Here is a 57,218-nt window from a genome sequence, read left to right on the forward strand (position 1 = left end):
CCCCTGCACTTTCAGCGCCTCGAAGGTTTTAATGTCTGCCGTTAAGCCCGCACCACCACTAGGGTCAAGCCCGGCGATGGTGAGGGTATAGGGCCTTTGTTTTGGCATGTAGTTTATACTTTTCATGTTGCTGCTTTTTTTGCTGACCTCGTTCCGAAAGCTTAGGCACGGGCTACAAGCTTGCGCCAGCAAGAGCGCCATTAGTTGCGTGGATAGAGGCTAAGAATAAATCTCCGCTCCCTTTGCTTTGGCATACTCCCGTAACTCCTGCGTAATTTTCATAGAGCAGAAGTGGGGGCCGCACATCGAGCAGAAGTGCGCTACTTTGGCACCTTCGGCAGGTAAAGTTTCGTCATGATATTCACGGGCGGTGTCAGGGTCGAGGGCAAGGTTAAACTGGTCTTGCCAGCGAAATTCGAAGCGGGCTTTGCTCAGGGCATTGTCGCGGTACTGCGCGCCCGGGTGGCCTTTGGCTAAGTCGGCGGCATGGGCAGCTAGTTTATAAGTGATCACCCCGTCCTTTACATCCTTTTTGTTCGGCAAGCCAAGGTGCTCTTTTGGTGTCACGTAGCAAAGCATAGCGGTGCCGTACCAACCAATCATAGCTGCGCCAATAGCTGAAGTGATGTGGTCGTAGCCAGGGGCTATGTCGGTAGTGAGCGGCCCTAACGTATAAAACGGCGCCTCACCGCATACTTCCAGTTGCTTGTCCATATTCTCTTTAATAAGGTGCATCGGTATGTGCCCAGGGCCCTCGATAATCACCTGCACATCATGCTTCCAGGCAATCTTTGTCAGTTCACCAAGTGTCTCCAGTTCAGAAAATTGAGCAGCATCGTTGGCATCAGCAATAGAGCCAGGGCGCAGGCCGTCACCCAATGAGAAAGCCACATCGTAAGCCTTCATTATCTCGCAGATCTCTTCGAAGTGCGTGTACAGGAAGTTTTCTTTATGATGGGCCAGGCACCACTTCGCCATAATAGAGCCACCTCTCGAAACTATTCCTGTTACACGGTTAGCCGTGAGCGGCACGTAGCGCAGCAGCACACCGGCATGTATGGTAAAGTAATCCACGCCCTGCTCTGCCTGCTCAATCAAAGTATCTCGGAAAATCTCCCACGTCAGGTCTTCGGCTTTACCGTTCACTTTTTCCAGCGCCTGGTAAATCGGAACGGTGCCAATCGGAACGGGAGCGTTGCGTATAATCCACTCGCGGGTTTCGTGGATGTTTTTGCCTGTAGAGAGGTCCATGATGGTATCGGCGCCCCAACGGCAGGCCCAAACAGCTTTCTCGACTTCTTCCTCTATACTTGAGGTAACAGCAGAATTACCGATGTTGGCGTTGATCTTCACCAGGAAGTTACGGCCAATGATCATGGGTTCGCTCTCGGGGTGGTTGATGTTGGAAGGAATAACGGCACGACCGGCAGCTACCTCCTGGCGCACAAACTCTGGCGTGATGTAGCCTTTCGGTGTGTTGGCTCCGAAGCTGTTACCGGCATGCTGGTGCCCCATTTCTGCATTCTCTGCCAGGCGCTGGTTCTCCCGGATGGCGATGTACTCCATCTCTGGTGTGATGATGCCTTTGCGGGCATAATGCAGCTGCGTTACATTCTGGCCTGCTTTGGCACGGTACGGTTTGCTCAGGTGCTGAAAGCGCAATGTCTCTAAGCTGGCATCATTCAGTCGCTCCTGCCCATACTCCGAAGTTATACTTGGCAGCTGCTCCACATCACCACGGCTCACAATCCACTCTTCGCGAAGCCTTGCCAGGCCCTGACGCACATCAATCTCTACTTCTGGGTCGGTAAAGGGGCCGCTAGTGTCATACACCGTGACAGGCGGGTTCTGCTCGCGCTCTTCTACACCCAGAAACTTGGTTAAGGTATCTTCTAAGGAGATTTCGCGCATGGCTACTTTTATATTATGTAGCTGGCCCGGTACGTACACTTTGCGTGAGCCCGGAAATGGCGTGCGCGTAATGGCACTGGCGGTAGGGGTTTTGTCTTGTCTCATGTTTTCTTCTTGTTGATTTTCTGTTGAAAGGGGAAAAGGAGCATCAGCCGCCCTGGGTAGCGCGAATGAGCGTGAGTCGGTCGTTGGGCTGCAGCAGGTAGGAGGCCCAGTTGCTTCGGGGTAAGACCTGGTCGTTAACGGCCACGGCTATGCCACGCTGTTGCTCGAGTTGCAAAAGCTGAAGCAAAGCAGATACGGAGGAAGGCTCAGAGAGCTCCTTAGCTTGGTTGTTTAAGAAAATTGTCATTGTTTGCTCGGGATAGGATGCAGCTAGCACTGGCGCTTACTGGCCGAGCAGAATTAAGAAGAAGCAGGAGGACAGGTGTGTATCTCGTCATAACTTTTCCCTTCGTCAGTGCTAACTGTATCAGGTTCAGAGGGTATTTCTCAGTCCTGCCTTTCTGTTTGGCGACAGGACACCCCTAAAGTGTTGTGCTAAAGGTATAAATTTTACTTTGTACTTTCCAAATCCATACTTGCTGGCTACACAAGTTTTAGTGATAGTAACCTAATGCGTGGTTTATACCATAGTAAATTTGGTGGCTTTAAAACCTAGTAGGCACTTTCCAATTGCTGAAGCTATATATTTATACTATTTTTAACCCCTGAGCTACTCCTATACATCAAAGAAATAAAACGATGAAATACAATCCTATCGGGCAGGAGCTGTTTGTGCACAACCGCCGGAACTTCTGCCGGCTGCTAAAGCCAGCCTCCATCGCCATATTCCACGCCAACGATGTAATGCCCACCAGTGCCGACGGCACGATGCCGTTTCGCCAGAGCAGCGATCTGTTTTACCTGACCGGCGTGGACCAGGAGGAAACCATCCTGCTGCTTTTCCCGGATTACAAAGACCAGCGGACGCAGGAAATCCTGTTTGTGCGCGAAACGAACGACCACATCCTGACCTGGGAGGGCTACAAGCTTACCAAGGAGCAGGCGCGGGAGGTGTCGGGCATCCAGCAGATCTACTGGACCCACCAGTTCGATCAGGTCCTGAACTCGCTGATCTTCGAGGCCGAGCACGTTTACCTGAACAGCAACGAGCACCTGCGTGCCGTGGTGGAGGTAGAAACCCGCGATGCCCGCTTTATCAAGAAACTGCAGGCGCACTACCCTTTGCACAAGTATGAGCGCAGTGCGCCCCTCATGCACCAGTTGCGTGCCATTAAATCTGAGCAGGAGGTAGCGCTGATACAGGAGGCCTGTAACATCACGGACAAGGCGTTTCGCCGGCTGCTCGGCTTCATCAAACCCGGCGTGATGGAGTATGAGATAGAGGCGGAACTGTACCACGAGTTTCTGCGCAACCGGTCCAAAGGCCCCGCTTACCCGCCCATTATTGCCTCGGGCCAGAATGCCTGCATCCTGCACTACGTGGACAACAGCCGCGAATGCAAGGACGGTGATCTGGTGCTGATGGACTTTGGTGCCGAATATGCCAACTACGCCGCCGACATGACCCGCACCATTCCCGTGAGCGGCACCTTTACCAAGCGGCAGCGCGAAGTATACGAGTCGGTGCTGGTGGTGATGAAAACGGCCATCCAAATGCTGGTGCCGGGCAACACCCTCGACCAGTACCACAAGTTTGTCGGCACGCTGATGGAGAACGAGCTTATTAAACTCGGCCTGCTGAAGGAGGAAGACGTGCGCAACCAGGACCCGGACAAGCCGCTGTACAAAAAATACTTTATGCACGGCACTTCCCACCACCTAGGCCTCGATGTGCATGACGTGGGAAATAAATTCCGCCCCTTTGAGGAGGGTATGGTGTTTACCTGCGAGCCGGGCATCTATATATGGGAAGAGAACATCGGTATCCGCCTGGAGAACGACATCCTGATCACGAAGAGCGGGCCAAAGGACCTGATGCAACACATCCCGCTAGAGGCCGACGACATTGAGCGGCTCATGAAGAAGAGAACCTGAGCAGGTACTGAACCGGAAGTATGCTAAGGATTACCACACTGTTGCTGGCAGCCCTTTTTCTTGTGCTCACACTCATTTTAGACCCTTTGCATCAAATTTTTTTTCAGAAAACAACCTTGTGCTGTCGTATCAGTTTGAAGTATAGGTTTAGCCACACTTGAATAAAAAGAGTGCAAAATTACGGTGTGGCTTCCAAGGTGTTATGTTTTATTAAACTCTGATCAGCCTATGGATAAAACTTTCCTCTCTCTCATAAAGCGTGCGGCTATACAGGCTTCTAAACGGCATCGGGTTCATTTTTTAGAAAAGAAAGTAAACTTGATTAATTATATGCACGTATTGTCATATCAAAATATACATTGTAGAACTATGCAAACACAATTATCGAAAATTTGTAAAATGGCTTTTGCACTGGTGTTCTTGCTTTCAGCAAGTTCTAACCTGTTTGCACAAAGCGGCGATCAAAGAACGAACATACAGATATACGGAAGTGCCTTACAGTATAAAGGAGACATCACAGGCGACAAAGACTTCGGTGACCTGGAATGGGGTGGTGGTCTCTCGCTTAACCGTTATATCAGCCCTTCGTTTGATGCAGGTCTGCACCTGACGTATGGTAGTACAGAGGCCAAAGGCACAGGTACTATGATGGGAAGCATGTTTGATGCCCAGATGGGTACTGCCATGTTAGGCTTACGCCTTAAACTGTATGGCAACATCCTGAAGGAGGACGCCTTTATCGGCCCGTACCTGCAGATTGCCGGTGGTGGTGCCTGGGCTAAGACAGACGCGATGCGCGCTGATGGCTCGATGCAGGAAGACGACAAGTTCTTCACGACTGCTGCCAGAGGTGGTGCCGGTATTCGTTTCCGCTTTTCTGATGCGGTGAGTGCCTTTGTTGAAACCAACTACATGGTTATTGGCCAGGACAAGATTGACGGCATGGACATGGGCGACAACGATCGTTTCCTGATGCACAACGTAGGCCTTGGCTTTAACCTGGGTAAGGCTACAGACACGGACATGGACGGTGTGCCGGACAGAAGAGACGAGTGCCCTGACACCCCAACTGGTGTGCAGGTAGACAAAAAAGGTTGCCCACTTGACGGTGACGCCGACGGTGTTCCGGATTACCAGGATGAGTGCCCTACTGAAGCAGGTGTTGCCAACCTGAATGGTTGCCCGGACCGCGACGGTGACGGTGTAGCTGACAAGAATGACCAGTGCCCTGATGAGGCCGGAACAGCTGCCACAAACGGTTGCCCTGACGCTGACGGTGACGGTGTTGCCGACAAAGACGACAAGTGCCCAGATACCCCAGCCGGTGTGCAGGTAGGTGCTGATGGTTGCGGTGTTGACACAGATGGTGACGGTGTTGCCGATTACGAAGATGCTTGCCCGAACACTGCAGGCCCTGGAATGGCGAACGGTTGCCCTGAACTGGATGCCGAAACGCTAAGATTACTGGAAGAGAAGGTTCGCTTCGAGTTTGACCAGGCCCGTGTACAGGATTCTTACAAGCAATTGCTGGATAGCATCGTAGTAGTTCTTGGTAAGTACCCGGATCACGTGCTGCTGATCAAAGGACACGCTGATTACATCGGTTCTGAAGAGTACAACCAGGCGCTTTCTGAAAGCCGTGCACAAGCTGTGAAGGATTACCTGATTCAGCAGGGTGTGCAGAACCCAGACCGTTTGGTAACAAAAGGTTACGGTGAGAGCCAGCCACTTGTACAGGTGAACGAGCGTCTGCCACGCCGCAGAACTGAAAGCCAGAGAGCCAGAAACAGAAGGGTAGGATTCGAAATGAACACCCCGGACATGCAGCTGAACCTGGAGTAATTAAAAGAAATTACCTAACACAAAAAGCCCCGCTGGCATAAGTCAGCGGGGCTTTTTGTGTTTATAAGAATTTATGATGCTGCTTTTGCCGCAATGCTGTTCCACAAAGTATAATTCGTGTAGCAGCGCCTAAAGGAAGTATGCGTTTAAGTGCGGCAAAGGCAAAGTTTAATTCAAGGTAGTGCCTTTTGGCTGTGAAGCTTAACTTATCTGGCACAGCCGGAATGCCTTTAAATGAATTGTGGTGGCAGGGATTTTACAAGTATAAAAAGTATAAGAACTTACCCGTTTTGCGCCAGCAAGTATAAAACAGCCATGCGGATGGCCACACCGTTTTCCACCTGGTTCAGGATAATGGAGTGGTTCGAATCAGCGGCATCAGAACTGAGCTCCACACCGCGGTTGATGGGGCCGGGGTGCATCAGCACAATCTCTTTGTTCAGGCTGTCCAGCAGCTTTTTGTCAATGCCGTAGTAGAGCGTGTACTCACGCAGCGAAGGAAAGAACTTCATTTGCTGGCGCTCCAGCTGGATGCGCAGCACATTGGCCACATCACACCACTCCAAAGCCCTGCGCACGTTTGTCTCCACTTTTACGCCCAACTGGGTGATGTGCTTTGGCAGCAGGGTGCTTGGCCCACACACCATCACCTCGGCGCCTTGTTTCTGGAGGGCAAAAATATTGGAAAGCGCCACCCGGGAGTGCAGAATATCACCGATGATCACCACCTTTTTGCCAGCTACCTCCCCTAACCTCTCCCGGATAGAAAACGAATCCAGCAGGGCCTGTGTCGGGTGTTCGTGCGTGCCGTCGCCGGCGTTTACGATGTTTGCCTTGATGTGCTTGCTCAGGAAGTGCGGGGCACCGGGGCTGGAGTGGCGCATCACAATCATGTCCACTTTCATTGCCAAGATGTTGTTTACCGTGTCCAGCAGCGTTTCGCCTTTTTTCACCGAAGAGGAGGAGGAGCTAAAGTTAATCACATCGGCCGACAGGCGCTTTTCAGCCAGCTCAAAGGAGAGGCGCGTGCGCGTGGAGTTCTCAAAGAAAACATTGGCAATGGTGATGTCGCGCAGCGAAGGCACTTTTTTGATGGGCCTGTTCAGAACATCTTTAAAATTATCAGCCGTCTCAAAGATGAGCTGGATGTCTTGTGGGGTGATGTCTTTGATGCCTAACAGGTGCCGGACGCTGAGCTCTTGCATGGGGGGAGAATATTTATTCGTCGGATTTGGTGATAAGCCATATGGCATCTTCTGCTGCCTGCTCGCCTTGCCACTCCACCAAAACCCGCTGGCTAAGCAGGGAATTTACCTGCCGCCCCACATAGGTTGGCTGAATGGGCAGGTGGCGCGTGTACAGGCGGTCGATAAGCACGAGCAACTCCACATTGGCCGGACGGCCGTAGGCGATCATGGCATCCAGCGCCGCCCGCACCGAGCGGCCCGTGTACAGCACGTCATCCACCAGGATTACCTTTTTGCCCTCTACCAGGAAATCAATCTTAGTGGCATTGGCGGCAATCGGTGTATCGCGGCGGCGGAAATCATCGCGGTGGAAAGTGGTATCGAGTAGGCCGGTAGGCACTTGTTTGCCTAGAATGGCGGCTAAGGTGCTCTGAATACGCTGGGCTACGTACTTGCCACGCGGCTGGAGGCCCAGAATAACAGAATCAGAAAAATCACCGTGGCTCTCGATGAGCTGGTGGCACAGGCGCATCACCATGATCTCGAGCAGTTGCTGGTTTACGATGAGTCTTTTCTGCATAGCGGAAGAATCTGTTGCAAATATAGAAAGTCAGGTGAAGATGCGAAAGTTTTTGGGAAATTAGCGTGAAAGGAGGAGATGGTTTAAAGTATGGCTGCGGTGCTTGTGCTGGTCTATGCTTGCATAGGTGCGGCTATACTTATTTCAGCGGCATTACCTGGCGCGGGCGCCCGCTAATGCACATGACTGCTTCTGCAATGCAACAAAGGCTAAGTCCCCCTTTGAAGGGGGTAGGGGGATGTTTTACTCCTGCGGATAATTCCCCTCCTCGGAGGGGCAGGAGCTGCGAGGGCTCCAACTAGAGCCCTCGCAGCTCCTGCGAGCGTCTGACGAAGTATAGCTTTCAAACTACCTCCTCAAAAGCTGATCTTATTGATATAAAATACTCTTCTAGGTGGCCCGTTCTCCTGGCGGATGCGCTGGAAGCCAAAAGCGGCCATGCTGTTGCCGTACCAGCGGATAATTCCGGGCTGGTCTACACCCAGAGACTTTTCTTTCTCCCGGTAGAGCTTAATCTCCAGCTTGGTTTCCTCATCCTCATACTTGTTTTCGTTCATGATGTGGTACAAGATTTCGTTGTCCTTTGGGTAAGCCATAACTACGCGGCCATCGGGGAAGTGCTGCAACTCCACCGAATGGCGCAGATCATACGTGGTGACGCCGGAGAGCCTAAAGGTGTTGTCCCAAAGCAAAGTGCCATTTCTATCAAAGCTTAAAACAACGGCATGGCTGCGTTTGATCTCCTCCGGCTCCCTGTACCGGGCAAGGATAGGAGCTATGCCCGGGTGGCCGATGTTACTGCCTTTGTACACCGAGTAGTACGCCTCTGCGCCCAGCAAATAGCCAGTGGGCGTCACAATCAGGTCGTGGAGGAGCAGGCGGTAGTTGTAGCCCGGTTTGCGGCCGGCACGCAGTCGCTCTGCCTCGCGCCGGCGGGTACGCGCTTCGCGGCGCGGCTTCATGTACTTTAAAAAATTCTTAAGCTGCAGCATGTTGTAAAATTCTCCCTCTACCGCGTCGGCAGAGAGGGGCATGGTGAAAAAGCCCTGGCTGTAGCGCAGGTCGCGGGAGCCATACGTGCCGATCAAGAGCTTCTGAGTAGTGTCGCCGGGTGTTATCTCGGCATTTAGCAGGCTCTTGTCCTCTTTCTGGAGTACAAAAAAGTTACGCAGCAGTTTCCCCTGTGCGTCAAAGCTTTTCACCTGTAAACGCGAAATGCGCCCGTTCGATTCGGTTAGCACCGCATCCACACGCCCCTGTTCCGGATCTGCCAGCAAATCAGAGAATTTAGACTCATCGCCGTAAATAGAGGGCAGCCGTTTTACCTCGGCAGAGGCAGGGTTGAGGTGAAACAGCACGGGCTTCTGGTCTTTGCTGTTCTGGCCAATGATAAAGTAGTTGCCTTTTAGTACGTTAAATTCGTAAATGGCATCGATATGCTCCAGCTCGAACCGCTTGTGCCGTACGCTTCCTGTTTTGTGATGCAGGCGCACAAAAGTATATTCCTGGTAATCATCACCATCAAATGCCAGGTAGGTGTAAGGCGCTTCGGTGTAGTAGCGGATAAAGTCGCTGTCAGGCGATATTTGGGCAGTGTCGCTCCATACTTCCTCCAACTTGTGGTTATACTTGGTGAACCGGAAGGTGGCAATCGTTTCCCAGGCATTACTAACCTTGTGGTACACCAGCAAGCTGCTGTCGGGTAGGGCAATAACCTCCACCTCGGTTTCTTCGGGTATCAGGGGCAGTTCCAGGCGTATAGGCTGCGTGGGTTCCTGTGCCAGCAGCGGCAGGAGCACAAAGGCCAGGATCAGGGTGAGCAGGTAACGGGCGTGTCGCATAAGGTTCGTGTGTTAGTGCTATCCTGTGGCGGAAGAGGGCAAGGTGCTGGCTTCCGTTTTGCCGGGCAAGGTATTTCCTGTCTTCAGTGTTTGCCCACAAAATAAAACTTAACCATGCCCGGATATAAAAATAGCGGCTAAAGCATTTTACTGCAATTAGCCGCCATTCGTTGTTTTTTGCTGCGTGTAATTTCAGGCGCTAATTGCCCAAAGCCAGCAATACATCAAACTCCTCGGCTTTCAGCGGCATTACGGAAAGGCGCGACTGGCGGAGCAGCGCAATATCCTGCAACCGCTCGTCTTTCTTGATCTGCTCCAATGTTACAGGCTCCTTAAAGTCACGGAAGGGCACCAGGTCTACCACCACCCACTTGCCCTGTTCCTCAGAGGTTGGGTCGGGGTAAGCGGCTTTATCCACCTTGGCAATGCCCACAATGGCCTTTTCGGATACGCTGTGGTAGAACAGCACCAGGTCGCCGGGCTGCATTTGCTGCATGTTGTTGCGGGCCTGGTAGTTGCGTACGCCGTCCCACATGGTGCGGCCGTCTTTCACTAAGTCTGCCCAGGAGTATTTATCAGGTTCTGATTTTGCTAACCAGTGTTGCATTTGTAAAGTGTGTAAGGGTGTAAAGGAACGGGGCGGCAACGGTTGGATTATGGCCGCTCCAGGTTTTTTGGTTTAAAGTACAGTTTTAGGTTGACGATGGCGGCTCCTACAAGCAAGCCGTAGATTAGCCACAGCAGGGTAGGGGGCACCGCATCGGTAAAGTGCAAAGCCACTGCAAAAACAAACAGCCAGGCTGTTACCAATTTCCTTTTTTGAAGTGTAAGTGTCTCGAATGTTTTCATGCGCATTTAGTAAAGTCTTTTGGTGTTTGTTTTGTTTTGACTGCGTGCCTGCCGGTATAGCAGCACCTCGTTTGCGAGCACGGCAAAAAGTATCCCCAGCACAATGCCTGTCCAAAAAGGATCGGCGCGAAGTATAACAAGTATGGCTACCAGCACCTGCAGGCCCACCCGCAGGAGGGTTCTGCTGTTCAACGAAAGGTTTTGGAGTGTTTTCATGGCAGTGTAGGGCTAAGGTTTCGCTGATTTCTTGTGCTTTACAAATATCCAGACCTCCAGAGCAAACTGCACCAGGAGCACACCTAACAGCATGCCCCCAAAAAGGCTGATAAACCTGTCGGCCATTACGAGGGCCATAAACGCCATAAGCAGCAACATGGCAGCTATGGTTCGGGTTGTTTTGGAAAGGCTTCTGTAATACAGCATAGGCGTTTCAGCTTATAGATTGACGCTTGAACAGAGCACCACTTATATCGGCAGACCAAAGCTCCGGAAATCAGCCTGCCACAGCCAGTACCGCTCCGGAAAGGGAGTAGCCATCGGAAAGAGGTTCATTCTTCAACTATAACGTAAAGCCGGGTAAGCTTTTATTCTAATATTCTATGCGCTGCACTTTCAGCAAACTGTCGCTGCTCTGCACTATTCTGATTTTGTACTCCAGTGGAGGGTTGCTGCCCTCCTCCATGCGTACCTGCACGAGGTTTTTTTCCAACTGCTCCCAGGTGCCTTCCTCCTCCTGCAGCCCGTCGGTTGGGGCAATCTCGTAGCGCTTAATCACGCCGCCGGGCTCCAGCGTAAAGCCTGTGCGGCCCCGCGAAGGCGGAAAATCATATGTGTTCGGGCGGTAGGCCCAGATGCCATCACTATCTTCCTCAAAAGAATGCAGCCATGTCTTGCCCACTAACTGAGTGGCCAGCTTGTCGTTTTTCTTGCAGGTAACCGCCATAAACGTCAGGCACAGCAGGCATAGCAACGAAGCGTATTTCATAGTTTGGGTAAATGTTTATATGCTAAGATAGGTGATTTTGCCTGGATATAGAAGTATAAGAATGTAACTATTTGCACCAGGGGTGATGGCTGGGTGGCATGGGCGCTCTAGCTTCTATATACGAGGCTGCGCCAAAATAGAGTTGCCGATCGGGCACGAAACGATGGCGCGCCGCTGCCATGGTTCGGCCGCTTTTTCTATCTTTGTAGTACACAGACAAGAATCAGGCTTTGGAAAATAAGAAGATTATAAAACAGTTTAAGCTAGCGGCCGAACTGATGGAGCTGCACGACGAGAATCCCTTTAAGATCCGCTCGTACACCAATGCGGTGGGCGCGCTGGAACTGGTGGAGGAGCCGCTGGAGCAGCTGACGCAGGCGCAGTTAGAAGGTATACAGGGCGTGGGCAAAGGCATCGCGGCCAAGATCATCGAGATCAACCAAAACGGCTCTTTTGCCGAGCTGGACCAGATGCTGCAGGTAACGCCGAACGGCGTGGTGGAGATGCTTCGTATTAAGGGCATAGGGCCTAAAAAAGTGCGTAACCTTTGGAAAGAGCTCGGTGCCGAAACGGTGGAGGAACTGCTGGAGGCCTGCGAGCAGGACAAGGTAAGCAAGCTGAAAGGCTTCGGTGCCAAAACGCAGGAAAACATCAGGCAGGCGCTGCTTTTCACGCAGCAGAACCGGGGCAAGCTGCTTTATGCCGAGGCAGAAAGTATGGCAGCGCAGCTGCATGAAAGTATACAAAACGTTTTGCCAAACGCTGAAGTGGAGTTGGTGGGCGATGTGCGCCGCCGCCTGGAGATTGTGGAAAGCCTGCAGTTTATACTTGCCACCGAGGCGCCGGTGCAGGCACAGCAGGCGCTGCAAAGTATAGATGAGCTGGAGGAAAATGTGAAAGCCTCAGGTCCGCTGGTGTGGCGCGGCCACCATGCCACGAGTAATTTATCGGTGGAGGTGAAGCTGGTGCCGAATGCACGGTTTGCCAACGAGGTGTTCCTGCACTCTGCCGCTGTCGAGCACCTGGCGCAGCATTTTACCAGCAGCACCAACCTGCTGACGGTGGTGCGGGAGCAGGGCTATGATTCGGAGGCGGACATTTACAAATCAGCGGGCATGGCCTATATTGCGCCGGAACTGCGCGAAGGAACTAACGAGCTGCAACTGGCGCTGGAGAATAAATTGCCTACGCTACTGGAGTTATCCGATCTGAAAGGCAGCCTGCACAACCACAGCACCTATTCCGACGGGGCGCACACGCTGGAGCAAATGGCCATCTTCCTGCGCGACGAAGGCTACGAATACCTGGGTATTTCTGATCATTCTAAAACCGCATCCTACGCCGGTGGCTTGCGCGAGGGTGATGTGCTGCGCCAGCAAAAAGAGATCGATGAACTGAACAAGAAGCTGGCTCCTTTCAGAATATTTAAAGGCATTGAGTCTGATATTTTGGGCGACGGCTCGCTGGATTATGCCGAGGACATTCTGAAGACGTTCGACTTTGTAGTGGCCAGCATCCACAGCAGCCTGAACATGGATGAGCAGAAGGCTACCACACGACTCATCACCGCTATCGAGAACCCGTACACCACCATGCTTGGCCACCCAACCGGTCGGTTATTACTGCGCCGCGAGGGCTACCCGATCAACCATAAAATGGTGATTGATGCCTGCGCTGCCAACAACGTCATCATCGAGATCAATTCAAACCCCTGGCGCCTCGACCTGGACTGGCGCTACGTGCAGTATGCGCTCGAGAAAGGAGTGCTGCTAAGTATAAACCCGGATGCCCACCACACCAACGGCTATGCCGACATGAAGTATGGCGTGCTGATGGGCCGCAAAGGAGGCCTTACCAAAGAGATGACCTTTAACACGAAATCGGTGGAGGAAGTGGCGCAGTATTTCAGGGAGCGGAAGGAGAAAATAAAGTAGCAGGAGAAACTGGCGCAAGCGTCCGCTTGTGCCGACGTGCACGAAAATCTCCTTCCGAACTTATTGCTAGCGCAAGGCACAAGCGGACGCTTGCGCCAGAACATTAGAGTATAACATGCCTAAAATTCTCATACTCCGTTTTTCATCTATCGGCGACATCGTGCTGACGACGCCGGTGATCCGCTGCATTAAAGAGCAGGTGCCGGGGGCGGAGGTGCATTACTGTACCAAGAAAGCATTTCAACCCATACTTGCCAACAACCCGCACGTGGACAAGGTGCATGTGCTGGAGGATAGCCTGAACAAACTGGTGCAGGAGCTGAAAGCTGAGAGCTTCGATTATGTGGTAGATTTGCACAACAACCTGCGTACTCGCATCATCAAGACCAGGCTACGGAAGCCCAGCCGCAGCTTCGACAAGCTGAATTATGAGAAGTGGCTGATGGTGAACTTTAAGCGCAACCAACTGCCGGATGTGCACATCGTGCAGCGTTATTTAGATACCGCTGCTGCCCTGGGCGTGAAAGACGATGGCAAAGGGCTGGAGTATTTCATCCCTGCCCAGGACGATGTGGACCTGCAGACGCTGCCGGAGCCTTTCCGGAACGGGTACGTGGCCTTTGCCATCGGAGCGCAGCACTTCACTAAGCGCCTGCCTACGCCACGCATTGTGGAACTGTGTGAACAGTTTCAGCAGCCGGTCATACTTTTGGGAGGAAAGGAAGATGCTGCCACCGGGGAGGAAATAGCTGCTCATTTCGATACACTGAACACGACACACGGCACACGAACAACTAGCAACGAGCAACGAACAACGGTTTACAATGCCTGCGGCAAGTATAACCTCAACGGCTCGGCCTCGTTGGTAAGGCAGGCAGCGCAGGTGGTAAGTCACGACACGGGCCTGATGCACATTGCGTCGGCTTTTCAGAAAGACATCATCAGCGTGTGGGGCAACACAATTCCGGAATTCGGCATGTATCCGTTCCGCACCAGGTATAAAGTGCTGGAAGTACACGGCCTCAGCTGCCGTCCTTGCTCCAAAATAGGCTACAGCAAATGTCCAAAAGGGCATTTCAAATGCATGTGGGATATCCCGTTCAATGATTTAAATTTTAACGAAGAAGCTAATACTTATGGCCAAATATAACTTAGACTGGCAGGAAACAGATGTGCAACTGATTGAGGCCATGCTGCTGGCAACCGGCGGCGAAGGAGGGGCCTCGCTGCAGAACGTACTGCTGATGATTGATGCCGTGGGCGGTGATGTGCCCTCGCTGCAGGAGGTGGAGCAGGGGCTGGAAAAGCTGATGGCCGTCAACTATGTGCGCGTGCACAAAAACAAGCTGTCGCTCTCGCCACAGTTTATGCAGGAGTATGAAGCCATTGCCGGTGCTGAAAATGAGCAGGAGGAACTGCAGAAGCTGCTGAAGACAAAGGAACTAACGGCTGAAGGAATGGACGAGCCTAAAATCCTCCTCAAGAAGTATAAAGTCCGCAATTACTACCAGGCCTACCTGGAGCAGTTCGGAGGATAGTATTGGAATAGGAAGGAATCGAGGACAGATTCTTTCCTTAAAAAAGAGCCGCTGAAACAGCTTCAGCGGCTCTTCTTATATACAAAATTGATTCAAGCGTCCGCTTGTGCCGACGTGCACGAATTCATACTTGCCCCAATACTTCTTTTCAGTTCAAGCATGCTCCAGATAAGATCAAAGGTGAACCAACTTAGCTTCACAAATCCCTTCACACTACTGTCATCTTCGCGATAGGAGAGATCTTTTCAAAATTCCGGATGGATTTCTCGCCCTGCTCGAAATGACAAATGTATCATATAAGCATGTTGGTACTAGCTGACGCTTGCGCCATACTACCATAAAAAGCCGAAGCCGCTGCTCTGTTGGAGCAGCGGCTTCGGCTTTTTATCGAGAACAGTAGAAGCAGAATCAAAAAAAGGTTCTCGCAAATTCCTGCTTCCTAACGCTAATCAATCTTCTCAAAGCCCAGGTATGGGTGCAGCACCTTTGGCATGTTGATGCCTTCTGGCGTCTGGTTGTTCTCCAGGATAGCGGCTACGATGCGCGGCAGGGCCAGGGCGCTACCGTTCAGCGTGTGCAGCAGCTGTGTTTTGCCCGACTCGTTCTTATAGCGCAGCTTCAGGCGGTTGGCCTGGTAGGTCTCGAAGTTAGAGGCAGAACTCACCTCCAGCCAGCGGCCCTGGGCGGCAGAGTATACCTCCATGTCGTAGGTGAGGGCGGAGGTGAAGCCCATGTCGCCGCCGCACAGGCGCAGCACGCGGTAAGGCAGCTCCAGCTTCTGCAGCAGCCCCTGAATGTAGTGGCTCATCTCCTCCAGCGTCTCGTATGATTTCTCCGGCAGCGTTACCTGCACAATCTCTACTTTGTCGAACTGGTGCAGGCGGTTCAGGCCGCGGACATCGGCACCCCAGGAGCCTGCCTCACGGCGGAAGCAAGGCGTATGGCCGGTGTTCTTGAGCGGGAGCTTGTCAACCGGGATTATCTCGTCGCGGTACATGTTCGTGATCGGCACCTCAGCCGTCGGGATCAGGTACAGGTTGTCTGCCGTGGCATGGTACATCTGGCCGTCCTTATCCGGCAGCTGGCCTGTACCGTAGCCGGAGGCCTCGTTTACCAGGATCGGGGCCTGCACTTCCACGTAGCCGGCATTCATCGCCTCATTCAGGAAGAAGTTAATAAGCGCGCGCTGCAGCCGGGCTCCCTTGCCTTTGTAGAAAGGGAAACCAGCACCGGACACTTTATTGCCTAATTCAAAATCGATGATGTCATACTTCTGGATCAGCTCCCAATGCGGCTGCGCGCCTTCGTGCAGTTGCGGAATCTGCCCGTGCTCCAGCACGACCTCGTTGTCTTCGGCGCTTCTGCCGGCCGGCACGCTTTCGTGCGGCAGGTTGGGCAGTTTGTATAGCGATTTCTGGATTTCCTCCTCTACCGACGACAGCTGCTCTGCCAGGAACTTGATCTGCTGCTTCAGGTCGGCAGTTTCTGCTTTGGCTACCTCGGCTTTCTCGCGCTCCCCGTTTTTCATCAGCATGCCGATTTCCTTGGCGTTAGCATTGGCCTGGCTCTGCAGGGTGTCATGCTCGTTCTGCACCTGGCGTCGCTGCTGGTCGAGCCCCAGCAGGATGGCTACTTCTTCGGCCGCGTTTTTGTAGTTTTTCTTGTTCAAACCGGCAATCACCTGCTCGGTCTGCTCTCTTAAAACTGTAAGCTGTAGCATAGTTAAGTGTTATGTAGAAGCACAAAAATAGACTTTTTTAGGTAGTCAGTGCCCTTTACGAAATATTTTAACTCAAATTTGAAACTTTTTGTATAAAAAGCCCCGTAATATTTGTTAATTATAAGGCATTGCAATAACATTGTGGTACAATTGAGGATGGCCGTTTTCCTGTGCCCATCTGACTCTTTCGCAATCTATTCTATATTTCCTGACAAAAAAGTAATTCTCTCGCTTTGGCCGCACACCGCGCAACCTGGCAAGTTACGTTAACTACCATACCATTATTTATGTACAAAATTGAAGAAATGAAAGATAGGCTTCTTTCAGAGCTCAAAGAAATTGCTGAGGACCTGGGTGTTAAGAACTTCAAAAAGCTTAGCAAACAAGAGATCATCTACAAGATCCTCGACCAGCAAGCCGTAACTCCTCCAGAAACCCTATCAAAAAAGTACAAATCTCCAGTTCCTGCCGCTTCTTCTGATTCTGATTCGCCAGCAGATAACACAGACACAACTGTAAGTGAGCCCGCCAAAGACAGTGAGCCTGTAAGTGTAAGCGAACCTGCCGAACGCCCTGCTCCAGTTGCCAGAAGGACCGCAGAAGCGCCACAAAAAACCGAGCGCCGTGCACGCACGCAAACTGTAAAGAGTGCTGAAGACACCACCAAGGCATTTGTACCGGCAGAATCTCCGGTAAAGGACCATGGCTCGCAGAACAACCGGGAGCGCGTGCGCCGCGACCCACGCAGCGAAAGTAAGGAGGAAGGCCGCAACGAGAGCAGAGACAACCGAGGCAACGATTCCCGCGATAACCGCAACGACAGCCGTAGCAACGAGAACAGCAGCAGCAACAGAGACCATAACCGCCAGGATACACGCAGCCAGGATACGAGAGAATCCAGAAACGATAACCGCGGCAACGATAACAGGGAGCAGCGAACTGAAAACCGTGAGAACCGCAACGAGAGTCGTAATGATAACCGCGGCAACGACAACCGTGAGAACCGCAACGACAGCCGAAGCAACGACAATAACCCACGCCGTAACAACTCACAGCAGGGCGGCAATACCACTAACTTTAAAGAGTTTGATGGCATTATCCTAAACGAGGGTGTGCTGGAACTGATGCAGGATGGGTATGGCTTCCTGCGCTCCACGCATTATAACTACCTTGCCTCTCCGGATGATATCTACGTTTCTCCGTCGCAGATCAAGCTTTTTGGTTTGAAGACTGGTGACACGGTGAAAGGCCAGATCCGTCCGCCGAAAGAAGGCGAAAAATACTTTGCCCTGCTGAAAGTGGAAACCATCAATGGACGTACCACCGAGGAAATCCGTGACCGTATCCCGTTCCAGCACCTGACGCCGCTTTTCCCGGAAGAGCGCCTGCAACTGACAACACGCCCCAGCCAGCTATCTACCAGAATTCTGGACCTTTTTGCCCCAATTGGTAAAGGCCAGCGTGGTATGATCGTGGCACAGCCGAAGACCGGTAAAACCGTGTTGCTGAAAGAAATAGCGAACGCCATCACCGAGAATCACCCGGAAGTATACCTGATGATTTTGTTGATTGATGAGCGTCCGGAAGAAGTAACGGACATGGCCCGTAGCGTAAACGCCGAGGTAATTGCCTCTACGTTTGATGAGACGGCCGAGCGTCATGTGAAAGTATCGAGCATTGTGCTGGATAAAGCAAAGCGCATGGTGGAGTGCGGCCACGACGTGGTTATCCTGCTTGACTCGATCACCCGTTTGGCCCGTGCTTATAACACTGTGGTTCCATCTTCTGGTAAGATCTTATCGGGTGGTGTGGATGCCAACGCGCTGCACAAGCCGAAGCGTTTCTTCGGTGCGGCCCGTAACGTGGAGAACGGCGGCTCACTGACCATTATCGCCACTGCCCTGATTGATACGGGCTCTAAGATGGACGAAGTAATTTTCGAAGAATTCAAGGGTACCGGTAACATGGAACTGCAGCTGGATCGCAAACTGGCGAACAGACGCACATACCCTGCCATCGACGTGCCTGCTTCCGGCACACGCCGTGAGGACCTGCTGATGGACAGAGACGAACTGAACCGTATCTGGATCCTGCGCAAGTTCATGTCCGACATGAATTCTATCGAAGCGATGGAGTTCCTGAAGGAAAGAATGAAGGGCACCAAGAGCAACGAGGAGTTCCTGATTTCGATGAACGGATAGCGGTAGCCGTTAACGTAACTTATACTTGCAGCCTGCCATACGTTGATGTATGGCAGGCTGCTTTGTTTTTTTCGTCCTTGTTAGCGGTGGCTATACTTGTTGCAGCCATACTTGCATAGTGGCGGCTGTGCTGTTTACATTCCCTGGCGCAAGCGTCCGCTTGTGTCGTTGACTGCTTCGATTTTAAGCAGTTTACACTTCCATAGCTGCTGCTTTCTTCAACTTGAAGCAAGCTATCTTTTCTAGCTCCCGTTCATCCTCCAGCTCCCAATCACCAAATGTTTCACCTCATACTTTGGAGCGCTCACGGCTGGGGTAGGGGCCCTATATGAGCGAGGCCCCGTCCTGGGGGTAGGGGCCCTCGATCAGGGCATCGCGCTGGGACCTTTTCTTTGCTCGCTTCGCTTTGCAATCCCGCTCCCGCGGGACCGAAAAACTCCAAAGGCGCTCTTTTTCGAGGGCCCCTACCCCCACCCAAGGACTGGAAACGGTTCAGATAGCCGCTGCTTTTGCTTCCTCCCTTTACAGGATTTGTAGGGACAGGTCGCGAACTGTCCGCGCGATACCGCCAGACATGAAACTTATACTTGAGAAACAGTAATTACTGGAAATTCCCCTCTCGGGAGGGGCAGGGGTGGGTTAGTACAGACCACAGCAGTTTCACCACATGTTAGCTTAAAGACCTCGCAGCGTGCGCAGCTCCTGCGAGCGTCTGGCACATTTTTCTGAGAAGCCCCCATTCCTAATTCATAATTCAAAACAACTATCTCCAAAACGAATACTCCGGTTGCAGCAGTAGGTAGAACGTGTAGGTGGCTACAAAGCCGAAGATGATGTGTGCGAAAACGAGGGTGTGCAGGTAGGACCAAAGTTGCAGGAGAGGCGGACGCGGGTGGATTAGGAAGAAGAAATACCAGACCGCCATACCGACCACACCGTTTATGCAACCGAAGAAAAGTCCCCAGGAGGCAGTCATCAGGCCGAGGCCGGCATCCCAAAGCGCCAGGTACACGAGTGCAAAGAATATGCCCACCGCGTAATGTGCCAGCGTCCCTACTATTTTAACAGTTGTTCCCTCCGCCAGGCTGCCATCAGGCTGTGTGCGGTTGAGGAGCATGGTTCCCAGAATGCGGACAACTTTCATTACCCGGTGCGTGGCGTACGAAAGCAAGTATAAAAAAGCAGTCATGGCGGCTGTTCCGGCGATGCCTGCTACGACAGCGTCTAAAAATTTCATAGGCACAAACTTTATAGAGCTATACGGTGCAGTGGCGGCAGGTTTACATTCTCCAGTTGCGCAACAGCAGCATCAGTACAAAAGCAAGACTGATGCACAGCGAGGAGAGCTTGTTCATCAGCATGGAGTTCTCGTAATTCACGGCCCGCCGGTCTTTCAGCGCACGCAGCGCCCAGCCCGAAAAGAAGTAAACGATGGGAGCGGTGCAGACCAGGTATATGAAAATACTACGCACCTGCTCCGTTGTAAAGTATAGCCAGAGCAACAGCCCTGTGCCCGCCAGCAAGCTAAGTGCCGCGAAAAGATAGGTGCCCCGGATGCCCAGCACAAGGCTAAGCGTGCGGTCGCCGCGGCGGCTGTCTTCGGCATGCTGGTAAATCTGGGTAAGCGGATAGGAGCCGCAGAGCAGGAGCGTGCTCACCAGCGCGAACCAGATGTTGGGCGCTTGCAGCACCTCTTGCAGCGCCATGCCAGCGCCTAACTGCACCAGCAGAAAAGTATACGCACCCTGGAAAAAAGTGACGATGAACGTGCTGATAAAGGGATAGCGCTTGAGCCGGATGCCTTCGTAGCTGTAGGCTTTGGAGGTGAGCAGGTACAAGGCAACAAGGCAGGCGAAAAGCGGGGAGAGCAGCAGCCCGGAAACAACGGCCGCAATATCGAACAGTAACACGAGGTGCATCAGTTGGCGCGTCACTTTGGGTGGATGCTTTAAGCCGCCAATGCTTCCCTCGTCGCGGTCGAAATAAGAGTTGTAGCCGTTGCTGGCCGGGTACACGAGGAGGTGCAGGATCAGGAAAACAACCAGTGCCCGCCAAACCTCTAGATGCGGCATGGCACTAAGGGCAAACCAGAAAATCGGCATCAGAAACACCGAAAAAGGTATCCGCATCAGTGTAAGTGCATTCCTGTAACTGTTCATGGACAATGCGGCTTGGTTTAGCACCTGGAAACTAATTAGGTATACATCCCACTTCCTGAAGTATAACAGCCTCGTCTGAGGGACTGTGCAGCATAGGTAGCAGGTATAAATATATCAAAAACTTAAGACTTGCCGATACGGTGGAGCAAGTATAAATGAGCCTTTCAGGCAGCTGCCGGGTCAGGATAGCCGATCAGGTAAATAACGTTTTTGCCTAGGCCGGCGCCAGCCCGGCCCACACGCCAGGTATAGCCCGTGGCGGTAACCTGTTTCGACAGCTGCTGCAGTTGCTCAGGGGTATAAATGCGCAGCAGCGAAACGGTGCCGTCCCAGATAATGCCCAGCGGAATGAGTGGGATGATGTACGTGTAAAAAAGCCTGCCCAGGTTAAATGGCCGGATAAAAGGCGTTACCACAAGTATAGCCACCGGGAAAGCAAACCACAAAAGCAGCAGCTCTATCCAGCTCTTTTTTGCCCCTTCAAAAATCCCGATGGCGGCACGCTTGTCTGCCGCATCCTGAAGTATAGCCCTGGCCACAACTGGCGGAAAATGGTGAAACGAAGAGAAGATAGTGCGCACACTGGTAATACTTTCCGGAACGGCAGTGGCATCCACAGGCTCAGGTATAAAGTCGATGGCACCTTCGGATTGCCGGTTCAGGTACTCGTAGGCGGCAATGTTCGGATAAAGGTCGGAGAGGGTGACGCCGATGGTGGTGCCCATGCGCTGGCTTAGCTGCTTTTGCGTGGCTCCAATGCCACCGCCTGCCCCGGAGCAGAGATCGGTGACGTGGCGCTGCTGCGTACGCTCCAGCAGCTCCTGCAACAGTGGCAGGGCGGCTTCATAGGCGTTCAACTTCGTGATCATGAAGCGCAGGAAATCGAGCATGCCCTGCCGGATGATGTGCGGAAACCACGGCTGGTCTTCTAACTCAAAAAGCTGGAGGCGAAAGTTCAAGGGCTGTTTTTAGATGCAGGTACAGCAAACACGCCCAAAATGTTTCTGCCTGCCCCTTATGGCCTGCAACAAGTGTGTTGGTGAGGATTAGGCAATGCCTCCGTCGCTGGCACCCACGCGCAGGCCGTTTCCTGTGTTGCTGAAAAACTGCCAGTACTCCGCAACGGGCTTTGTCGGGTCTGGCAGCACGGAAAGGCGCGTGCCGTCGCTGAAGTATAGCAGCAGGCCTAGGTAATCCTGCTGCTCTATGCGCTCTACCACCAGGTTTGGGTTGTCGTTCACCAGTTCCAGCAGGCGCTGGTCGCTCATGCTGGAGCCGGGCTTTTTCCAGTCCCACACCGGCGAGGGCAAACCGGCCTCACGCCTGCGTATAAAAATCTCTTCCTGTTTGATAGTTGCCCCCGAAGGCTGCAGCAGCTGCCACGGGCAATTCACCCCCAACGTCATTTCGCCCACATCCAGCACGAGCCCCTGTCGCGTGGTATAGTGCGTGTGCCCGAAATGAAAATACTGCACCGCCTCATTGCGGGTGGTCTTGGTAAGCGGAAGCCCGATAACACTGTCGAAAGCCTGTTGTAGAGTATTTTCCATTTGCTGAGTAGATGAACGTTTCTTTGAAATTATTCTCAAACCACATATTTTCAACCTGCCATACAAAGTTTAAACATGCTTGCGTTAAGGCAAAGATAACCAGCGGTTCCCACAGATGGTAGTTTTGCCTGTGCTTCACTAAGTTTTGCGTTGGATTTTCCTTGGAAGTTGTGCACAAAAGGTATCTTTGCTGTCTGTTTGTAAGAGAAGTGAAAAGGAATTTTTGGAGGGGAACCTCTGTTTGATAGCAATGCCGAAAGAGCAAGAGAAAATACAGAAGCCTAAAACATCAGCCGCCAAAAAAGTTGTGCGCTTTTTCTGGAAGGTTTTTTTCCTGGGAGCAGCCGTGGTCCTGGGCTATCTGCTGAGCGTGGAGTACAACCTTTTCTACCTGTTTGGCTCCTCGCCCAGCCTCGATAAGCTCGAAAACCCACGTTCTGACCTGGCCTCCGAGTTATACACCGCCGATGGGCAACTGATTGGTAAATACTTCAAGGAGAACCGCAGCCCCGTCAGCTACAATGACGTGTCGCCGCAGCTGATCCAGGCGCTCGTTGCGACGGAGGATATCCGGTTTTACGAGCACTCAGGCATTGACCCGCAGGCTATTGTGTCGGCGGTATACGGTACGTTGCAGGGTGATGCCCGTGGTGGCAGTACCATTACGCAGCAGCTGGCCAAAAACCTTTACAAAACACGCACCGACAACTCCAAAGGCGCATTGGGCTACATCCCCGGCCTGAACATCGTTATCTCCAAAACCAAGGAATGGCTTACGGCCATCAAACTGGAGCAGCGCTACACCAAGGAAGAGATACTGGCGATGTACCTGAACACGGTGGATTTCGGCTCTAATTCCTTCGGTATAAAAGTAGCGTCCAGCACCTTCTTCAATACTTCGCCAGATAGCCTGAAGGTGGAGCAGGCGGCCGTGCTGGTCGGCTTGCTGAAGGCCCCGACTTATTACAGCCCGCGTTTTAACCCGGAGAATGCCACCCGCCGCCGCAACACGGTGCTGGCCCAGATGGCCAAGTATGGCTACCTGCCCGCAACAGCCGTAGACTCGCTAAGCCAGTTGCCGTTGGTGCTCGACTACAGCGTAGAGAACCATTACGACGGCCCCGCTACTTATTTCAGGGGCGCAGTGGCTGATTACCTGCAGGAGTGGTGCAAAGAGAATGGCTACGACCTGTACCGCGACGGCCTGAAGATTTACACCACCATCGACTCTAGAATACAGGCGCATGCCGAGGCAGCCATGGAAGAGCACATGCGCAAGCTGCAAAACCGCTTCGACAATCACTGGAAGGGACGCAACCCATGGGTGGATGAGAAGGATAAGGAGATTCCCGGGTTTATTGAGCAGACCATCCAACGCACCGCCTATTACAAACGCCTGAAAGAGAAGTATGGCAACGATCAGGCAGCCATAAACCGCGAACTGAACCGACCGCGCGAGATGAAGGTGTTTACCTGGGACAACGACTCGCTGGAGAAAACTGTGACCATGAGCCCGCTGGACTCGCTGGCCTATTACAAGCACTTCCTGCACGGCGGTATGATGACGATGGATCCGTTCACAGGCCATATTAAGGCGTGGGTTGGTGGCATCAACTTCAAGTACTTTAAGTATGACCACGTGAAACAGGCGCGTCGCCAGCCGGGGTCTACCTTCAAACCGTTTGTGTATGTCTCCGCCATTGATAACGGCTACTCGCCCTGCGACAAGATCGTGGACAAGCGCATTACGATCAATTACGTGGAGAACGGCGAGAAAAAAAGCTGGTCGCCCACCAACGCCGATTGGGAGTATACGGGTGCGCCGATGACGCTGCGCCGTGCCATGGGTAAGTCGGTAAACTCGGTGACGGCACAACTGACGGAGCGGGTAGGCTGGGAGACCGTGGTGAAGTATGCAAAGCGCCTGGGCATTACGAGTCCGCTGCAGGCGGTTCCCTCTATTGGTCTTGGCCCAAGTGATGTTTCCATTTTCGAGATGGTAGGAGCTTACAGTACTTTCCCGAACCACGGCTTCCACACCGATCCCATGTTCATCACCCGCATCGAAGACCGCAACGGCAACCTGATTCACCAGTTCACACCGAAGCAGAAGAAGGTGCTGAGTGAAGAAACAGCATTCCTGATGATGCACATGCTGAAAGGCGGTATGGAAGAACCGGGCGGCACCTCGCAGGCTTTGTGGGAGTACGATCTCTGGGAAGGAAACGAAATCGGCGGAAAGACGGGTACTACCTCAAACCACTCGGATGGCTGGTTTATGGGTGTGACCAAGGACCTGGTAACCGGCGTTTGGGTAGGCGGCGAAGACCGCAGCATTCACTTCCGTACGTCGCAGCTGGGTGAAGGCTCTAAAACTGCGCTGCCGGTGTATGGCCTGTTCATGGAGCGCATTTACCAGGACAAGGACCTGGGTTATACCATGGGGCGTTTCCCGGGACCGGGCGTCAAGATCAATAAGAAGTATAACTGCACTACCATTCTGCCCCGCCAAACCGTACCTGACTCCGCCGCTGTGGATTCGGTGCTGGAATTGCTGAACATGGGCAACATCATTTAGTACACCTACAAGAGTAAAAGCAGCAGGGCCAGCTATCAGTGATAGCTGGCCCTGCTGCTTTTAGTATAAACGGGTTGTTAGTCTTTCTCTGTTTCGTAAAAAGATTCCAGTGCATCCTCCAGGTTAGAGTACTCAAAGGTAAAACCCGTCTGCAGTACCTTGTTAGCGCTTACCCGCTGGCCAGTCAGGATTACCTCACTCATCTCACCCATCATCAGGTTAATGGCAAAGGCAGGCACTTTGGGCAGTACCAGCGGCTTTTTCATAGATTCCGCCAATTCCTGGGTAAACATCTTGTTTGTAACCGGGTTTGGCGCCACGGCATTGTAAACCCCTACAAACTGCTTGTCTTCTATGGCGCGGATAAACAGGCGGCAGGCATCGTCTATGTGCACCCACGACATGTATTGCTTGCCAGAGCCAAGTGGCGCGCCCGCCATCATCTTCATTGGTTTGGCCATTTGCGGCAACGCGCCTCCCTTTGTGCTAAGCACGATGCCCAGCCGAAGTATAACCGTGCGGATGTTGAGGTCGCGCATTTGCCAGGCAGCGCCTTCCCAGGCCTTGCATACTTCAGCCAGGAAGTCATCGGCGTAGGTGCTCTCCTCTGACACCAGTTTATCGCCGGAGTTGCCGTAGATGCCGATGGCAGAGGAGGAGATAAAGCCTTTCACGTGATGCTCGGAGGTACCAAGGCATTTATGCAGCAGGTTTATGCTTTCGGTGCGGCTTTTAAGGATTTCTTTCTTGCGCTCGTCCGTCCACTTTTCGGCGGCCACGCTTGCCCCCGCCAGATTTATAATATAATCCGCATACGTGATGGCGTTGTCGTCAATATAACCCTCCTTTACGTCCCACTTGAATGTTTTGTAAGAGGATACCTTGTTGGGGCTCCGGCTAAGGTGCGCCACTTCGTAACCAAGGTCTATCAGCATTTCAGACAAACGCATGCCTATCAAACCTGAACCTCCCGTAATTAAAATTTTGCCTGGCATAAGCTATGTATCAATTAGCGCAGTGAGTTACCCTATACGCAACTTAGGTATATTTAAGTTTTCCAATATTAAATAGGAGGCAAAAGAGCAGGTTTACGGATTGTATTTACTGCAAACGCACGGATTATTTTGTGCGGATGTGGCCCAAAAACTCGTTGCGGTACTGGTCCTGCTCAAAGAGGCCGGAATATTCCGCCGTAATGGTGCTGCTGCTCACATCGTTTACGCCGCGGCTCATCACGCACAGGTGGTCTGCCTCGATCAGCACCGCCACGTTGTCGGTCTTCAGGGCCTGCTTCAGCTCGTTGGCTATCTGCATGGTCAGGCGCTCCTGCACCTGCGGGCGGCGGGCAAAGTAATGCACAATGCGGTTCAGCTTTGATAAGCCAATTACGTGCTCGTTCGGAATATAGGCCACATGCGCCTTGCCAATAATCGGCACAAAGTGGTGCTCGCAGGAAGAGTACACGGTAATATTGCGCTCCACCAGCATCTTGTTATACTTGTATTTGTTCTCGAAGCGGCGCGCGTAGGGCTTGTTGTCGGGGTGCAGGCCGTGGAAAATCTCTTTCACGTACATTTTGGCAACGCGCGCCGGCGTGCCTTTCAGGCTGTCGTCGGTCAGGTCGAGGCCCAGGGCATGCATAATGCCGTGGAAGTGCTGCTCGATGATGGCAATCTTCTCGTCGTCAGATAAATCAAAGGCATCGGGGCGCAGGGGCGTGTCCAGTGAGCTCATCACGTGGTCGTCCATGGCTTCTTCTTTGTCCAGGTCGTGGTTATCCATTATATTCCACAAAGTTTCTTTCTGTTTCATACAGTGTTACTGCTAATTCGTAGTCGGTGCTGATCTTTGCGCGAAGTTTCTCCCAGACAACCATGGCGATGTTTTCGGCGGTGGGGTTCAGGTTGCTGAATTCCTCAGTGTCGAGGTTCAGGTTCCTGTGGTCAAACTTATTCGTCACCTCCTGCTTTACCAGGTCACTCAACTTTTTCATGTCGTACACATAGCCGGTGTCGGGGTCCACGGTGCCCGTCAGCTTCACGATCAGCTCATAGTTGTGGCCGTGGTAGTTCGGGTTGTTGCACAGGCCGAAAACGGCTTTGTTCTGCTCCTCTGTCCAGACGGGGTTGTGTAACCTGTGGGCGGCGTTGAAATGCTCCTTCCGGCAAATGGTTATTCTCATAGAGTTTTTCAACAGGAATGATAGGCAAATGTTTCGCGCAGGATAAGCAGATCAGCTGCGAATGCTACAAGTTTGTAAAGTTACGGTAGTCCGTTCGATTCCCAAACCAAATTCAGGCTAAATTAATTCGTTCGCCTTAGTTCTTTCTCCGCTTGATTCTTTATTTTCGTGCAATCAAGTCAAACAGAAAAGTACAATTAACAAAGGCCGTATGAAAGGATTTATACTTGCAGTATGCTTACTGATAGCAGGTGTTACGCAGGCACAATCGGTGCAGGTGGTGGAGAACGAAAAAGAGGTGAACGGCGTGTTACGGCGCGGGCAGCAGCTGTCGGTGCAGCTCGACCCGAAGACGGTGGAGAAAACCTGGAAAGACTACCTGGGCAAAAAAGCAGGCCGTGTAAAGACCAGCAAAGGCGTGATGACCGTGGAGGGCGCTGTGATCGATACCATTTCCAGGCAGCCGCTACGCCTTACGTCCGTAACAGGCAGTGATGCACAGGGCAGCTACGTGTGGTGGAACCTGGACATGGGAACGGATTATATCACCAAGGAGAGCACACCACAGGAGTATGCCGCAGCCGAAAAGTTTATGCGCGGCTTTGCCCGGCAACTGTACCGCAACGATGTGTTCCGTCAGATAAACGAAGCCGAGGAGGTGCTGAAGGCCACTAAAAACGAGCAGGACCGGGTGGTGAAGGAGGCAAACAGCATCCAGCTAAGTATAGAGAAGAACAAGGAGCGCCGCAAAGAGCTGGAGGCCGAACTGGTGCGCAACGCCGAAGACCTGAAGAAGCTGGAGGAGAGCGTGCAGCACAACATCAAGCAGCAGGAAGCCAGCCGCCAGCGCGTGCAGGACATGCAGAAAGCCGTGGAAGCCGTACGGGCGAAGCTGCTGGAAATAAAGTAACATCCCTCGTATAGCGAAGTATAAAAGCAAAAGCTCCCGCCGCAGTAAATGCGGCGGGAGTTTTTCTTTTAAGAGTTTTACCGGTAAAAATCGTTTTGAAGTACGGTGGCGGTGTTGTAGCTGCCGTGCTGCTCTATGGTGCTGGCGTGACCATTGCCGCTGTTGCCATACTGCTGGGTATCGGCCGCGTTGTTGTTGCCATTCTGGATTGTCAGGTTCTGATGATTGCTTCTGTATAACCAGGAGCCGCCGCTTTGCACAGAGATAGCGCTGTTATTGTTCCCGTGTTGGTATATCTCTGAAGTATTGCCAACACTAATCTGGAGTTGGTAGCCCGAATTGTTATCCCCGGTTGCTTGTGCAATGGAGGTATTATTTATACTACGCGTCATCTGGTCCTGCTCGTGCATGTTTCCTGTTCCTGCCTGCTCTATCACAGCTACCAGATTACCAGTGCGCTGAGCTTGTATGGCCGTGTTGTTATCGCCTGTCTGTCTGGCTATGGCAGAGTTTCTGAAACCGTTTTGCTCCTGGCTTGCTATGTTCCCGTTGCCCTGCTGAATAGCCACGGCTTCATTGCCGCTGCTTAACGTCTGGTACTGCGAGGCAGAGTTTCTTGTTCCGGACTGATCTATGACGGCATTGCTCTGCACCACATCCACCTGGCGCTGTTGGGCCGAATTGCCGGTTCCGTCTTGCGTGATGCTGGCGTCATTCTCCAGCGATCGCAGCAATTGTATCTGCAGGGCACTGTTGGCATCTCCAGACTGGGCAATAACTGCTGTGTTGCCAACAGACCAAAGCGACTGCCTCTGCTCAGCGTTGTTCTGATGCCCTGCCTGGCTGATGGTGGCATGATTTTGTGTAGTGGGGGCTGATGGGCCATATTCCTCTGTTTGCTGGATGGAGGCCACGTTAGCACTGCCGCTCTGGTTTGTGGCGGCTACATTCAACTGACCTTCCTGGCGCACATTAGATTCGTTGTGCTGCGCAGAGGCAGATCCCCAGCAAAGTGCAAGGGCGCTTGCCATTAGTAAATTTGTTTTCATAAGCTGTAAACGTAGTAAGAGATGTGTATGTAGATAAGTATGAATTACCTACATATATTTCTATTATAATGTTGCAGCTAAATGCCTGCTGCCACAGCTGTTTTGAGTGCCGCTAATTTGCTTGCAGCGCCAGGTGGCTGGGTTATGGTAAAGAAAGCAACTGAAGCAGCTTATAAGTATAAAAGCAGGTCAGGGTATAAACCCTGACCTGCTTTTAAGCAATGTTATTTTATTGTAAAGAGACGGCGGCTACAGCTTCATCCAGCGCTGGATCTCCTTCTCTGCAAACTTCTCGTCACGCCAGCCTACAAAACGAGTGCCGGAAGCTCTATGGAAATTATCGAACCAGATCTGTAGTATGGCTTTGGCCGGCGCAAAGTCTTTGCTGAAGGCGGCGTATGAGGTGGCATCCAACTGGCGCTCGCTTGGGCGCGCCGGTACCGCCACCACCACGTGGCGCAACTCGCCCGCATTCTCCAACTGCATCAGGCCAATCGGAATTATCTCTTCTGTGGCGCCAGGTTCCATGCGTTCTGCCAGCACCAGCACTTCCAGCCCTTTGCCGCCCTTTTCTATCTCTGTGGAGGGAATAAACCCCAGGTTTGCCGGGTAAGGCAGGAACCCCACCTGGCGCGCCAGCCCTGCTTCCTTATCAGGAACAAACGCCTTCTCCTCCTTGTCATACACCAGCTTGTGTGTGTTGCCTGCGGGTGTTTCAATCACGGCCTGGAGTTGCTTGTTGCCATTGTAGGTGGGCAGCGCAGTATAGTCTGTCTGGCAGGAGAGGAGCAGGGCCAGCAGGGGCAGCAAAAGGGAAGTATAGCGTTTCATGTGCGTAGGTGCTTTTGGAGTATACACAATGCAAGTTAGCAGCTGAAGCAGTAGCTGCTAAACGAAAGGTATAAAAAAAGGAGCCAACAGGTTGGCTCCTTTTTCTTACTAGAAATATGGGAAACTTATGAAAACAGGTATCCTTATCTTCTTTCTTTGATACGAGCGGCTTTGCCCTGCAGACCTCTCAGGTAGTAGAGTCTTGCTCTTCTCACTTTACCCTTGCGCACCAGTTCGATCTTCTCGATAGATGGAGACAAAAGTGGGAAGATACGCTCTAATCCGATTTGGTTAGATACTTTTCTTACAGTGAAAGTTTCACCGTTTGTGTTCACGTTCTTACGCTGGATCACAACGCCCTGGAACTGCTGCACACGCTCCTTGTTACCCTCACGGATTTTCACGTGTATGTTTACTGTATCGCCAGCCTGAAACACTGGAAAAGAGGTGCGTCTGTCAGCAGAATCCTGCTCGATAAATTTAATTAATTCGCTCATGATGGCTATGTTCTTAAAGTATCTCCTTCAAATTTCGGACTGCAAAGATATGTAAATAATTATTACATAGGAACCTTTGCAGAAAAAAAGTATAAAATTAACAGCCACTTTTTTAGCGCTTTACGCAAAGTGGCCTTTGTTCATGTTCTCCAGCCAGGGCTGGTTTTGCTTACTCGCCCAAAAGGTCGGGTCTGCGTTGCCGTGTGCGTTCCACTGCCTGCTCAAACCGCCATGCCTCTATCTTCGGGCTATCACCTGACATCAGAATGTCCGGCACTTTCATTCCTTTGTATTCGGCAGGGCGGGTGTACACTGGCGGGGCCAGCAATCCATCCTGAAAAGAATCCGTCAGGGCCGAAGACTCGTCGTTCAGCACACCCGGTATGATCCGGATAATGGCATCAGCCAATACCGCGGCACCAAGCTCACCGCCCGAAAGCACATAGTCGCCGATGCTTACCTCGTGTGTCACAAACCGCTGCCGTACGCGTTCATCAACGCCTTTGTAGTGGCCGCAAAGTATAATCACGTTCTGCAACAGCGAGAATTGGTTCGCGATCGTCTGGTTCAGGGTTTTACCGTCCGGCGTCATGTAGATGATGGCATCATACGTTCGCTCGGCCTGCAAGGCAGAAATGCACTTGTCAATCGGTTCCACCATCATTACCATGCCGGCACCGCCACCAAAAGCGTAATCGTCTATCTGTCCATACTTATTGATGGCATACTTGCGCAGGTCGTGCAGGTGAATCTCCACCAAACCTTTTTGCTGCGCGCGTTTTACGATAGAATGGCTAAAGGGGCTCTCCAGCAGGTCGGGCTGGCAACTGATAATATCGAAGCGCATTACTTTTCCTCCTCCCCGGACTCGTCCAGATCGTCGGCTTCGTTCGGGTTTGATGGCTCTGTGTACACCTCGAGCAGGCCTTCCGGCATGTTCACGTGGAGTACTTTTGCCTCATGGTCGGCACGCACAAACACCTCGTCTATCACCGGCACCAGCATTTCCTGGTCCAAGTACACCATCACCATCAGCTGTTGCTGCGGTAGATCGTAGAACTCTTTCACAATGCCCAACGGGCCGTGCTGAGCATCCACCACCTGGTAGCCCACTACCTCATGAAAGTAAAACTGGCCCTCTTCCAGCTCCGGGAGCTCGTTGAGTGGCAGGTAAATAGAAGTGCCGCGCAGTGTCTCCGCCTGTTCAATGGATTTTACATCCTCAAACTTAATGATGAAGCGGCCTTTGTTCTGCGGCTCAATAGATTCTATAAAAAAAGGAATCAGTCTTCCCTTTTGCTCCAGGAAAACTGATTCCAAATCTTCATAATCTTCAGGAAAGTCTACGTCGAAAAACGCAGCTACCTGCCCCTTGGTACCATGGGTCTTGACGATATAGCCTAATAGAAAGCAGTCATCAACATGCATGGCACCCGGAAATTAAGCTTGCTCTTCTGTAGACGCGTCACCTTCAGCAGCGGCCTCAGGAGCCTCTTCTGCAGGAGCAGGAGCGTTCGCAGCAGCCTCAGCGGCGGCCTTGTCAGCCTCACGCTGGCGGATAGCCTCAGCACGCGCTTCTTTCACTTTTGTCTCAGCCTCAAGAGCCGCTTTACGCTTGGCATCTTTGTCAGTGCCAACTTGCTGGCGCTTGGCTTCAACTTTAGCTTCTTTGGTCTCTTTCCACTCGTTGAAGCGCTGATCAGCAACTTCCTGAGTAACGGCGCCTTTGTTCACACCAATTTGCAGGTGCTTTCTGAACAGGATGCCACGGTAAGAAAGCATTGCCTTAACGGTATCGGTTGGCTGCGCGCCGTTCATTACCCACTCAAATGCCTTGTCTTCGTTGAAGTCGATAGACGCAGGGTTTGTGTTTGGGTTGTAGGTGCCCAGTTTCTCGATGAACTTACCATCTCGTGGTGCTCTAGCATCGGCTACTACGATATCGTAGATAGCGGCTTTCTTGCGGCCTCTGCGGGCCAATCTGATTTTTACTGCCATTTTCTAAATGTGTTTTAAAAGTCGGCGGATCTCGTCCACCAGTTTAGAACCGCAAAGGTATTAATTATTTCCTGATAATCTAACCCCTTCACCCAAATTATAAGTGGTTGAAAGTCAAAATAAAGTATGGCCACAAAAAAGCCCTCCGTTGCGGGAGGGCTTTGCTATACTTAGGCCGCAGCCTTTGTTCTGTTTTTTACCTTTTCCTTTACCGGCTTCAGCTTAATGATGCTTAGCTTGTCCAGGGTCCAGATAACCGGGTATGTCGGGTCCACTTCCCACCACTTCACCCCAAAGTTCACGCGGTTGGGCAGCTTGTGGTGGTTGTTCTGGAACAACTCACCGCCTGTCAGGAAGTCAAAGAAAAGCGAGTTCTTAGACCTGTCGTTGTTGTCGAAGTTCTGGTAGCCGTACTTGTGCCCGCTCCAGTTCACGATCGCGCCGTGCACCGGTCCCATCAAAAAGTGGAAAGGAAGCAGCAGGAACATCCACCATTGCGTGGCGAAGGCGATGTAGAACAGCACGTAAGCCACGCCCCAGCCAACGCGGGAGTAATAGGAATCACCGATTCTCTCCAGTGCAGGCCATACCGGGTAGTCGCCATCAAAACGACGCTCGGGCTCCACACGATTCTTGTGCACATCGTTGTAAATCTCCTTTGTCTTCCACATCATCGTGAAAGCGTTGTTGGAGAAGTGCGGCGAGTGCGGATCTTTCTCAGTATCGGAGAAAGCGTGGTGCATGCGGTGCAAAATAGCGTAGGCGCGCGGCGACAGGAAGGAAGAGCCCTGTGCCATGTACGTCAGCAGGTAGAATGCTTTTTCCCAGAAAGCATTCATGGTGAACATTTTGTGGGCAGAATAACGGTGCAGGTAAAATGTCTGAACGAAGAGAGACAGGTACCAGTGCGCCAGGAAAAAAATGAGAATGGCCATTAACTTAACAGGTAAAAATAAAATTTCAATTTTTGTGCGGCAGGCTGAATGCCAGAACCATGCCATGCATTTTTGCAAATCTACAACACGAATCCAATGTAAAATAGCGAAGTGGCGCTAAAAGTTCAGAAAGTGATAACAATCATTTTTAGCTGCCTCCAGGATTAGCAGTATCCATCGCCGCAGGAGTCGCTAAGGGAGGCAGCACCGGCTTTCTCCCAGGATTCTTTTCCTTCTTTAAAGGCGAAGTAGGCAATTCCCAGTGAACCCAGAATATCAATGTACCCAATATGGAAAAGCTCGTAGAGCCCGCTTGCCACCAGCAGCAGGATGGAGAGGTAAAAACAGGCCTTGGTGCAGTTAGCATCTGCGATGATAGGAGCCGAGTTGAGTTTATGGCCGACGCTGAGTTTGTAGCGCATCAGGAAGAACATGGTGCAGATGGAGACGGCAGAAACAATAATGCCTGTAACTGTGGTTTCTGGGGCCGAACCCTCCATCAGGTTAAGTATAGCGCCTACCACTAAACCGGCTGTAAGGAGGTAAAAACTGGTGCCCGTTACCTGAAGCGCCCGCTTCTCAAACTTGCTTCGTTCGGTTAAGTCTTCGTGCTGCATGCGCCACACCATGTGCGCGATGCCTATACCTGAAATGACCTCTACAAAGCTGTCCAGCCCAAACCCCAGCAGCGAGAGCGTGTCGTCTTCCAGTCCAAAGTACACGGAAACAACACCTTCGGCCAGGTTGTACACGATGGTGATCATGCTAAGTATAAAGGCAGTTTTTAGCAGCTTGCCTGTGTTGTTTGCTGTTGCTTTGTTTTCCTGAATGGTTGCGCGTGAGATGTTTTCTTCGAAATTAGCCATACTCCTACAACGAAACTCACGGCTAAAAGGCTCCCCCACAAACTGCAGTTACCTGTATGGCGCCCATACAGAAGCAGCTGGCGGAGGGGCACTGACTATAACAGGCGTTTTGAGCGTAGGGTGGTCGAACTGTAGTTGGTAGGCGTGCAGGGCAATGCTTTTGTCGGGCAGCGGTTGGTCAGCGCCATACTTCAAATCGCCAAGTATAGGGCAGCGCATAGAGGAGAGCTGCACGCGAATCTGATGAGAGCGGCCGGTGATTGGGTTTACCTGTAGCAGGTGGTGGCCCTGCTGGGACCGGAGTAGTTTGTAGTGCAGTTCGGATCGTGCGCCTGCCTTGTTTTCTTTGGCGAAGGCTTTGGTGATGTTGCGTGTGGCGTCTTTTACCAGCCAGTGCACCAGCGTACCCTGTTCCTGCGCTGGCCTGTTCTGCACCACAGCCCAGTATGTTTTCTGCGTCTTTTTACTTCGGAAGAGTTCGTTGAGGCGGGCGAGGGCTTTAGATGTTTTAGCCAGTAGCACCACGCCGCTTACGGGCCTGTCGAGGCGGTGCACCACGCCCACAAACACATTACCGGGCTTATCATACTTTAACCGGATGTACTCCTTTGCCAAGTCAGCCAGTGTTATGTCGCCGGTTTCATCGCCATGCACCAGCAAGCCAGCTGGCTTGTTTACCACCAGTACATGGTTATCCTCAAACAAAACATCTAGCATCAAATTAGAAATTATGAATTAGAAATTATAAATGATGAATTAGTGGGAACAGAAGGTGCAGGCCTTGTTTCGTTCCCATTCATAATTCTTAATTCATCATTCATAATTCAATTTTAGTATGCTTCTTTCTCGTTGGGGAAGTCTTTGCTTTTTACGTCCTGCACGTAGTGTTGCACGGCTTCGGTCATGATGGTGTGCAGGTCGGCGTAGCGGCGCAGGAAACGCGGCTTAAACTCTTTGTTGATGCCGAGCATGTCATGGACCACCAGTACCTGCCCGTCAACGTCGGGGCCGGCTCCGATGCCGATTATTGGAATAGCAAGTGTTTCGGCGACGCGTTTTGCCAGTGCGGATGGGATCTTCTCCAGTACGATGGAAAAGCAGCCCAGTTCCTGCAGCAGCAGCGCATCGTCGATCAGCTTCTGCGCCTCCACTTCTTCTTTGGCACGCACAGAGTATGTGCCGAATTTGTAGATCGACTGCGGCGTCAGGCCCAGGTGGCCCATCACCGGTACGCCGGCGCTAAGTATGCGCGTCACGGATTCCTTTATTTCAGCCCCTCCTTCCAGCTTTATGCCATGCGCCCCGGACTCCTTCATGATTCGGATAGTAGAACGAAGTGCCTCAGAGGAGTTGCCCTGGTACGAGCCGAAGGGCAGGTCTACCACCACAAAGGCACGCTGCACACCTCTGATAACAGAGGAGGCGTGGTAAATCATCTGGTCCAGCGTGATGGGCAGCGTGGTTTCGTGGCCCGCCATTACGTTAGAGGCAGAGTCTCCCACCAGCAGCACATCCACACCGGCGGCATCCAGAATCGAGGCCATTGAGAAATCATAGGCCGTGAGCATCGAAATTTTCTCCCCGCGCTCTTTCATGTTCTGCAACTGGTGCGTGGTGATTTTCTTTATATCGTTTTTATGTATAGACATAGCAAGAAGGTGTGTTCAGGCGTAAAGCTATAAAATCTGAATTAAAAACAGCCACTATTTCGAGTGGCTGTTTTCTGGTTTAATATCCGAATGCGTTGTTTTTGCTGCGTTTGGTGAGCTTCAGGTCCTGCAGCAGCGACGACCTGGCGTTGATGGTGAGGTTATACCCGCGCAGCAGGCCAAACGGTGTCCAGCCGATGCTCATGTCCCAGCAGTGGAGGTCGCGGTAGATCTGCATGGTGGCGTAGGAAATATTGCCATTCGTAAAGTCGTACGTGCCGTTGTAGGTTACCTTCCACTTTTCCGTGATGTTCAGCGAGCCCTGCAGGCCCACTGTTTGAATCAGGTTGGTTTCGCCATTAACGCCAAAGCTGCGGCGGTGCGAAAGTGAGTAGTTCAGGCTTAGCGTCCACGGAATTTTGAAGTCGATGTACTCAGGCAGCAGCGGGTTTTCATCCGGTGTGAGAGCGGGCAGGTTAGCCGGCAGTGCTTCATCTGTTCGGAACGCCTCAGGGCTCAAACTGGCTGTCAGGTTCAGCGTGGCATCCGTTAGACGGGCCACACGCAGCCTACGTGCATCAAATACGTAGCGGTCGATGGCTCTGCCTGTGCTATCCACCTGGTAGGGGTCCAGCGTGGTGTTGAAGTTCAGGTTCACGATTTTGAACAGCTTGGTGCTCATTGAAATTCGGACAGGAGACAACTTCAAAGAGTCACGGGCAAAGTCGTAGGCGGAGTTGATGCGCAGCACGTCGATAATGCTCACCTTCTCGTACTTGGTGCCGGTAGAGTCGTTCTTTGACTTTACCTTCATCTCAATGTTGTTGTCTATGCCAAAGTTAAGCGCAGAGCTCAGGCCGGTTGGCGGCAGGTTCGATTCAAAGCGGCCCAGGTTGCGGTATTCCGCCCGATTTGTGCGGGTGTCCACGCCCACCAGGGTGCGCTGGTAGAAGCCAAACCTGGGGTCGGCAAAATCAGGGCGGTAGCTGTAGCTGATGTTCGGCCGGATGAGGTGGCGAATCGCCTCCACGCGCTTGCCCTTTACATACACGGTGCCATACACCGTGGTGCTCAGGCCGGCGCTGGCGCCATACTGGTAAACGCGGCCAAAGCCGGTGGTGTCCACGTCAACGCGCTGTGAGTCCGGGTCGAACCGGAAGGAGTACTTCTCGTCGAGCCAGGCCTCGCTGTAGTTAATGCTGGGCGAAAAGTTGAAGTACTTCAGGACTTTGTAATTGCCCAGGCCAATGCCGAATGAGTGAATGGCCGATTTCTCGCCGCTCTGCCACAGTTGGTTCAGGTTACGGAAGTTCAGGTCGATGGTATCGGCAGGGCTTGCCTCCAGCACCGGGAACTGGGAGGTATTGCGTGCCGGAACCACGTTGGTTACCCGGTTGGAGGCGCTCACGTTGTAGGTAAGCGTAAACTTCTCATACCACTTGTTGGTAGAGGGTACATCCGTAAAAAGATCAGAAAGCGCCACCTGCGACATGCTGAAGTTCAGATCGGGCAGCACAAACGTCATGTTGCCTGTTTCCGTTACCTGCGACTGCCTTGCCTTAATGGTGTAGCTGAACGGGGAGTTTGGTATTGTTTTCTGGTACGAGATGCTGGAGTTAAACGTAGGGGCCAGGTACTGTGCCGCGCCGTTAAAGTTAACGCGCTGGTGCAACTGGCTACCGGCGTCTATACTTGCCGTAAAGGTGCCGCGGCCCGGTTTGGTAACTGGCGTATGGTTCCACCTCACCCAGAAAGTACGCTGTGTCGGCGGCAGTTGGCTAAAGGCGTTGTCCGTAGAGCGTGACTCGGATGCAGCGATATCGGCTTCATCGTTCCTGAAATAATCATACGTGAACGAGAAGTTGCCGCGGTAGGAGTAGCGCTTGATGTAGTTGGTGCTCACGTCCATGTTATAGCCACCCAACGAGTAGATATCCCCGGTCAGGCGGGTGCCGATGTATTCGTTCCAGGCAAAATAATAGCCCCCATCATTCAGGAAAAAGCCACGGGAGTTCTCCCCGTAACTGGGCACGATCACACCGGAGGAACGCTTGCTCTTTGGCGTCGGGAAGAGACCAAACAAAAACCCTAGCGGCGTAGGAATGTCGCCTATCACGAGGTTAAACGGCCCCGTCATCACTTTGTCGTTCGGGATGGCCTTTATGCGTGGTGCACTGATGTAGAAGTGCGGGTGCTCCAGGTTACAGGTGGTATACTTGTTATGCAGCCCGTAAAATTCGTTCGCATCGTTGCGTTTTACCACCTCAGAGTGTATGTATCCCTCGCCCTGTTGCGTTACTACCTCAGAGATGCGGCCCTTCCGGGTTTTGTAGTTGTAGGCAATGCGTTTGGCCGCGTAGGTCTGTGCCCCCTGTGTAAATACGGGCGTGCCAATCTCTTTTCCGGTGGAGTCGGGCAGTGTGGCCGCGGTAAGTGTGTTTGTCTCGTAGTCGATCTCGATGTAGGCGGCTTTTAGGTTCATGTCGCCATATTCTATACTGGCGTCGCCGTACAGATGCACCACCTTCCGTTCTACTTCAAACAGGATGGAGTCTCTGGCAGCATATTTGATAGTGGTCGCAATGTCGCCTTTGGGAGCCGTCAGGCTGAGCGAGTCCTGCCCTGTCACTTCGGCTGTATCGAGCGGTACAGCAGTGGGAGCGGGGATAATCTGGCCAGCCACCAGCGTTGGAAAGAAGCTGCTGAGTTGCAGCAGCAGGAAAAGGATTAATAAGTGGCGCAAATCTTCAGAATTCCCTAAAAGTTTACTTTATTTGTACAAAGTTATTGTTTAACTTTTAACTAACGAGCGTTGTGAAAAATATTGTTATTGTTTCTGTTCTGGCATTTGTTTTTTTGCTGTGCTCCTCGAATACGCTTGACTTCAAAAAAGAATACAAGCTGCGTACTGTAGTGATTGATGCGGGCCACGGGGGGAAGGATGTAGGGTGTAACGGCAGGATGTCGCACGAGGCTGATGTGGCCCTGAGCCTTGCCAAGCAGGTGGGCGCCCTGATTGAGCAGAACGTGCCAGGGGTGAAAGTGGTGTATACCCGAAAGGACGATACCTTTGTGGAACTGATAGACCGCGCCGGTATTGCCAACAAGAACAACGCCGACCTCTTCATCTCTATTCACTTAAACGCAGGCCCTGCCGCCGCTTACGGCACCGAGACCTACACCATGGGGCTCCATACTTCAAACGGAAACCTGAACGTGGCCAAAAGGGAGAACTCTGTAATCCTGCAGGAAGAGAACTATGAGGCCAACTACAACGGCTTCGACCCGAACTCCCCACAGAGCCATATTTTGTTTGCCCTGCACCAGAGTGCCTACATCGACAACAGCCTGCGCTTTGCTGAAAAAGTGGAACGCGAGTTCAGCACAAAGGCAGGCCGCAAGAGCCGCGGCGTAAAGCAGGCGGGCTTTTTGGTGCTGTGGAAGTCGTACATGCCTAGCGTGCTGATTGAGTGCGGCTTTCTGACTAACCCTACCGAAGAAAAATTTCTTAACGATAAAACGGGGCAGTCGTATATTGCATCAGGTATATATCGAGCCTTCAAAGAATACAAGCAGGAGCTCGAGGCCATGAACTAAAGAGCTAAGCACACCCACGTGAGAATATCCAAAGAAGTTAAAGTTGCGTTACTAGGCATTGTCGCACTTGTCATATTGTATTTCGGTTTCATGTTCCTGAAAGGGTCAGATATCTTCTCTGACTCGAATAAGTACTATGTGGAGTATGCCAATGTAGATGGCCTGGTGCCTTCAAACCCTGTTATTCTGAACGGGATACAGGTTGGCTCTGTGCAGGGCATGGAGCTTCTCACCGAGCAGGGCAACCGGATCAGGGTAGAGATTGGGGTGCTGAAGGATATTGATGTGGGCGACTCCACCATTGCAGCCCTCGGCAACTCTGACCTACTCGGCAGCAAAGCCATTACGCTGCACCTGGGCAACAGTACCACCCTCTACAAAGGCGGTGAAAAGCTTATTCCCTACAACGCGAGCAGCATCACCGACATCATCTCAAATAAAACGGTTCCTATCATCGACAAGGTGGACACCACGCTTGCCCGCGTAAACCGCCTACTGGATAGCGAAGCGAAGGACAACCTGCAGAACATCCTGGCTAACACCGAGGCGACCACCGAAGCCATCAACCGGATACTGCGCGCCAACCAGGAGAATATCAACCAGATTACGAGTAACATAAGTTCGTTAACCACCTCGCTCCGCGAAACACAGCGCCACATCAACCACCTGGCTCAAAACATGTCTGAGATTACAGATACGCTAAAGCGAGCAGAGATAAATCAACTGGTGCGAAACGCAAACCAGGCAGTAACGGAACTGGAGGCCGCGGCCACCAAACTCAACTCAGGCCAGGGCTCTTTGGGCAGGCTGATGAACGACGAGCAGCTCTATGAGAACCTGAACCGCTCCACCGAATCCCTGAATCTGTTGCTGCGCGATGTGCAGGCCTACCCGAAGCGCTATGTGAACTTCTCCGTGTTTGGCCGAAAAGACAAGTATAAAGTAGACGAGACAGGCCGTGTGATCACGCTGGAGGAGGTAAAGGAGATGCAGGAGGATAATGCCGCCGAATTCCGTACGGTGCCGGACACAGTATATGTGCCTGTTCCTGCTAAAAATACGGTTCCGGGGGCTGCCATTGTGCCAGCCAAAACGGATAGCGTTAAATCAAACTAAGACGCAATGTTAAAAATTGTATATTTGTAAAGTCCGCTTGAAAGAGCGGATTTTCGCATTTTTATACCACCCTAAAACTAATCAAACTAGCTTGCATGGATATCGAATTCAACAAAAACGAAGACGCACTGAAGCAGCTATCTTTTCAGCTGAAGAACAAACTACAGAAGGTACACCTGGGCGGCGGTGAGAAACGCATTGCCAAAGAACACGCGAAGGGTAAGATGACCGCCCGCGAGCGCATCAACTACCTGCTGGATGAAGGCACCGAATTCCTGGAGGTAGGCGCTTTTGCCGGTGAGGGAATGTACGAGGAAGTTGGCGGCTGCCCAAGCGGCGGCGTGGTAACCGGTATCGGCTACATCAGGGGCCGTCAGTGTGTGGTGGTGGCCAACGACGCCACCGTGAAGGCCGGCGCCTGGTTCCCGATCACTGCCAAGAAAAACCTGCGTGCCCAGGAAATCTCCATCGAGAACAAACTGCCGATTGTATACTTAGTGGACAGTGCCGGTGTGTTCCTGCCGATGCAGGACGAAATTTTCCCGGACAAGGAGCACTTCGGCCGCATGTTCCGCAACAATGCGGTAATGAGCTCCATGGGCATTGTTCAGATTGCCGCCATCATGGGCAGTTGCGTGGCCGGCGGGGCTTACCTGCCCATTATGAGTGACGAGGCCCTGATTGTGGAAGGCACAGGATCTGTTTTCCTGGCGGGTTCCTACCTGGTAAAATCTGCCATTGGCGAGTCGATTGATAACGAAACCTTAGGCGGCGCCACCACGCATTCCGAGATATCGGGCGTAACGGACTACAAGTGCAAAGACGATAAAGAGGCGCTGGACCATATCCGCAACATCTTCGATAAGATGGGTGAGAACCCGAAAGCCGGCTTTAGCCGCGTGGCGCCCGCTGCCCCGAAACTGGAGGAGAAGGAAATCTACGGGCTGCTGCCCTCTGACCGCGTGAAGCCTTACGACATGATGGACATCATACTTCGGTTGGTGGACAACTCGGAGTTTGAACCTTACAAAGACCTGTATGGACAGACCTTGATATGCGGCCTTGCCCGAGTAGATGGCTGGTCTGTTGGTATTGTGGCGAACCAGCGCAAAATTGTGAAGAGCAAGAAAGGCGAGATGCAGATGGGTGGCGTGATTTACTCCGACTCGGCCGACAAAGCCGCACGCTTTATCATGAACTGCAATCAGAAGAAGATTCCGCTGGTGTTCCTGCAGGACGTTTCTGGTTTTATGGTGGGCAGCAAATCTGAGCATGGCGGCATTATTAAAGACGGCGCCAAAATGGTGAGTGCCATGTCTAACTCGGTTGTGCCGAAGTTTACCATACTTGTAGGCAACAGCTACGGAGCCGGCAACTACGCCATGTGCGGCAAGGCCTACGACCCGCGCCTGATCTACTCCTGGCCAACAGCCCAGTTAGCCGTGATGAGTGGCGCTGCCGCTGCTAAAACGCTGCTTCAGATCCAGGTATCTTCGCTCAAAGCAAAAGGAGAGGTGATAACGCCGGAGGCCGAGCAGGAACTGCTGGAGCGCATCACCAACAAGTATAACGAGGAGCTGTCGCCATACTATGCGGCGGCCAGACTTTGGGTAGATGGCATCATTGATCCGCTGGAAACGCGCAAAGTAATCTCAATGGGCATCGAAGCGGCCAACCACGCGCCGATAGAGAAACCGTACAATGTGGGTGTGATCCAAACGTGAGATAAATTTTAAATTATGAATTAGAAATTAGAAATGAGGGTTTATTTAAGAGTGGGCGTTAGAACTGTGGTTTCCCAAACTTCTAATTTCTAATTTTGAATTTCTAATTACCAAAGTATAGTGACGAAGAACGAAATAAAGGCGCTGATCTCGCTGCTGGATGACAGGGACAATGAGGTGGCGACGTATGTGGAGAAGCAGATTGTGCACTTAGGCGAAGGCATTATTCCATTTCTGGAAGAGGAGTGGGAGGAGACGCTGAACGCTGACCTGCAAAAGAAAATAGAAGACCTGATTCATAACCTGCAATTCGGGGGGCTGCTGCAGCGCCTGAAGACCTGGAAGGAAACCGGGGCCGAGAACCTGTTGGAGGGCATGTGGCTGGTGAATTCTTACCTGTACCCGGACGTGGAGTTCGCTTCCATCAATAAAACCATCGACCAGCTGTACTTCGATGCCTGGACGCAGATGAAGGAGGAAATGCACCCCTACGACCAGGTGAAGGCGCTGAATAACGTGCTGTTCCGGGAGAAGCGTTTCACGGCGAACACCAAGAACTTCCATTCGCCGGCCAACTCCATGCTGCACCTGGTGCTGGAGAGCAAGCGCGGCAACCCGCTTACCCTGTGCGTGCTCTACATGACGCTGGCGCAGCGCCTGGATATGCCAGTGTACGGCGTGAACCTGCCCAACCTGTTTATACTTACCTATAAGCTGGATGGCATGCAGTTTTACATCAATGTGTACAACAAAGGCCTTATCCTGAGCAAATCAGACATCGACAACTACATCCTGCAGCTCGACCTGAACCCGATGGATATCTTCTATGAGCCCTGCTCTAACCTGGAGATCGTGAAGCGCGCCCTGCGCAACCTTGCCTTCTCGTTTGAGAAGATGGATGATCCGGAAAAGGCAACCGAAGTGATGAAACTGCTCACGGCCATCACTGACGAGGACCCGGTAGTATAACGCAAGTATGGCAGCCACATAAAAATCGAAGGCCACTCCTATACCAGGAGTGGCCTTCGATTTTTATGTCGTTTAAGGGCTAGTACGCGACCAATTTAATCTTTAGAGTTAGCAAGGTTATCCTAAACTGTGCTGAAGACTTTTTGCGAATCATTTCTAATTCATAATTTCTAATTTTTAATTTGGCGTAGCCTAGTACTTCTTGATCAAACAACCTGTAGCGCGCTTATCGGTGGAGGTCAGGGCTTTGTTTGCCAGCACCTCATCCAGCACGTTCTTCAGGTAAAAGTTCTTCACATCGCCTGCCACCTGCGGGTTATCGTCGATAGCGCCTTTATATTTGAGAATAAACTCACCATTGTTGTTATGCAGCACAAACACCTCTGGGGTCTTGGTGGCGCCAAACTGCGAGCTTATCTTTTGTCCCTCGTCAGAGAGGTAAGGGCTATACTTTTTAGTGCCCATGTCCTGCAAAGTTTCGCCAGCATCGCCAGCACCTGAGTTAATGTAAACAAACTGCACGCCTTTGCTACCGTAGCTGCTGGCAAGCGTTACCAATCGGTTTTCGTACAATTTAGCATAGGGGCACTGGTTGTTGGTAAACACCAGCACAACCGTCTTGGCATTTGTAAAATTACTAAGGGACGTGTTCTCGTTGTTCACGCCCTTCAGGGTGAAGTCCGCCACTTTATCACCTAGTTTGTAGCCGCCAGACTGTGCAAAGGCACTCAGCGAGAACAATAAGGCTGTGGCAAGAGAGGCTAGGTGTTTCATGTCTTTATAGTTAAGTTTTGTATTATACTTTAGCAAGTGCTTGATCGATACAGTAGGTTAATACGTGTCCGTACAGGGTTTCGTGGTGAATACGGTACAATTTAGAAAAATTTTCTGTTTGTACACGCCCTTGCAGGAGATTTGCTTTATCCAATGGCTCCACCGCCAGGTTCTCCTTAAAAATCAATTGTTTACGGCTGTACATTTTATACAAGGTTTCCTTTGCACTCCAGTACAGGCATGTTTCCCGTTCATCAGCTAAAGTATACGTCTGCTCTTGGTCTGTCAGAAACTTTTCCTGCACACGCAAGGCTTTCGGGGATATTAATTCAATATCTATGCCAACCTCATAAGTGTCTGAAAGTATAACCGCAGCCATGGCCGGGGAATGGGAAATGGAGACATGAAAGCGGGAATCGGAGAAGTAGGGCTTCCCCAGTTCGTTGCGCAGCAGCTGCAGGGGTAGCGGCGTAAGTTCTTCCAGCAGGCTATAGGTGAGCACGCGGCTTGCCAGCCACTCCCGCTGCCGTTTGGGGTGCACTTCCGCCAATCGCTTGTCTACGCTGGCTTGCGGCGGCAGCGCCTGCAGCAGGTCGTCCAGTGGCTCCTCCAGGCGCCACAGGCCTATAATCGTGTTGTCGTTGATAAACTTGGAGAGTAGCAGGGGCATAAGCAATAATGTGTAAGCGTTTCGGTTTTACTTGTACAGGCAGCGCCGTTTAGCCTTATTTGTTGTAAATTTAGCTGATTTTTAACACAGACTAAGAGCAAAGCCAGTATGGCCAGCAAAGTACAAGTACAAAAAATGGCCACCCTAACCGGTCACCGCGATTGTGTGTATACGTTAGAACGCTCCGGCGACGCTAACATTTTTTACTCCGCTGGTGGTGATGGCATGGTGGTGGCCTGGAACCTGAACGACCCGGAGAACGGAGAACTGATGGCACGCGTGAGCACCTCGGTATACGCTTTGCGGCACCTGCCGCAGCGCAACCTGCTGCTGCTGGGCCAGAACCAGGAAGGCCTGCAGGTAATTGATTTGGCGCAGAAGGCGGTGCTAAAGTCGGTGGCGCTACCTAAAGTGGCCATATTTGACATTCTCCATACTTCTGCGGGGCAGGGCAAGGTGTTTGTGGCGATGGGCAACGGCGCCGTCTGCGTGTTAGCGGCCGACACGTTCGAGCTGCAAACTATTCTCCGTAAGTCTGATAAAAGTGCCCGCTGCCTCGCCTACAACAAGCGTACAAACGAACTCGCCGTCGGCTACAGCGACCATGCCATCCGTGTTTTCAACGCAGGCACGCTGGAACTGAAGTATGAGCTGGCCTCGCATACGAACTCCGTGTTCAGCGTGGTTTACTCACCGGACGGAAAGCTGCTGCTGAGCGGCGGCCGCGACGCGCACCTGCGGGTGTGGGAGGTGGAGGAGCAGTACAAAGAACGTGGCTACGTGATCGCGCACATGTACACCATCAACCACATTACCTACAGCCCCGACGGCCAATATTTCGCCACCTGCAGCATGGACAAATCCATCAAAGTATGGGATGCGGAAACGTTTAAATTGCTGAAAGTGATAGACAAAGTGCGGAATGCCAGCCACGGCACTTCGGTAAATAAATTATTTTGGTCGGCTCATCAGAATCAGTTAGTTTCGTGTAGTGATGACCGCACCATTTCGGTTTGGGATATTAAATAATGTTCGTTATGAAGATTACACCATTAGAGATCAGGCAAAAAACGTTTGAGAAGGCATTTAGAGGACTAGACAAGGATGAGGTAAACGCGTTTTTGCTTACCCTCTCGCAGCAGTGGGAAAAGCTGCAGGACGAGAACAAGGATCTGCGCATGAAGCTCGATGCCTCGCACCGCGAGACGCAGAAGCTGCGCGAGGTGGAATCTTCCCTTTACAAAACCCTTAAAACCGCCGAAGACACCGGGAACAGCATCATGGAGCAGGCCAAGAAATCGGCCGAACTGCAGGCGCGCGAGTCGGAGCTGAAAGCAGATGAGCTGATGAACCAGGCCCGCAACGAAGCACGCCAGATGCTGGAGGATGCCAAGAAGCAGGCCGAACGCGTGGTACTGGAGATGCAGGAGCAGGTGAAAGCCCTGGACCAGGATTGCCAGCGCATGGAAAGCTACCTCGATAGCCTTGTACGTGACCTGCGCCACCTGGCAAACGAGGCGATGGAGAAGGTGGAAAAAGCCAACGCAAAACCAAAAGTAGCCACAAGCAGTATTCTTTCAAGGGCAGCCCACATTGAGGTGGAAAACACAGAGCTGCTGAAAAACCTGAAAGAAATGAACACGAACTTAGAAAGCAAGCCATACCAACTAGCGGAATCAACTGCGTCGAACGCGCCCGTGATGGTGCACCAGGCCAAGGCCAATGGGTATACGCCCCTCGGCGATCCTGCCCCGGATGTAACTCAGCCACAGCCTGAGGTGCCGCAGCCGGTTACGCCAGTGCCTAACATCCCATCGCCGGAGATTGAGCAGCCAGCACCCGATTACCCGGGCCGCGTGCCTGCGCCGGACATTGAGCAGCCCATTCCGGATGTGCAGCCGGTAACACCGGATCGCCCGGAAATTCAGCCGCCGATGACAGAGCCGAGCCGCAATGCCTACGCCAGCACGTACGACGGTGCCGGCTCCCGAAAAACGACCGGCTCTTTCTTCGACGAGATAGGCTAAGCAGCGCATGGGGCAGATTACGCTGGAGGGCATGGAGTTTTTTGCCTTCCATGGCTATTATGATGAGGAGCAGAAGATAGGTAACAAGTATGGCATCGACCTGACGATTCATACAGACCTGCAACGAACCGCCGCATCGGATAAGCTGGAAGAAACGGTAAACTACGAAGTGCTGTACGCGCTGGTGCTGGAGGAGATGAAATCTCCGGCCCGCCTGCTCGAGCACCTCGGTCACCGCATTATCGACAAGGTGTATAACGCGTTTCCGTTTGTGCAGCTGGTGAAGGTGGATGTATACAAGTATAACCCGCCCCTCGGTGGTATTTGCAAATGGGCAAAGGTTACGCTGGAGGAAGCAAGATAAAAAGTACTTATTGATACGTAAAGCAGCTGGGTTCAGGAATGGAGCCAGCTGCTTTTGGTTTATACCTGTGCTTGCGGTTGATGGGGCTACAACTGCTAGTAATTTCAGCAAAATATATTTACTAGCTGCCACTGCTTTCGCGGCCTCAGCCAAGCTATCCTTTCTAGCAACCGCTAATCCTCCAGCTCCCAAGCACCAATTGTTTCACTTCCTACTTTGGAGCGCTCACGGCCGCGGGGCCCCGTCCTCGGGCATCGCGCTGTGCGCCTGAAGCTGCTCCTCGCTCCGCTGCGGGCTGCCCTAACGGGCACCGCAACATGCACAAGGCGCTCAACCCAAGGACTGGAATCAGCTCATATAGCCACAGCTTTCGCTATGCAACAAGCAGAACTCTCTCTTTGAAGAAGAACTGTCCCCTTGAGGGGACTAGAGGGGTGTTCCTGATTAGCTTTCGCCACAGTATTTACACTTGAGTAGTCGCTACTACAGAAATTCCCCTCCTCCGAGGGGTTAGGGGTGGGTTCAACAGAACTGCCGTAGCAGCAGCGCTTATATCCTATTAAAAGCCGTTTCAGGTTCCCTGCCCTATACAAGTATAGGCAGGGGGTGGTTTGTGCATGCAAAACCAACTTATAAAATCCCCCGCCCCTTGGGGAGAGGACTAGGGGCAGTCTATTACCTACACCAGCTTCAGCAACTCCGCCGCCGCCGCAAAGGCCGACTTGTTGCCTTCCTTTACCTCACTGGTTATTCCGGGCAGCTGGTCCTTTACCTGCTGGTGTGCAAAGAAACGCTCCTCCAGGCTTTGGCGAATGGTTTCGTACATCCACTGCAGGTTCTGGTCACGGCGCTTTTTCTCAAAGTAGCCGTTGCTGTTAGTCAGTTGCAGGTAATTCTTAATGGTTTGCCAGGTGCTGTCGAGGCCGGTGTTTTGGAGGGCTGAGCAGATGCTTACCTGCGGCACCCAACCCGAAGCCGAAAGCGGGTAGAGGTGCAGTGCGTTCTGATATTCGGCGCGGGCCGATTTCGCTTTGTTGATGTTGCTGCCGTCAGCTTTGGTGATGGCGATGGCGTCTGCCATTTCCATAATGCCCCGCTTGATGCCCTGCAACTCGTCACCGGCACCGGCCAGCATCAGCAGCAGGAAAAAATCCACCATGGCATGTACGGCGGTTTCCGATTGACCCACGCCTACCGTCTCCACAAAGATTACATCGAAACCGGCAGCCTCGCAAAGTATAATGCTTTCGCGGGTGCTGCGCGTAACGCCTCCCAGCGATTTGCCCGCCGGCGAAGGGCGGATAAAAGCCTGAGAATTGATAGCCAGGGAATCCATGCGTGTTTTATCACCCAGAATGCTGCCACCGGAGCGCTGGCTAGTAGGGTCTATGGCCAGTACGGCCAGTTTCTTGCCCTGCTCCTGGATAATGTAATTGCCAAACGCCTCAATAAACGTACTTTTCCCGACACCGGGCACACCTGTGATACCTATGCGAATGGAATTTCCGGCATGCGGCAGCACCTGGTCAATTACCTGCTGTGCCAGCTCCTGATCGGCTGGAAGCCTGCTCTCCACAAGCGTGATGGCGCGGCTTAGCAGCACGCGGTCTCCGGCTAAAATGCCTGCAGCGTAAGTGTCCGGGCTAAATCGTTTGGGCAAAGTGGTAGGGGTTTGATGTGAGCAAATCAATCACTTTTACAAATTTAAGACTATTAGGTTGCCATCATACCGCCGCCCGCAGACATTCTGCAACAGGAACAGGTGGCAAGCCTATACTTGACAGTTGGTTTTCCTTCAGCTCATCTAAAGCGGGATGAATGGACTGTCTATACTTGTGCTCAAAATCAGCAGAGAGTCGGGTTGGTGCCAAGTACAAAGCAGCAGCGCCAGATCCCTGTATGGAACTGGCGCTGCTGCTTTATACTTTTGCTGAGTGCTATTTGCTTAAACCTTGGGGAAAGTTGGGCAGGCCCAGGTCGCTTTTGTTCTTACCGAGGCGGAAACCATCGTCAACGTATTTAACAGCCTCGCCCTGTGCATTCGGGTTGTTGATCACACCCAGGTAGTAACTATCCTCCCGGGCTACATAAATCTTTCCGTCAGGGCCCAGTTGCAGGGCACCGAAATGGGGACTTTTGGAAGTACCTACCACCACAGCCGATTTGGCGATGGCATCGGCACTGCCTGCCCGCATGTCAAACTGCACGATCTGTGCCTTTCCGCCACCGGCGCCGTTGGCCGTTCCATAAAGCTTGCTACCATCCGGCGAAAACATCACACCATATGCCTCCTGGTATCCTTTCAGCAGCATTGGGTTCGCTACTTCGCCGGTGCTGCGGTCAAAGTCCAGCACCTCGAAATTGCTTTCTGCATCCCAAAGCGCTGCCGCCAGTTTGGTGCCATCCGGCGAAGGAACAAGGTAGCCGATTGCCTTGCGGTTAAGGCCACCGTGCACGGTGCCGACCATACTGACAACGGGTTTCGTCTCCACGCCCTGCTCATTCACTAAATACGACATGTAGCCGTTGCTGTTCCAGCGGTGCGCAATTACCCACCAATCACGGCCGTTACTGTGGCGCACGGCTGTCAGTTTTTCAGTGGTAGGGGCAATCATAAAGTTATTACGGGAGATGATATCGCCTTTGCCCTCCTGTTTCTCCATGTCCACAACCGTATAGCGAAGCCCGTTTGACTGGGCCTGAATATCTGTTGTGAAGATATAGTAAATGTTGCTGCTGCCGGGTTTGGGAAGTATGAGCGCAGATTGCGTGGATGATTTTCCGCCCATCAGGCCGTTGCCGTTCGGCATTACCTTGTGGTCTCTGTTCCAGACGGTGATGCCGTTGGTGTAGAGCAGCAGGTTGCCCTGTGCATCGGATAAAGTAGCGCTGCCCTCTTCCGTAAACAGCTTGCTGCTAGTGGCTATGGCCGAATCGCCGGAGAAGATGATGCCCGCGCCCTTGCCAAAATACCAGTTGCTCGTTTCGCCTTGTGCTGCTGCAGCAAAACTGCTGAAGCTAAGTATGGCTACAGCAGCTATGTGTCTAAGTTTTATCATCACAGTTGATTTTGATCCTTCAACGATGCTTTTGCAAACCTAGTGCCAAGTATAACTGCAGTGTTTGGTAGAAGTGCAGGAAAATTAGTTTGATCAGAAAGGGATTATTTGATAATAACGTACGCCACAAGTTTTTCTGTCATTTCGACTGGAGGAGAAGCCTATCTGGAGTTTGTAAAAGATCTCTCCTTTGGTCGAGATGACAATAGTGGGAGCGGGTGAATGGTGTCAGTGAGTAGCAAAGGCAGTTAGTTTTAGAGGCTTTCCACCTCACCCTAACCCTCTCCTGCCAGGAGAGGGAATTAATTTACGAACAGTAAGACCTCGCAGCGTGCGCAGCTCCTGTGAGTGTCTGATTTAAACGCAACAGCCACTTACTCCTGCAATTCCAGCTCCTCCAGCGGCACCTCCAGCAGCTCCGGGTTCAGGGAGATGAGTTTGAGGAGCACGCCGTTGGTCCAGCCGAAGCCGTCCTGGTTGGGGTATTCGCCGCCACCGGCCTGCAGGGTCATGTCCACTACGTTATACTTCTCCATCAGCTTGCCCGTGTTCTGGAACACTTCTCGGTTCTTGGCCACCCAGCGCTGCGCGATCTCGTCTGCCAGCTGGTTATGCTTGTAGTTACGGAGCGCCTGGATGCTCATCCACTGCAGCGGTGCCCAACCGTTTGGCGCGTCCCACTGCTGCCCTGTGCGGTTCAGTGTGGTCACTAGACCGCCGGGCTGCAGGAAGTCCGCCTCCAGTTTCCGGGCCACGGCAGCGGCCTGCTTCTTCTTGGCCATGCAGAAGTAGAGCGGGAATACGGCAGCCAGTGAAGGGATGTTGGTTGTGGCGCCTTTTACAAAATCATAGTCGTAAAAGAAATCGGCTTCTTCGCTCCAGTTATACTTTAGCAGGGCCTTTCGTCGGGCCTTTGCCAGCTTCTCAAACTTAGCCGCTTCCGCCTTGTTGCCTTCCAGTTCTGCCATCTCAGCGAGCGTACGTTCCACGTGGTAGAGGAGGGCGTTCAGGTCTACGGGGATGATGTCGGTGGTGTGGATGGTGCTAAGGTTTTGGGCATCGGCGAACCAGCGGCTGCTAAAGTCCCAGCCTGATTCGGCGGCGGCCCGGATGTTGCGGTATACTTCCTCCGGCGCACGGCCTGATGCTTCGGCCAGTTCCACATCCTCGCGGTACGACTCCGGCCGTGGCTCCGGCTGATCGTCCCAATAGCGGTTCAGGATGCTGCCGTCGGCCATGCGCACCACGCGGCGGTGCGTTGGGTTGGCGGCTGACACCTGCTCCACGCCATCCATCCAGAAGGCATACTCCTTGCGCAGGGCAGGGGCATAGGTTTTGAGTACTTCTTTGTCTTTTTCCTTCGCCAGTACCCGCAGCATGAGCGCAAAGAAGGGCGGCTGTGAGCGGCTGAGGTAGTAGGTGCGGTTTCCGTTCGGGATATGGCCGGTGGTGTTGATGAGGTGCGTAAAATTATCCACCATACTTTGGATGAGTTCCGTTTCGCCGCTGGCCTGCAGGCCAAGCATGGTAAAGAAGCTGTCCCAGTAATAGATTTCCCGGAAGCGGCCGCCCGGCACGATGTATTTCTTGGGCAGCGCGATCAGGGAGCCGCCGTCGGCACCGGGCTCACGGGTAAGTATGGGCCACAGGCGTTCCACGTGCTGCACCACAGAAAGGGAGGTATCGGTGGTGAAGCCGGAGGCCGGTTGTGGCGGCATCTCGAAGTTTGCCAGCACAAAAGCCTTCAGGTCAAATCCCGGTTGGTCTTTCTGCTGCCCGTACGCCTGTAGAATCTCGTTGGGAGGAGCCAGTGGCGTGGCATCCGGAAAGGTTTTGGAGTCGGGGAACACGTGCTGCAGCTGCACGTGCTCAAACAGCTCGCCCAGGTCCTGCGCGGGTTTATACAGCTCCTGCGCCCGCAGCGGCTGTATAACGAAGGTAAACGGTAATAGTAGCAGAAGGAAAAAGGTTAGGGTGCGAAACGGATGCTTTTTCTGTTGCCTCATTGAAGGTTGCTTTTGATGAACAACCTTTCATACGAAATAAGAAAGCAAAGGAACAAGTATACTACCTGAAGGGGTAGCGCACAAACGAAACCTGCCCCATCGCATCCTTTTCATACTTGGCTACTGTATTTTCCTGAAATCTTTCTTCAAAGTTCACCTGCCCCGGCTGTACCTCGGTGGGAGCAGGTTGGTCGCCCAGGAAGAAGTATACTTTGGTGTTGCCATACTTGGTGTGCGGCATAAAGTCGCCGTAAGCCTGCATCTGCTGCCACAGCGTATCCTCCACGGTTACGGCATAAATGCGCGTAATAGGACCGGTGTTGTTCTCGTTGCGGTACATGGCTACTTCTTTGAAATCCCCCTCCAGGTCATCCACGCCCGGCAGCGACATGGTGTCATAGATAAACCAGGCCACCAATACAGCAGAGACAATTATAAGTATAAATTTTGTAGTTTTAGAAGACATGGCCTATGGGTAGATGAAGATGCAAAGGTAGATGGATTAGGTCGGCCTGACAAAAGCTTTGAAATATAATACTCCATATAGTATGTCTTACTAATTCATACTCGTGCCAGAAAGCTTAATTACTAATTCAATAAAAGGAGATATAATTTGAGTTATATTGCATAAACAGCATATAGCCACCTGTAATAGAGAAGAAATACATGAATTATAGATTTATAAGAAGTTTCTTCTGGTTTTATACAGTCGTGGCTTTTTCCCTTATTGCCTGCTCTACTGACGAAGTGGAACCTAATTCAGGTAAGCCCAACTGCATACTACTTGAGTCAAAAGACTCCGATGGAAGAATCACTAAGTATGAATACACCGATGAAGGCCTTATTAGCAAGGTAGTGCACATAAGTGGTTCTGGTATTGATGCACAAATAGATTATACTTCTTATACTTATGACAGCAAAGGTAGAATAATAAAAGCTGAAGAGTATAGAGGTGAACAGGTTGCCGAGTTCATCACTTATGAATATAAAGATGATCTTATGATCAGGAGAAAGTTGTATTGGAAAGATCAACTAAAACTTACAGAGAGTTTGTTTTACGACAATGAAAAAAAAATAATTAAGATTGAAAGTGATAGCGGCTATTTGATAACTATCAGCTACAACAGCGCTGGCAACGTAACAGATAAGACTATAACTGATGGAGAGATGACTTTTACTTTAATCTATGAAAATTATGACGATAAACTAGCTGCCCATAATTACGAGTTAGAAAAGGCTAGCCCAAGCATACATGCAAAATTAAGCAAGAACAATCCTCAAAGAATTATTGCAGTTAATCGTTCTAAAAACGAAGAAGCGAGCTTTTTTATAAGAGACTTTTCATACGAGTACAATAGCGATGACTTGCCGGTTACCATAATAGAAACATATCCTGAAGAAGGGGCGGCTGCTTATATCTATGTAAATAGAATGATTTACAAATGTGGAAAATTTTAAAGCATTAAAAAGCCGCAGCTGATCAAATCAGCTGCGGCTTTTGATTTATACCTTTTAAAATTCTTAACTCTCCACCTGCTTCATCAACTGCGCCAAAATGTTCTGCGCGGCTACGGAGATGATGGTACCGGGGCCGAAAATACCCACAGCGCCTGCTTTGTACAAGAAATCGTAGTCTTGCGCCGGGATTACGCCGCCAACAATAACCAGAATGTCTTCCCGGCCCAGTTTGCGGAGTTCCTCAATGAGCTGTGGCACCAGTGTTTTATGGCCGGCTGCCAAACTGCTCACCCCCACCACGTGCACGTCGTTTTCGGCGGCCTGCATGGCTACTTCGGCCGGTGTCTGGAACAGTGGGCCGATATCCACATCAAAGCCGAGGTCGGCGAAGGAGGTGGCGATTACTTTGGAGCCGCGGTCGTGGCCGTCCTGGCCCATTTTAGCGACCATGATGCGTGGCCTGCGGCCTTCCAGCGTTTCAAACTGGTCGGCCATGGCTTTGGCCTGCGCGAAGCTTTCGTCGTCGGTTAGTTCTGCGGAATACACCCCTGATATTGCTCTGATTACTGCTTTGTGTCTGCCGTATACTTTCTCCAAGGCATCGGAGATCTCACCCAGTGTGGCTCTTTTGCGTGCTGCCTCTACGGCCAGCTCCAGCAGGTTACCCCCACCGGATTCCGCCGCATCGGTCAAGGCCTGTAGCGCATTCAACACACTACCTTCATCACGCGCATCCTTTATACTTGCCAGCCGGCGCAACTGCGACTCACGCACGGCTGTATTGTCGATGTCCAGGATATCGATCTCCTGGATCTGGCTTGGCTTATACTTGTTTACGCCCACAATAATGTCCTTGCCGGAGTCGATGCGGGCCTGCTTGCGGGCAGCGGCTTCTTCGATGCGCATCTTCGGAAGGCCGGTTTCGATGGCTTTGGCCATACCGCCTAGTTCCTCTACTTCCTGCATCAGCGCCCAAGCCTTGTGCGCCAATTCGTGCGTCAGGGCCTCCACGTAGTAGGAGCCGCCCCATGGGTCCACCACCTTAGTGATGTTCGTTTCCTGCTGCAGATATATCTGAGTGTTGCGGGCAATGCGGGCCGAGAAATCTGTTGGCAGGGCAATAGCCTCGTCTAGCGCGTTGGTATGCAAACTTTGCGTACCGCCCAAGGCAGCAGCCATGGCCTCCACGCAGGTACGGGTTACGTTGTTAAAGGGGTCCTGCTCGGTTAAGCTCCAGCCCGACGTCTGGCAGTGCGTGCGCAGCACCAGCGACTTCGGGTTCTTCGGGTTGAACTGCTTGATCAGCTTGGCCCACAGCATACGCGCGGCACGCATCTTGGCTATCTCCATAAAGTGGTTCATGCCAATGGCCCAGAAGAAAGAAAGGCGCGGCGCAAACTCATCAATATCCATTCCTGCCTTTAAGCCAGTACGAACATACTCCAGGCCATCGGCCAAAGTGTAAGCGAGTTCTAGGTCGGCGGTGGCGCCAGCTTCCTGCATATGGTAGCCGGAGATGGAGATGGAGTTGAAGCGCGGCATGTGCTTGGAGCTGAACTCAAAGATGTCAGCAATGATCTTCATACTTGGCTCCGGAGGGTAGATGTAGGTGTTGCGCACCATAAATTCCTTCAGGATATCGTTCTGGATGGTACCGCTCAACTGCTCCGCCTTTACGCCCTGCTCCTCGGCAGCCACAATGTAAAAGGCCATGATCGGCAGTACGGCCCCGTTCATCGTCATGGAAACAGACATCTTGTCCAGCGGAATCTGATCGAAAAGGATCTTCATATCCTCCACCGAATCAATCGCCACACCGGCTTTGCCCACATCGCCCACTACCCGCGGGTGATCGGAGTCGTAGCCGCGGTGCGTGGCCAGGTCGAAGGCGACAGAAAGGCCCTTCTGTCCGCCAGCCAGGTTGCGGCGGTAAAAGGCATTGCTCTCCTCGGCAGTCGAAAAACCAGCATACTGGCGGATGGTCCACGGCTTTTGCACATACATGGTGCTGTAGGGGCCGCGCAGGTAGGGGGGCAGGCCGGCAGCAAAATCCATGTGCTCAAAGTGCGCGGCGTCTTCGGATGTATAGAAGCTTTTCACATCTATTCGCTCCGGCGTTTTCCACGGCTTTGGCTGCAATGGGTCTTTTGGAGCTTTGTCGGAGGCCGCTACCTTGTTTATGTCTATTTTAGAAAAGTCAGGCTTCATATTTTAATTTTGATTGAGCGGATGAGTGAATGAGCGAATCTGAAATTCACTCATTCACTCATTCAAAATTCAGTCATTTCCCTCATCCTGCGCCAGGCGCTTCTGCACAGCCTCCAGGATCGTCGACATGTCGCATCCGTCGAAGATAAACTCATCATAGCCGTTGGCCATCATCTCCTCTTTCATGTGCTGCGGGTTGTCGGCAAGTATAATGGTAGGCTTGGCGTGATGGTTGCGCAGCCTTGGGCCGAACTCATTCACGTAGGCCGCCTCCGAAGCTGATACCACCACCACCTCTGCAGCAGCATTCGTCAGTTGGTCAGATGCTTCCTCCACAGAAGCAAACTGGTGCTGCTCTGTCTCAAAACCGGCACAGCTGAAGAACTCCTGGGCAAAGGTGGCGTTTACGAGGCGCTGCTCCCCGTTCCCGATGGTGGCCACCACGGCTCTTGGGCGGCGCTTACGTTTGCGCAGGTGCAGCTCTGTGGCCATGCGCATTACCTCTGTGGGGTAGGCGGCACGGGTGGTGTCAAATGCCACACTCTGGATCAGCGCCTCAGGGTCGGCAGGAAGGGTCTCGTTGGGGTTCGGGTACTTGTTGGTGCCCACCAGTATGTCGCGGCCCGTGGCAAGGTTGCGGAACTTCTCACGACTTACCTCGGTGATGGAGCCAAGTATAAACCCGCTGTCGTAGGCGTCCTCAAATCCTCCCAGGCTTTCTACTTCCTTAAACAGCTCCCAGGCCTTCTGCGCGAGCGTGTTTGTCAGCGACTCCAGATAGTAGGAGCCGGCGGCCGGGTCAAGCGCTTTGTCCAGGTAGGCTTCCTCTTTCAGTATGATGGACACGTTGCGGGCAATGCGCTCCGAGAATTCATCAGATGCCTTGAACGTACTGTCAAAAGGGGAAACAGTGAGCGAGTCGCAGCCGGCGATAACGGCAGACATGGCTTCGGTGGTGGTACGCAGCATGTTCACGTAGGGGTCGAGCGTGGTCTGGTACCAGCTGGAGGTGGCACTGTGGATACGCAAATTAGCGGCAAGAGCCGGTTCTGCCTGGTACGCTTCTACCACGGCAGACCAGAGCAGGCGCAGGGCGCGCAACTTGGCAATCTCAAAGAAATAGTTGGTACCGGAGGCCATGCAGAACTGCATGTTGCGCAGCACCGACTCCAGGGGCTCTCCAGCCGTGGTGAGCCTGTCGGCGTAGGCTACGGCTGCACTCAGGGTGTAGGCTATCTCCTGCGTCATGGACGCGCCAATGCTGCTGAAACTGGTGCCGTTCACGCATACGCCGTAAAGCTCGGGGCTGTCTTTGGTCAGGTCGAGCAGCGTCGTGATCTCACTTCTTTCCTCCTTTGTCAGACCGCCTTTGGCCGTCATGGGATCAAAATTCACAAAGCCTTTCAGGTTGCGG

The 57,218-nt window shown here is 52.3% G+C and carries 54 protein-coding genes and 1 riboswitch (2 of these 55 running past the window's edge); of the genes, 16 read left to right on the forward strand and 38 right to left on the reverse strand.

The genetic code is table 11. From position 1 onward, the window contains the following. The 3 genes from A0W33_RS11805 to thiS all read right to left on the reverse strand — a co-directional run. Positions 1-126 carry the beginning of a hydroxymethylpyrimidine/phosphomethylpyrimidine kinase gene (locus tag A0W33_RS11805; protein WP_172798113.1) on the reverse strand. It extends 645 nt beyond the left edge of the window, so only the first 126 of its 771 coding nucleotides appear in the window; the start codon lies at positions 124-126; its stop codon lies off the left edge, out of view. A 93-nt stretch (positions 127-219) separates the two neighbouring features. After that, the gene (gene thiC / locus A0W33_RS11810; RefSeq protein ID WP_082815215.1) at positions 220-2,016 is read right to left on the reverse strand and encodes a phosphomethylpyrimidine synthase ThiC; all 1,797 of its coding nucleotides are present in this window, start codon (positions 2,014-2,016) and stop codon (positions 220-222) included. A 43-nt stretch (positions 2,017-2,059) separates the two neighbouring features. Continuing rightward, positions 2,060-2,263: a sulfur carrier protein ThiS gene (gene thiS, locus A0W33_RS11815; RefSeq protein ID WP_068838324.1), complete on the reverse strand. Its 204-nt coding sequence runs from the start codon at positions 2,261-2,263 to the stop codon at positions 2,060-2,062. A gap of 80 nt (positions 2,264-2,343) precedes the next feature. Then, positions 2,344-2,450: riboswitch (TPP riboswitch) on the reverse strand. A 205-nt stretch (positions 2,451-2,655) separates the two neighbouring features. On the opposite strand from thiS, the gene A0W33_RS11820 reads away from it, so the two are divergent. Together A0W33_RS11820 and A0W33_RS11825 are read left to right on the forward strand one after the other, a co-directional pair. After that, a complete protein-coding gene (locus A0W33_RS11820; protein WP_068838325.1) occupies positions 2,656-3,951 on the forward strand; it encodes an aminopeptidase P N-terminal domain-containing protein in 1,296 nt (431 codons plus the stop codon). A 369-nt stretch (positions 3,952-4,320) separates the two neighbouring features. Beyond that, positions 4,321-5,793 carry an OmpA family protein gene (locus A0W33_RS11825; protein ID WP_074937225.1) on the forward strand — a complete coding sequence of 491 codons (1,473 nt, stop codon included), beginning with the start codon at positions 4,321-4,323 and terminating at the stop codon, positions 5,791-5,793. Positions 5,794-6,074: 281 nt separating this feature from the next. Here the strand turns inward: A0W33_RS11825 and A0W33_RS11830 are convergent, their stop codons facing one another. The 8 genes from A0W33_RS11830 to A0W33_RS11865 all read right to left on the reverse strand — a co-directional run bounded on the left by A0W33_RS11830 (position 6,075) and on the right by A0W33_RS11865 (position 11,235). Beyond that, on the reverse strand, positions 6,075-6,998 hold the full coding sequence (locus tag A0W33_RS11830) for an aspartate carbamoyltransferase catalytic subunit (protein WP_068838327.1): 924 nt from the start codon (positions 6,996-6,998) through the stop codon (positions 6,075-6,077). Positions 6,999-7,011: 13 nt separating this feature from the next. Beyond that, a complete protein-coding gene (pyrR, locus tag A0W33_RS11835) occupies positions 7,012-7,560 on the reverse strand; it encodes a bifunctional pyr operon transcriptional regulator/uracil phosphoribosyltransferase PyrR (RefSeq protein WP_068838328.1) in 549 nt (182 codons plus the stop codon). 356 nt (positions 7,561-7,916) lie between these two features. Next, positions 7,917-9,401, reverse strand: a complete 1,485-nt coding sequence (locus A0W33_RS11840) for a hypothetical protein (protein WP_068838329.1) — start codon at positions 9,399-9,401, stop codon at positions 7,917-7,919. A 199-nt stretch (positions 9,402-9,600) separates the two neighbouring features. Beyond that, positions 9,601-10,008, reverse strand: a complete 408-nt coding sequence (locus tag A0W33_RS11845; RefSeq protein WP_068838330.1) for an EVE domain-containing protein — start codon at positions 10,006-10,008, stop codon at positions 9,601-9,603. A 47-nt stretch (positions 10,009-10,055) separates the two neighbouring features. Further along, positions 10,056-10,250 carry a hypothetical protein gene (locus tag A0W33_RS11850; protein ID WP_157578032.1) on the reverse strand — a complete coding sequence of 65 codons (195 nt, stop codon included), beginning with the start codon at positions 10,248-10,250 and terminating at the stop codon, positions 10,056-10,058. Between the two features lie 6 nt (positions 10,251-10,256). Further along, positions 10,257-10,466 carry a hypothetical protein gene (locus A0W33_RS11855; RefSeq protein ID WP_068838332.1) on the reverse strand — a complete coding sequence of 70 codons (210 nt, stop codon included), beginning with the start codon at positions 10,464-10,466 and terminating at the stop codon, positions 10,257-10,259. A gap of 12 nt (positions 10,467-10,478) precedes the next feature. Continuing rightward, the gene (locus A0W33_RS11860) at positions 10,479-10,673 is read right to left on the reverse strand and encodes a hypothetical protein (protein ID WP_068838333.1); all 195 of its coding nucleotides are present in this window, start codon (positions 10,671-10,673) and stop codon (positions 10,479-10,481) included. A gap of 166 nt (positions 10,674-10,839) precedes the next feature. Continuing rightward, positions 10,840-11,235 (reverse strand): hypothetical protein, encoded by a 396-nt coding sequence (locus tag A0W33_RS11865; RefSeq protein WP_068838334.1) that lies wholly within the window; start codon positions 11,233-11,235, stop codon positions 10,840-10,842. A 230-nt stretch (positions 11,236-11,465) separates the two neighbouring features. On the opposite strand from A0W33_RS11865, the gene polX reads away from it, so the two are divergent. From polX to A0W33_RS11880, 3 genes are all read left to right on the forward strand, one after another. Then, positions 11,466-13,169, forward strand: coding sequence for a DNA polymerase/3'-5' exonuclease PolX (gene polX, locus A0W33_RS11870; protein ID WP_068838335.1), 1,704 nt, complete (start codon positions 11,466-11,468; stop codon positions 13,167-13,169). 115 nt (positions 13,170-13,284) lie between these two features. Beyond that, positions 13,285-14,319, forward strand: coding sequence for a glycosyltransferase family 9 protein (locus A0W33_RS11875; RefSeq protein WP_068838336.1), 1,035 nt, complete (start codon positions 13,285-13,287; stop codon positions 14,317-14,319). After that, positions 14,306-14,707, forward strand: coding sequence for a hypothetical protein (locus A0W33_RS11880; RefSeq protein WP_068838337.1), 402 nt, complete (start codon positions 14,306-14,308; stop codon positions 14,705-14,707). The genes A0W33_RS11875 and A0W33_RS11880 overlap by 14 nt, the downstream gene beginning before the upstream one ends. Positions 14,708-15,152: 445 nt before the next feature. On the opposite strand, the gene serS is transcribed toward A0W33_RS11880, so the two are convergent. Then, on the reverse strand, positions 15,153-16,427 hold the full coding sequence (gene serS / locus A0W33_RS11885) for a serine--tRNA ligase (protein ID WP_068838338.1): 1,275 nt from the start codon (positions 16,425-16,427) through the stop codon (positions 15,153-15,155). Positions 16,428-16,714: 287 nt separating this feature from the next. On the opposite strand from serS, the gene rho reads away from it, so the two are divergent. Beyond that, entirely contained in the window at positions 16,715-18,628 is a 1,914-nt protein-coding gene (rho, locus tag A0W33_RS11890; protein WP_068838339.1) for a transcription termination factor Rho, read from the forward strand. 763 nt (positions 18,629-19,391) lie between these two features. Here rho and A0W33_RS11895 read toward each other — a convergent pair. The 4 genes from A0W33_RS11895 to A0W33_RS11910 form a co-directional block, all read right to left on the reverse strand. After that, on the reverse strand, positions 19,392-19,865 hold the full coding sequence (locus A0W33_RS11895) for a hypothetical protein (protein WP_068838340.1): 474 nt from the start codon (positions 19,863-19,865) through the stop codon (positions 19,392-19,394). 43 nt (positions 19,866-19,908) lie between these two features. Continuing rightward, complete coding sequence (locus A0W33_RS11900) at positions 19,909-20,787, reverse strand: UbiA family prenyltransferase (RefSeq protein WP_068838341.1); 879 nt, start codon at positions 20,785-20,787, stop codon at positions 19,909-19,911. A 164-nt stretch (positions 20,788-20,951) separates the two neighbouring features. Continuing rightward, the gene (locus tag A0W33_RS11905) at positions 20,952-21,746 is read right to left on the reverse strand and encodes a hypothetical protein (protein WP_068838342.1); all 795 of its coding nucleotides are present in this window, start codon (positions 21,744-21,746) and stop codon (positions 20,952-20,954) included. An 87-nt stretch (positions 21,747-21,833) separates the two neighbouring features. Next, positions 21,834-22,337: a hypothetical protein gene (locus A0W33_RS11910; RefSeq protein WP_068838343.1), complete on the reverse strand. Its 504-nt coding sequence runs from the start codon at positions 22,335-22,337 to the stop codon at positions 21,834-21,836. 250 nt (positions 22,338-22,587) lie between these two features. Here A0W33_RS11910 and A0W33_RS11915 point away from each other — a divergent pair, with 250 nt between their 5' ends. Then, the gene (locus tag A0W33_RS11915) at positions 22,588-24,915 is read left to right on the forward strand and encodes a penicillin-binding protein 1A (protein ID WP_229802165.1); all 2,328 of its coding nucleotides are present in this window, start codon (positions 22,588-22,590) and stop codon (positions 24,913-24,915) included. Positions 24,916-24,992: 77 nt separating this feature from the next. Here A0W33_RS11915 and A0W33_RS11920 read toward each other — a convergent pair whose 3' ends face one another. From A0W33_RS11920 to A0W33_RS11930, 3 genes are all read right to left on the reverse strand, one after another. Then, positions 24,993-25,910 carry a TIGR01777 family oxidoreductase gene (locus tag A0W33_RS11920; protein WP_068838344.1) on the reverse strand — a complete coding sequence of 306 codons (918 nt, stop codon included), beginning with the start codon at positions 25,908-25,910 and terminating at the stop codon, positions 24,993-24,995. Between the two features lie 124 nt (positions 25,911-26,034). After that, entirely contained in the window at positions 26,035-26,727 is a 693-nt protein-coding gene (gene folE / locus A0W33_RS11925) for a GTP cyclohydrolase I FolE (RefSeq protein WP_229802167.1), read from the reverse strand. Beyond that, positions 26,690-27,097, reverse strand: a complete 408-nt coding sequence (locus A0W33_RS11930; protein WP_068838346.1) for a 6-pyruvoyl trahydropterin synthase family protein — start codon at positions 27,095-27,097, stop codon at positions 26,690-26,692. The genes folE and A0W33_RS11930 overlap by 38 nt, the downstream gene beginning before the upstream one ends. Positions 27,098-27,308: 211 nt before the next feature. On the opposite strand from A0W33_RS11930, the gene A0W33_RS11935 reads away from it, so the two are divergent. Then, positions 27,309-28,007 (forward strand): DNA repair ATPase, encoded by a 699-nt coding sequence (locus A0W33_RS11935; RefSeq protein ID WP_068838347.1) that lies wholly within the window; start codon positions 27,309-27,311, stop codon positions 28,005-28,007. Positions 28,008-28,084: 77 nt separating this feature from the next. Here A0W33_RS11935 and A0W33_RS11940 read toward each other — a convergent pair whose 3' ends face one another. The 11 genes from A0W33_RS11940 to A0W33_RS11990 all read right to left on the reverse strand — a co-directional run bounded on the left by A0W33_RS11940 (position 28,085) and on the right by A0W33_RS11990 (position 38,575). Then, positions 28,085-29,056 carry a hypothetical protein gene (locus tag A0W33_RS11940; RefSeq protein ID WP_139237174.1) on the reverse strand — a complete coding sequence of 324 codons (972 nt, stop codon included), beginning with the start codon at positions 29,054-29,056 and terminating at the stop codon, positions 28,085-28,087. Positions 29,057-29,305: 249 nt separating this feature from the next. After that, positions 29,306-29,887: an inorganic diphosphatase gene (locus tag A0W33_RS11945; protein WP_068840092.1), complete on the reverse strand. Its 582-nt coding sequence runs from the start codon at positions 29,885-29,887 to the stop codon at positions 29,306-29,308. 143 nt (positions 29,888-30,030) lie between these two features. Further along, positions 30,031-30,384, reverse strand: coding sequence for a 50S ribosomal protein L19 (gene rplS / locus A0W33_RS11950; RefSeq protein WP_068838349.1), 354 nt, complete (start codon positions 30,382-30,384; stop codon positions 30,031-30,033). A 169-nt stretch (positions 30,385-30,553) separates the two neighbouring features. Beyond that, on the reverse strand, positions 30,554-31,231 hold the full coding sequence (gene trmD, locus A0W33_RS11955) for a tRNA (guanosine(37)-N1)-methyltransferase TrmD (RefSeq protein WP_068838350.1): 678 nt from the start codon (positions 31,229-31,231) through the stop codon (positions 30,554-30,556). Next, positions 31,231-31,812 carry a ribosome maturation factor RimM gene (gene rimM, locus A0W33_RS11960; protein WP_068838351.1) on the reverse strand — a complete coding sequence of 194 codons (582 nt, stop codon included), beginning with the start codon at positions 31,810-31,812 and terminating at the stop codon, positions 31,231-31,233. Before rimM ends, trmD begins: the two co-directional genes overlap by 1 nt. Before the next feature lie 12 nt (positions 31,813-31,824). Then, complete coding sequence (locus A0W33_RS11965; RefSeq protein WP_068838352.1) at positions 31,825-32,382, reverse strand: 30S ribosomal protein S16; 558 nt, start codon at positions 32,380-32,382, stop codon at positions 31,825-31,827. A gap of 170 nt (positions 32,383-32,552) precedes the next feature. After that, positions 32,553-33,317 (reverse strand): acyl-CoA desaturase, encoded by a 765-nt coding sequence (locus A0W33_RS11970; protein WP_068838353.1) that lies wholly within the window; start codon positions 33,315-33,317, stop codon positions 32,553-32,555. Positions 33,318-33,481: 164 nt separating this feature from the next. Continuing rightward, positions 33,482-34,183 carry a cation transporter gene (locus A0W33_RS11975; RefSeq protein WP_082815217.1) on the reverse strand — a complete coding sequence of 234 codons (702 nt, stop codon included), beginning with the start codon at positions 34,181-34,183 and terminating at the stop codon, positions 33,482-33,484. Between the two features lie 48 nt (positions 34,184-34,231). After that, positions 34,232-34,900, reverse strand: coding sequence for an RluA family pseudouridine synthase (locus A0W33_RS11980; RefSeq protein WP_068838354.1), 669 nt, complete (start codon positions 34,898-34,900; stop codon positions 34,232-34,234). Between the two features lie 113 nt (positions 34,901-35,013). Next, on the reverse strand, positions 35,014-35,832 hold the full coding sequence (gene panB, locus A0W33_RS11985) for a 3-methyl-2-oxobutanoate hydroxymethyltransferase (protein WP_068838355.1): 819 nt from the start codon (positions 35,830-35,832) through the stop codon (positions 35,014-35,016). Positions 35,833-35,911: 79 nt separating this feature from the next. Next, positions 35,912-38,575: a putative LPS assembly protein LptD gene (locus tag A0W33_RS11990; protein WP_068838356.1), complete on the reverse strand. Its 2,664-nt coding sequence runs from the start codon at positions 38,573-38,575 to the stop codon at positions 35,912-35,914. A 71-nt stretch (positions 38,576-38,646) separates the two neighbouring features. Here A0W33_RS11990 and A0W33_RS11995 point away from each other — a divergent pair, with 71 nt between their 5' ends. From A0W33_RS11995 to A0W33_RS12010, 4 genes are all read left to right on the forward strand, one after another. Further along, a complete protein-coding gene (locus A0W33_RS11995; RefSeq protein WP_068838357.1) occupies positions 38,647-39,429 on the forward strand; it encodes an N-acetylmuramoyl-L-alanine amidase family protein in 783 nt (260 codons plus the stop codon). Positions 39,430-39,447: 18 nt separating this feature from the next. Then, positions 39,448-40,545, forward strand: coding sequence for an MlaD family protein (locus A0W33_RS12000; RefSeq protein ID WP_068838358.1), 1,098 nt, complete (start codon positions 39,448-39,450; stop codon positions 40,543-40,545). A gap of 95 nt (positions 40,546-40,640) precedes the next feature. Beyond that, positions 40,641-42,269, forward strand: coding sequence for an acyl-CoA carboxylase subunit beta (locus A0W33_RS12005; RefSeq protein WP_068838359.1), 1,629 nt, complete (start codon positions 40,641-40,643; stop codon positions 42,267-42,269). Positions 42,270-42,389: 120 nt separating this feature from the next. Further along, positions 42,390-43,238: a transglutaminase-like domain-containing protein gene (locus tag A0W33_RS12010; RefSeq protein ID WP_068838360.1), complete on the forward strand. Its 849-nt coding sequence runs from the start codon at positions 42,390-42,392 to the stop codon at positions 43,236-43,238. Between the two features lie 192 nt (positions 43,239-43,430). Here the strand turns inward: A0W33_RS12010 and A0W33_RS12015 are convergent, their stop codons facing one another. After that, a complete protein-coding gene (locus A0W33_RS12015) occupies positions 43,431-44,012 on the reverse strand; it encodes a thioredoxin family protein (RefSeq protein ID WP_068838361.1) in 582 nt (193 codons plus the stop codon). A gap of 22 nt (positions 44,013-44,034) precedes the next feature. Continuing rightward, complete coding sequence (locus tag A0W33_RS12020; RefSeq protein WP_068838362.1) at positions 44,035-44,682, reverse strand: 4'-phosphopantetheinyl transferase family protein; 648 nt, start codon at positions 44,680-44,682, stop codon at positions 44,035-44,037. Between the two features lie 108 nt (positions 44,683-44,790). Between A0W33_RS12020 and A0W33_RS12025 the strand changes: the two genes are divergently transcribed. The 3 genes from A0W33_RS12025 to folB are packed head-to-tail and all read left to right on the forward strand — an operon-like array spanning position 44,791 to position 47,073. Further along, positions 44,791-45,711 carry a WD40 repeat domain-containing protein gene (locus A0W33_RS12025; protein ID WP_068838363.1) on the forward strand — a complete coding sequence of 307 codons (921 nt, stop codon included), beginning with the start codon at positions 44,791-44,793 and terminating at the stop codon, positions 45,709-45,711. An 8-nt stretch (positions 45,712-45,719) separates the two neighbouring features. After that, complete coding sequence (locus A0W33_RS12030) at positions 45,720-46,709, forward strand: DivIVA domain-containing protein (protein WP_068840094.1); 990 nt, start codon at positions 45,720-45,722, stop codon at positions 46,707-46,709. Positions 46,710-46,716: 7 nt separating this feature from the next. Next, positions 46,717-47,073 (forward strand): dihydroneopterin aldolase, encoded by a 357-nt coding sequence (gene folB, locus A0W33_RS12035; RefSeq protein WP_068838364.1) that lies wholly within the window; start codon positions 46,717-46,719, stop codon positions 47,071-47,073. Between the two features lie 679 nt (positions 47,074-47,752). On the opposite strand, the gene meaB is transcribed toward folB, so the two are convergent. From meaB to A0W33_RS12055, 4 genes are all read right to left on the reverse strand, one after another. Beyond that, positions 47,753-48,733: a methylmalonyl Co-A mutase-associated GTPase MeaB gene (gene meaB, locus A0W33_RS12040; protein ID WP_068838365.1), complete on the reverse strand. Its 981-nt coding sequence runs from the start codon at positions 48,731-48,733 to the stop codon at positions 47,753-47,755. 277 nt (positions 48,734-49,010) lie between these two features. Then, on the reverse strand, positions 49,011-50,132 hold the full coding sequence (locus A0W33_RS12045; protein ID WP_068838366.1) for a YncE family protein: 1,122 nt from the start codon (positions 50,130-50,132) through the stop codon (positions 49,011-49,013). 374 nt (positions 50,133-50,506) lie between these two features. Continuing rightward, positions 50,507-52,138: an alpha,alpha-trehalase TreF gene (gene treF, locus A0W33_RS12050; RefSeq protein ID WP_068838367.1), complete on the reverse strand. Its 1,632-nt coding sequence runs from the start codon at positions 52,136-52,138 to the stop codon at positions 50,507-50,509. 61 nt (positions 52,139-52,199) lie between these two features. Then, positions 52,200-52,604 carry a hypothetical protein gene (locus A0W33_RS12055; protein WP_068838368.1) on the reverse strand — a complete coding sequence of 135 codons (405 nt, stop codon included), beginning with the start codon at positions 52,602-52,604 and terminating at the stop codon, positions 52,200-52,202. Positions 52,605-52,804: 200 nt separating this feature from the next. Here A0W33_RS12055 and A0W33_RS12060 point away from each other — a divergent pair, with 200 nt between their 5' ends. Continuing rightward, on the forward strand, positions 52,805-53,596 hold the full coding sequence (locus tag A0W33_RS12060) for a hypothetical protein (protein ID WP_068838369.1): 792 nt from the start codon (positions 52,805-52,807) through the stop codon (positions 53,594-53,596). 63 nt (positions 53,597-53,659) lie between these two features. On the opposite strand, the gene scpA is transcribed toward A0W33_RS12060, so the two are convergent. Then, a complete protein-coding gene (scpA, locus tag A0W33_RS12065) occupies positions 53,660-55,804 on the reverse strand; it encodes a methylmalonyl-CoA mutase (RefSeq protein WP_071890036.1) in 2,145 nt (714 codons plus the stop codon). A 69-nt stretch (positions 55,805-55,873) separates the two neighbouring features. Then, on the reverse strand, positions 55,874-57,218 hold the 3' portion of the coding sequence (locus tag A0W33_RS12070) for a methylmalonyl-CoA mutase subunit beta (protein WP_068838370.1). Its footprint extends 500 nt past the window's final position; only the last 1,345 of its 1,845 coding nucleotides appear in the window; the start codon falls outside the window, past its right edge; its stop codon occupies positions 55,874-55,876.

The sequence above is a fragment of the Pontibacter akesuensis genome (genome assembly GCF_001611675.1).
Classification (GTDB): domain Bacteria; phylum Bacteroidota; class Bacteroidia; order Cytophagales; family Hymenobacteraceae; genus Pontibacter; species Pontibacter akesuensis.

What these genes read in the sequence shown, in the direction of transcription:
- rimM (WP_068838351.1), bottom strand. Translation starts at nt 31,812, where the DNA reads ATGCATGTTGATGACTGCTTTCTATTAGGCTATATCGTCAAGACCCAT.
- treF (WP_068838367.1), bottom strand. Translation starts at nt 52,138, where the DNA reads ATGAGGCAACAGAAAAAGCATCCGTTTCGCACCCTAACCTTTTTCCTT.
- A0W33_RS11820 (WP_068838325.1), top strand. Translation starts at nt 2,656, where the DNA reads ATGAAATACAATCCTATCGGGCAGGAGCTGTTTGTGCACAACCGCCGG.
- A0W33_RS11970 (WP_068838353.1), bottom strand. Translation starts at nt 33,317, where the DNA reads ATGGCCATTCTCATTTTTTTCCTGGCGCACTGGTACCTGTCTCTCTTC.
- A0W33_RS12060 (WP_068838369.1), top strand. Translation starts at nt 52,805, where the DNA reads ATGAATTATAGATTTATAAGAAGTTTCTTCTGGTTTTATACAGTCGTG.
- A0W33_RS11915 (WP_229802165.1), top strand. Translation starts at nt 22,588, where the DNA reads ATGCCGAAAGAGCAAGAGAAAATACAGAAGCCTAAAACATCAGCCGCC.
- A0W33_RS11865 (WP_068838334.1), bottom strand. Translation starts at nt 11,235, where the DNA reads ATGAAATACGCTTCGTTGCTATGCCTGCTGTGCCTGACGTTTATGGCG.
- serS (WP_068838338.1), bottom strand. Translation starts at nt 16,427, where the DNA reads ATGCTACAGCTTACAGTTTTAAGAGAGCAGACCGAGCAGGTGATTGCC.
- A0W33_RS11850 (WP_157578032.1), bottom strand. Translation starts at nt 10,250, where the DNA reads ATGAAAACATTCGAGACACTTACACTTCAAAAAAGGAAATTGGTAACA.
- A0W33_RS11935 (WP_068838347.1), top strand. Translation starts at nt 27,309, where the DNA reads ATGAAAGGATTTATACTTGCAGTATGCTTACTGATAGCAGGTGTTACG.
- A0W33_RS12020 (WP_068838362.1), bottom strand. Translation starts at nt 44,682, where the DNA reads ATGCCCCTGCTACTCTCCAAGTTTATCAACGACAACACGATTATAGGC.
- A0W33_RS12030 (WP_068840094.1), top strand. Translation starts at nt 45,720, where the DNA reads ATGAAGATTACACCATTAGAGATCAGGCAAAAAACGTTTGAGAAGGCA.
- A0W33_RS11975 (WP_082815217.1), bottom strand. Translation starts at nt 34,183, where the DNA reads ATGGCTAATTTCGAAGAAAACATCTCACGCGCAACCATTCAGGAAAAC.
- pyrR (WP_068838328.1), bottom strand. Translation starts at nt 7,560, where the DNA reads ATGCAGAAAAGACTCATCGTAAACCAGCAACTGCTCGAGATCATGGTG.
- A0W33_RS12015 (WP_068838361.1), bottom strand. Translation starts at nt 44,012, where the DNA reads ATGAAACACCTAGCCTCTCTTGCCACAGCCTTATTGTTCTCGCTGAGT.
- A0W33_RS11965 (WP_068838352.1), bottom strand. Translation starts at nt 32,382, where the DNA reads ATGGCAGTAAAAATCAGATTGGCCCGCAGAGGCCGCAAGAAAGCCGCT.
- trmD (WP_068838350.1), bottom strand. Translation starts at nt 31,231, where the DNA reads ATGCGCTTCGATATTATCAGTTGCCAGCCCGACCTGCTGGAGAGCCCC.
- rplS (WP_068838349.1), bottom strand. Translation starts at nt 30,384, where the DNA reads ATGAGCGAATTAATTAAATTTATCGAGCAGGATTCTGCTGACAGACGC.
- A0W33_RS11900 (WP_068838341.1), bottom strand. Translation starts at nt 20,787, where the DNA reads ATGAACAGTTACAGGAATGCACTTACACTGATGCGGATACCTTTTTCG.
- A0W33_RS11920 (WP_068838344.1), bottom strand. Translation starts at nt 25,910, where the DNA reads ATGCCAGGCAAAATTTTAATTACGGGAGGTTCAGGTTTGATAGGCATG.
- thiS (WP_068838324.1), bottom strand. Translation starts at nt 2,263, where the DNA reads ATGACAATTTTCTTAAACAACCAAGCTAAGGAGCTCTCTGAGCCTTCC.
- A0W33_RS12025 (WP_068838363.1), top strand. Translation starts at nt 44,791, where the DNA reads ATGGCCAGCAAAGTACAAGTACAAAAAATGGCCACCCTAACCGGTCAC.
- A0W33_RS11845 (WP_068838330.1), bottom strand. Translation starts at nt 10,008, where the DNA reads ATGCAACACTGGTTAGCAAAATCAGAACCTGATAAATACTCCTGGGCA.
- A0W33_RS12055 (WP_068838368.1), bottom strand. Translation starts at nt 52,604, where the DNA reads ATGTCTTCTAAAACTACAAAATTTATACTTATAATTGTCTCTGCTGTA.
- A0W33_RS11980 (WP_068838354.1), bottom strand. Translation starts at nt 34,900, where the DNA reads ATGCTAGATGTTTTGTTTGAGGATAACCATGTACTGGTGGTAAACAAG.
- panB (WP_068838355.1), bottom strand. Translation starts at nt 35,832, where the DNA reads ATGTCTATACATAAAAACGATATAAAGAAAATCACCACGCACCAGTTG.
- A0W33_RS11945 (WP_068840092.1), bottom strand. Translation starts at nt 29,887, where the DNA reads ATGAAACGCTATACTTCCCTTTTGCTGCCCCTGCTGGCCCTGCTCCTC.
- A0W33_RS11860 (WP_068838333.1), bottom strand. Translation starts at nt 10,673, where the DNA reads ATGCTGTATTACAGAAGCCTTTCCAAAACAACCCGAACCATAGCTGCC.
- A0W33_RS11875 (WP_068838336.1), top strand. Translation starts at nt 13,285, where the DNA reads ATGCCTAAAATTCTCATACTCCGTTTTTCATCTATCGGCGACATCGTG.
- A0W33_RS11855 (WP_068838332.1), bottom strand. Translation starts at nt 10,466, where the DNA reads ATGAAAACACTCCAAAACCTTTCGTTGAACAGCAGAACCCTCCTGCGG.
- A0W33_RS12005 (WP_068838359.1), top strand. Translation starts at nt 40,641, where the DNA reads ATGGATATCGAATTCAACAAAAACGAAGACGCACTGAAGCAGCTATCT.
- A0W33_RS11910 (WP_068838343.1), bottom strand. Translation starts at nt 22,337, where the DNA reads ATGGAAAATACTCTACAACAGGCTTTCGACAGTGTTATCGGGCTTCCG.
- folE (WP_229802167.1), bottom strand. Translation starts at nt 26,727, where the DNA reads ATGAAACAGAAAGAAACTTTGTGGAATATAATGGATAACCACGACCTG.
- A0W33_RS11880 (WP_068838337.1), top strand. Translation starts at nt 14,306, where the DNA reads ATGGCCAAATATAACTTAGACTGGCAGGAAACAGATGTGCAACTGATT.
- A0W33_RS11830 (WP_068838327.1), bottom strand. Translation starts at nt 6,998, where the DNA reads ATGCAAGAGCTCAGCGTCCGGCACCTGTTAGGCATCAAAGACATCACC.
- rho (WP_068838339.1), top strand. Translation starts at nt 16,715, where the DNA reads ATGTACAAAATTGAAGAAATGAAAGATAGGCTTCTTTCAGAGCTCAAA.
- A0W33_RS11825 (WP_074937225.1), top strand. Translation starts at nt 4,321, where the DNA reads ATGCAAACACAATTATCGAAAATTTGTAAAATGGCTTTTGCACTGGTG.
- A0W33_RS12045 (WP_068838366.1), bottom strand. Translation starts at nt 50,132, where the DNA reads ATGATAAAACTTAGACACATAGCTGCTGTAGCCATACTTAGCTTCAGC.
- A0W33_RS11840 (WP_068838329.1), bottom strand. Translation starts at nt 9,401, where the DNA reads ATGCGACACGCCCGTTACCTGCTCACCCTGATCCTGGCCTTTGTGCTC.
- folB (WP_068838364.1), top strand. Translation starts at nt 46,717, where the DNA reads ATGGGGCAGATTACGCTGGAGGGCATGGAGTTTTTTGCCTTCCATGGC.
- A0W33_RS11895 (WP_068838340.1), bottom strand. Translation starts at nt 19,865, where the DNA reads ATGAAATTTTTAGACGCTGTCGTAGCAGGCATCGCCGGAACAGCCGCC.
- thiC (WP_082815215.1), bottom strand. Translation starts at nt 2,016, where the DNA reads ATGAGACAAGACAAAACCCCTACCGCCAGTGCCATTACGCGCACGCCA.
- scpA (WP_071890036.1), bottom strand. Translation starts at nt 55,804, where the DNA reads ATGAAGCCTGACTTTTCTAAAATAGACATAAACAAGGTAGCGGCCTCC.
- A0W33_RS11940 (WP_139237174.1), bottom strand. Translation starts at nt 29,056, where the DNA reads ATGAAAACAAATTTACTAATGGCAAGCGCCCTTGCACTTTGCTGGGGA.
- A0W33_RS11930 (WP_068838346.1), bottom strand. Translation starts at nt 27,097, where the DNA reads ATGAGAATAACCATTTGCCGGAAGGAGCATTTCAACGCCGCCCACAGG.